The organism is Photorhabdus namnaonensis, from assembly GCF_001684335.1.
Taxonomy (GTDB): domain Bacteria; phylum Pseudomonadota; class Gammaproteobacteria; order Enterobacterales; family Enterobacteriaceae; genus Photorhabdus; species Photorhabdus namnaonensis.
The window spans coordinates 1-51,084 of record NZ_LOIC01000018.1; the positions used below are offsets into that span (position 1 = coordinate 1).

Sequence of the window (51,084 nt, forward strand, 5' to 3'; positions counted from 1 at the left end):
GGTTTGGGATTTTTGGCAATTGATCAGATCGCAAAAATCGGACTGAGTTCCCTTCCAGTGATCTATTATTTTGAAAATTTATTTATAACATTGTAATGAATCAGTAAAAGTCTTATTAAGCGTTGCCAAATCACCATTATCCAAAACATCCTTTCCGCATTGCGTGGACATAAAATTAGCCACAACAGAAGCTATTGTTGATGACTGTCGTAATGCCTTATTTAACACATGAGTGGTTACATCATTTGGTGGAAACCCAGTTTTCAAACTTTGCTCTTCTTCATATCTTTCTTGACTGACTACATTAGCATCATTACTAATAGAAAATGCTTTAAAATCATTCTTGTTACTCATTCATCCTCCCGATAGAAAATAAAACATATTGTTATTACATATTTATTCGCACGGCAATTCACAAATATAAATCTAGCATAACCATATAAACAATCAATAAATTGGCTATAACATCCATACTATTAAAAACAAAGATTATTCACGAAATAAATCATTATCATACCGGTGATAAAAATAATATGACTATTCAACATCATATGTATTCAGTTATGAAATGACATTAATATGCTATCGAAATGAATAATTTAAGAAAACAACCAAGCATATTATTACTAATAATATACCATGTGGATTTCAATAGGTTAGATTTAACAGATAAAATCACCTGCATTATATGCAAACAAACAGTTATCATAATCCCTCCATCTCCAGATAAATATTTCGACATGGAAATTATTAAAGATAGTTAGTAGAAAATAAGACATTAATAACTTAGGTACATTTTCTATTGAAAAATATTGACTGCTTATTACTACCAACTACATGTAAATAGTTAATATCCTAAGTTATAAATCATTCCATTACTCCTTTCCTGAACTAAATTATAAATAAACGGACACTATCTTTACAAAAACTCAAAGCATGGTCTATAAATACATAACCTAATTTGAGGAAAATATATGAGCCCCAAAAATAACTTTAAGTATTTTTCTACTGGCAATAATGCCAATGTAGTAAATCAAGAAAAATACGAAAAAATCCTGAGTTTTTATGCTGGGTTTTTACCAAATAATATCCCTAATCACTTATTAAATAAAGCATTACGTCAATCGCCAATAATAATCTCTGTTGTGGCTAATTTCATCGCGACACAATCTGGTGATAATGTTCTCGATGATGGTGATATCGTTAAACTCAACACTCAATTAAATAAAGAATCAGAACAAAAAATCACAACTAAAATTTCCAATTACGTATTGAAAAAATTACAAAATTTAGCGGAAGTTTATCTTAGTGGAGGATTACCCGATATAAGGAAATCAAAGCCACATAACCTAGCGTTTAACCACATAATGAGGGCAGCATAATGAGTACGTTGTTACTTGAAGAAGTCCCAGTAGGAATACCCCTTCCCTGGCCGACTGACATACCACCAATCGGGTGGGTGAAATGCAATGGGGCGATCTTTGATCAAATTTTATATCCAAAATTAGCGCAAGCTTATCCTACGGGTAGATTACCTGATTTACGTGGTGAGTTTATCCGGGGCTGGGATGATGGGCGTGGGGTGGATCTTGGCCGATATCTATTATCCTGGCAACTGGCGGATATTGCTCCACATAGTCACAGGGTTGTTCGGATGTGGTCCCACTCAAATGGTGGAACCGATGGGGTGGGTGCGGCAGGCCGTATTCTCAATAGTGTCTACCAAAACGTTAACTACGGTATTGATCCGCGCGGACTAGGTATCGCTATCGGTATGGGATCTGGTGGTTACGGTTATATGGATAATGTGATTGCCGCTTCAACGGGAATAGAAACACGTCCACGAAATGTGGCATTTAATTACATTGTGAGGATTGCATGATGAATAAAGCTGTACTGGATAAAAATAATATTGCCATCAGTGCCGGAAGTATCGTTGTGTTTAATTACGATGCGATTACGCTGGAATATTTAAACAGTTCTGATGAGTACCTTCCCGTTGGTATCGGCCTTCCGGCCAACTCCTGCACAGACGCGCCACCTGAAACCCAAGAGGGATATATCGCCTGCCGTTCATCTGATTTAACCGGCTGGCAAATTGTGCCAGATTATCGCGGAAAAATAGCTTACGATACCCAAACTAGGGAACAGAAGGAAATCATTAAACCAGATGAATTACCAGAAACACTAACATTCAAACAACCAAGCACCGATTTTGATAAGTGGAATGGTGAAAAATGGATAACGGACATTAAAGCCCAAAAAGACAGTCAAATTAAACAAGCAGAGCAACAACGTGTCGTTCTTCGCCAACAAGCTGATGAAGCCATAACTTTATTACAATATGCTATTGAGACTGAGATGGCCTCAGACGCGGAGAAAGCATTATTACTTGCCTGGAAGAAGTATGTGGTATTACTGAGCCGTATTGATATTTCAATGATTTCAGATATTGAATGGCCACAAATACCAGAATAATATAATTATCAAGACCGGGCATTATTCTATCCCCGATATTTTTTCAGTGATAATAATGACTATTTTGACCGACCGATTTTCGATATCTTTGAAGTCTCAATCCGGTCAAGTACGATTCACGATTAGAATTTAGGGCTGCATAGCAGCCCTTTTTTCATTTTATTTTTCAGGAGATAACTCATCTATATTTATGGAACAAACATAAAAAAACATAATAACCTAACCAATAGATAAAATATCAATATTTTCGTAGCTGCTATTTTTACACCCTATGTTTTAATAAAACTTATGAAAACCATTAGAAAAATTGCCGAAAGAAATAAGACAAAATAATTTTCAGACATGAAACATAAACATCTTGAATATGCTTTCGATTACAAGATGTTAAACAATTTATTGTCATCAGTCATACATAAATAATCAATCGATTAAGTTATAATATAATCTTACCATCCTCTTTTTGGAGTAAACTATAATTGAAATCAATCTCAACAAATTACCTATATTATAACTAAACATGTCAATTATAACAGAGCATTACTTTATTTAAGGAAAGTGTACATGAGCCCAAAGAACGATTTTAAATCTTTTTCTATTAATAATAATGCCAACGTAGTGAGTCAACAAGAATATGAAAAAAGTCAGAATTTACAAACCGGGTTTCCCCCAGAAGATATTACTACTCATGTGTTAAATAAAGCATTACGTCAATCATCAACAATAGCCTCAGCCGTGGCTGATTTTATCGCGACACAATCTGGCGATGATGTTCTGGATGATGGAGATATTGTTAAACTGATCACACAATTAAATAGAGCGTTAGAACGAAAGATTATCACTAAAATTTCCAACTCCGCATTGGAAAAAGCACAAAACGGCGCGGATATTCCTGATAAAAATGCGTTTGTGAAAAACTTAGGTTTAAATGAAGCTGCAAAACGGGAAATAGGAATTGGAGTTAATCAAGTTCCAGATATGTCGTTTTTCAACGCAAACCTAAATTCTACCGGCTGGCAAAAATTACCTTCGGGTTTAATTGAAATGTGGGGGTTTGTATTAGTTCACGGCTATGGTTCTATGGAGGCCGGATATTTAAATAAATTCCCAATACCATTTCCGAACGCATGTTTAAATATTGTGTTAGCTAACGGTGGTTATAACCCTCAAGACTCTGGAATATGTTCAGTACATGTAGTCGATCGGAGTCAGTTCCGATGTTATAGAAGCCCTACTAACCATCCTACGCCTGTTGGCGCTTATTTTAGGGCGATAGGATTTTAATTTATAAAGATCATGCCATGTTCACTTAATTAACATGTCAAAAAATCATGAACAATAAAAACCATGTATTCAACGCATTAAATAAGGAATCACTTTTACAATAATTCAATATGTTACTTATGAAGTTTATCACTTAATTTAAGGAGTATACTATGAGTCCTAAAAATGATTTTAAGGCTTTCTCTATTAGTCATAACGCCAATGTAGCGAGCCAAGAAGAATATGAAGAGAGTAAAAATTTGAAGACTGGGTTTGAACCCGATGGTATTACCACCCATATATTAAATAAGGCATTACGTCAATCATCCACGATATCCTCTGTAGTCGCTAATTTCATCGCGACACAATCTGGCAATGATGTTCTGGATGACGGAAATATAGAGAAACTCAACGCTCAATTAAATAATGCGCTGGAACAGAAAATGGCACCAAAGGTTCCTGATGCCTCATTAACTCAGAAAGGTATTGTTCAGCTTACCGATGTGGTTGGTAATAGTAATTCACTCGCGGCAACTCAGAAGCTTGTTTCTGATGTAAATGATAATGCTAACAATAGATTAGCCAAAGACCAAAATGGGGCGGATATTCCCAATAAAAATGAGTTTGTGAAAAATCTCGATTTGTTGGAAACCGTCAATCTGGCGAAAGATGCTGTGCCGAATAGCAGGAAAATTAATGGTAAGGCGCTGACTGGCGATATCAATTTAGCGGCTGGCGATGTGGGAGCATTTAGGCTCGGATTAACAGGAAAAAATTCTGTTGATAATCAGGTCCCGTGGAACGCAGATTCAGGGTCATATGACTTACTGAATTCGAAATTTAGTGATCATGTTGTGCACTTCTATAATGGAGTTGGGAATTGTCCGGCTTTTCAGTTGAAAGTCCATTACAAAAACGGGGGGATTGCTTATCGCTCGGCGCGCGATAATTATGGATTTGAAGAGGATTGGACTAATATTTATACAACAAAAAACAAACCTACCGTAAATGAACTTGGTTTATCAGACACCGTAGCATTGGCAAGAAACGCGGTTCCTAATAGCAGGAGAATTAACGGCAAAGCGCTAACTGAAGACATCAATGTGGTAGCCGGAGATGTGGGGGCGTTTTCACGTGCGGAAGTTGACGAGCGATATCAAAAGAAAGGCCCTAATCAGTGGTGGCGGAAAATAGGAGCTGGCGGAGACAAAGGAAGTAGCATATCACTGAGTCAGGATATACGAGGCAGATGTATATATTTACGTACTGTTAGCCAAGGTATATTTTTATCTTTACAAATGCCTCCGATCGACAATATTTTGGTTGGTACAGGGTATGGTTCAAAAGGATGGCTCGTTGTGCATTCGTCAGATGCAGGGCTGAGGTTATCTATAGTAAACCAAGAGGATTGTCCTGATATTACAGAAATTTATATTGCTGATTAAAATTATGGGCTGCATAGCAGCCCTTTTCCCATTTTATTTTTTAGCAAAAAATTTATCCCTCTATTTGATAGAAATATTTATCTATATTTATCGAACAAACAAAAAAAATATAATAATTCAATCAACAGACAAAACAATACTATTTTCGTAACCACTATTCTGACACCATCTATTTTAATAAAACTTGTTAAAACCGTTTGAAAATTGACAAAATAGACAAAATAGACAAAATAGACAAAATAGACAAGATAAAATAATTTACAAATGTAAAATAAAAAACTTTGAATATGCTTTCTATTACAAGACGTTAAACGATTTATTACCGTCAGCCACATACAAACAATCAATCGATTGATTAATAATGTAATCTTATTATCCTATTTTTGGCGTAGACTATAATTGAAATCAATCTCGATAAATTACCTGTACTATAACTCAATATGTTAATTATAAAAGAATATTATTTACTTAAGGAATATATGTATGAGTCCTAAGAATGATTTTAAAGCGTTTTCTACTAGCAATAATGCTAATGTAGCCAGTCAAGAAATATACGAAAAAAGTCCGAATTTACAAACTGGATTTCCTCCAGAAAATATTACCTCTCATATATTAAATAAAACATTACGCCAGTCGTCCACAATAGCCTCTGTTGTCGCTGATTTTATTGCGACAGAATCTGGCAGTGATGTCTTAGATGATGGTAATATAGCCAAACTCACTACACAATTAAATAAAGCGTTAGAAAAAAAAATTACAACAAAAATTCCCGACGCCTCATTAACACAGAAAGGTATTATTCAGCTTACAAATGTGGTTGGCAATAGCAATACACTGGCTGCAACTCAGAAGCTGGTTTCCGATGTAAATGATAACGCCAATAAAAGACTAGAAAAAACGCAAAACGGCGCGGATATTCCAAATAAAAATGCGTTTGTGAAAAACTTAGGTTTAAATGAAGCGGCAAAACGGGAAGTGGGAACCGGAGTTAATCAAATTCCAGATATGTCATTTTTCACCTCAAACTTGGTTCAGAATGGTTGGCAAAAATTACCCTCAGGTTTAATTGAAATGTGGGGAATAGCAATAGTTTCTCTCGGTGGAAATCCTAATGGCGGATATATTAATAACTTTCCAATACCATTCCCAAATAAATGTTTTAGCATCACGTTAACTCACAATGATTGGGACCCCGGATCAGCAGGAATATTCGGGGCATCCGTATTAAATCAAAGTCAGTTCAAATGTTATAGAAGTTCTACCCCTTATGCACTTGATGTTTATACCTATTTTAGGGCAATAGGATATTAATTAAAAAAATTAATTTACCATCATGCTTAACCGGGTTGATACTTCAAACGCATCGGAAATTGACTGGCCAATTAAGCCATTATCGTAATTAATAAAAAGACCGGGATTCAGTCAGAACCCGGTCTTAATCATTTTATTGACTCTGGTATTTTGTCGTTATTCAACATAAAATATTAAACCAATTCAGTTATACCACATAACTCCCCTAGACCATAAATGTAATTAATAAACATCATTTTCAAACATTAAATGCAAATAGTTTAGAACCATTTTAGATTACAAAAAATTAACATGTTCATTACCAACAATTATATAAAAATAGTTAACCCTATAAGTTATAAGAATATTCCATTATTCTTTTTTCTAATTAAACTATAGCTGGTGTGAATAGGGAAAAATTATTTTTATAAAAATTCACTATATTGCTTATAAAATGCAGTACTTAATTGGAGAAAAATATATGAGTCAAAAGAATGATTTTAAGGCTTTTTCTATTAGTGAAAATGCAAATATAATGACCCAAGAAACATATGAAAAAGAACAAAAATTACAAACTGGGTTTCCAGCCGGGGATATTACCGCTGAACTATTAAATAAGGCATTACGTCAGTCGTCAACCATATCCACTGCCGTCGCTAATTTTATCGCAACACAATCTGGCGAGGATGTTCTGGACAATGGGGATATAGACAAACTCACCGCCCAATTCAAGAAAGCCTTAGAACAAAAAAATACAACCGAAATTCGCGATGCCTCATTAACAGAAAAAGGAATTATTCAGCTCACAGACCAAATAGGCAACAGTAATACACTCGCTTCAACTCAGAAACTTGTTTCTGATGTAAATGATAATGCTAATAATCGATTGGCAAAAGACCAAAACGGCGCAGACATTCCTGATAAAGCTGCATTTATAAAGAACCTTGGTTTATCAGATTCAACAAATATAACGATAGGGAATGGTGAAAATCAAGTGCCTAATATGTCGTTTTTCACCTCTAGCCTGAATCAGGTCGGATGGCAAAAATTACCTTCGGGCTTAATTGAAATGTGGGGAATAGCATCAGTTAAAGGCAATGCTTATGCCGAACCTGGTGCTTTAAATAACTTTCCAATCCCATTCCCGAATAAATGTCTCAACGTCACGTTAACTCACGTTGGTAACGCCCCGCAGCATGCGGGCACATTTTCAATAATGATGGTCAATAATGCCCAATTCCAATGTTTTAGCAGCATTCCAAATTTACAAATTCCTGTAGCAGCATTTTATAGAGCAGTAGGATATTAATATGAATGATAAAAATTATGTATTTAGCGCATTAAATAAGGCATTTTATCCGCTATTATTACAACAGAATTATATTGAAGCTGGCTCATGGCCAAATGACCCTTTACCTGTAACCGATGACATATTCAATGAGTTTGCAGGGGTCCCGCCTATAGGAAAAATACTTTCCTCTGGCGAAGATAGTCTTCCTTGTTGGGAAGATATTCCACCACCAACGAAAGAGGAGTTGATAGCTATAGCGGAAAGCCAAAAAGCGCAATTTATATCTCTTACAAATGAAAAAATAACCCCACTTTCTGACGCAGTAGAACTTGATATAGCAACAGACGAAGAGATGCTATTACTCAAAGAATGGAAAAAATACCGAATTATGCTTAACCGAGTTGACACTTCAAACGCACCAGAAATTGACTGGCCAACTCCGCCATTGTCATAATTAACAAAAAGACCGGGATTTAAACAGAACCCGGTCTTAATTATTTTATTATTGCTAATACTACAGCCATAAATATTCTGTTATAATTCGAACTATTCTCCCCCAAGACTTATTAATCCATGAAATATTGATGACCTTGCACATTATTGAAATTCCTTTATATAGCTAACCGGGTAATAAAGCTCATACATAAAGATTTTCTAAGATAAAAAATCCTATATGTTGTGGTTTAGTGTTGCTAGACTTGGTTTTTCAATGTAATTTATGCTGTATAGAAATATAAGAAGTGTGTAATAGCAAGGAATAAAAACCATCAATAACACACTGATTAAAAACAAAAATAAGTTAATTTATTGAAATGTCGTTATTAATCAAAAAAAGCTGTATTAATTGTGATATGTGTGAACCCGAATGTCCCAATCAAGCAATATCAATGGGAGATGAAATCTATGAAATCGACTCTGACCGTTGCACTGAATGCATCGGTCATTATGATGCGCCAACCTGCCAATCAGTCTGTCCGATAACTAATACCATTATCACCGATCCAGACCGACAAGAGACAGAAGAGCAATTGTGGGATAAATTTGTATTACTGCATCATGCAGATAAAATCTAAAATCAGCGCTCAAGAATAACGGTCGCACAAGCATAACGGCGCTCATCAGCTAATGTCACATGCAAAGAGGTCGCCCCTAATTGTTGAGCCAACGCTGCGGCCGCACCATAGAGCCGCAAAATCGGTTTTCCCAGCGCATCATTGACCACTTCAAACTGGTTAAATGCCAGCCCATTACGGATACCCGTTCCTAATGCCTTTGCTGCGGCTTCTTTTACCGCAAAGCGTTTAGCCAAAAAACGAACCGGCTTTTCATGTTGCTGATATTGTTCCCATTCTAATTCACTGAGAATGCGTTTTGCCAAGCGCTCGCCTGAGCGCTCGACAACCCCTTCAATACGGGCAATTTCAACAATATCTGTCCCTAACCCAATAATAGCCATTAACGGCGAGCTTTCCGCATTTGGGTTTTCATATCTGCCACCGCAGCGGTCAAACCACTGAATACCGCACGTCCAATAATGGCATGACCAATATTCAACTCATAAATTTCTGGCAGAGCGGCAATACGTTGCACATTATGATACGTCAGCCCATGACCCGCATTAACCGTTAGACCTTTGCTCGCTGCATAAGTCGCCGCTTCTTTAATACGATGAAACTCTTTTTCCTGTTCTACTTCATTTTCTGCATCGGCATAAGCACCTGTATGAATTTCAATGAAAGGTGCGCCAACTTCACTAGCCGCATCAATTTGTCGATGTTCCGCATCAATAAATAACGAGACAAGAATACCCGCATCAGATAGACGCTTAACCGCCGCAGCAACCTTATCTTTCTGACCAATAACATCTAAGCCCCCTTCTGTTGTCACTTCCTGCCGCTTTTCAGGCACCAAACAGCAAAATTCAGGTTTAATACGACAGGCAATATCCACCATTTCATCTGTCACGGCCATTTCAAGGTTCATCCGAGTCTGGATGGTTTTCTTCAACAATTCTACATCCCGATCGGTAATATGACGGCGATCTTCACGCAAATGAATGGTAATACCATCGGCTCCCGCTTGTTCCGCAACAAAAGCCGCTTGAACCGGATCAGGATAATTGGTACCGCGGGCATTGCGCACGGTCGCAATATGATCGATATTAACGCCTAATAATACTTCAGCCATATTTATCTCCTGTAGTCATATTAGAATATGACAAGTTTACACTTTCCATCTTGAAGAGAAACAAATTCATTAATTTTCTTTCTTTTCTGGCTTCTGATGTACAAACTGCCGAAATAATTCACGACTTTTTAAAGGCTTGCCACCTAGATAAGGTTTTAATGCCATACGCGTGAAACGCTTTGCCGCCTTTAATGTCGCAGAATCAGGGAATTCACGGGTTGCCAGTGATTTTAATTCGCGCCCGGTAAAACTGTAATGATCAACAACCAAACTGGCGATAAATCCTTTTTCTTCTCTATAACGGTAGGTCATCGTGTCGGCGACAGGTTCACCACTTCCCGCACAATGCAGATAATCAACGCCATAACCAAGATTTGCCAGCAACGCAAGTTCAAACCGACGTAATGCCTGTTCCGGTGTGTATTCACTGGCGGCAAGAACCTGCAAACATTGGAGATAATCAAAGAATAAAGCGGGATACGCCGTTCCTTGTTCAAGCACCCTTGACAACAATTCATTGATATATAAACCGCTGTACAGCACACTGCCGGTAAGAGGAAGGGCCAGAGAGATAGGGTCCGCATCACGCAGCGTTTTAATCGCCCCCCGCCCACTCCAACGAACCAGCAATGGGGTAAATGGCTGTAAACAGCCTTTCAAATTGGAACGACGGCTACGCGCACCTTTTGCCAACACGCTAATCCGCCCTTCATTCTCAGTGAACAGATCCAGTAATAAACTGGTTTCACTGTAAGGACGCCCATGAAGAACAAAAACACGTTGCCAACCGTCCACAGGAAGATGCCTTATTTCAAATCATCAACGTAACCCAAGCTACGTAACGCTCGCTCATCATCAGCCCAACCCGCTTTAACTTTAACCCACAGTTCTAAGTGGATTTTTACCTCAAACAGCCTTTCCATATCCTGACGGGCCTCAATACCAATGGTCTTGATTTTACTGCCTTTATTACCAATAACCATTTTCTTCTGGCCTTCACGCTCAACCAGAATTAAGCCGTGGATATTGTAACCACCGCGCTCATTCGCCACGAACTGCTCAATTTCAACCGTGACAGAATATGGCAATTCATCACCAAGAAAACGCATAAGCTTTTCTCGGATGATTTCAGAAGCCATAAACCGCTGAGAACGGTCAGTAATATAATCTTCCGGGAAATGGTGAGTCGCTTTCGGTATATATCCGCGCACAATTTTGGCAATCGTATCAACATTCATGCCTTTTTCAGCGCTCATGGGGACAACATCAAGAAAACTCATCTGTTTACTGAGAAAACCAATATGTGGCAACAAGCTGGTCTTATCGGTCACGTTATCCACTTTATTGATAGCCAGTAAAACCGGACACCGCAGATTACGCAGTTTGTTGAGTACCATCTCGTCATCCGGGGTCCAATGAGTCCCTTCGACAACAAAAATAACCAACTCCACATCACCGATAGAACTGCTGGCCGCCCGGTTCATCAGTCGGTTAATCGCCCGTTTTTCTTCAATATGTAATCCAGGCGTATCCACATAAATCGTCTGATAAGCCCCTTCAGTATGGATACCCATAATACGGTGACGGGTGGTCTGAGGTTTACGAGAAGTAATAGATACTTTTTGACCTAAAAGCTGATTTAGCAACGTGGATTTTCCCACATTAGGCCGTCCAACTATTGCAACAAATCCGCAATAGGTTTCTTGTTCGCTCATTCAAGCTCCAATTGTTTTAATGCTTGCTCAGCCGCCGCCTGTTCCGCTTTGCGACGGCTAGAGCCTGTTCCTTTAACCGGCAGTTCGATACCACTCACTTGACAGTGAATAGTAAATTCTTGGTCGTGAGCTTCACCACGAACCATAACAACCAGATATGATGGCAGAGGCAGATGATGCCCCTGCAAATATTCCTGTAAACGGGTTTTCGGATCTTTCTGTTTGTCGCCAGGACTGATTTCATTCAAGCGGGTTTCGTACCATCTCAGGATAATTCTTTCAATAGTCTGAATATCGCTATCAAGAAAAATCGCACCAATCAATGCTTCGACGGTATCAGCCAGTATTGATTCACGACGGTAGCCGCCGCTTTTCAGTTCCCCCGGCCCTAAACGAAGGCATTCACCTAATTCAAATTCCCTTGCTAATTCAGCCAGTGTATTACCACGCACCAATGTAGCGCGCATGCGGCTCATATCCCCCTCATCAACCCGAGGAAAACGATGATATAACGCATTGGCAATAACAAAACTCAGGATTGAGTCACCAAGGAATTCCAGCCTCTCATTATGTTTACTGCTGGCACTACGGTGAGTTAACGCTTGTATCAGCAGATCATGCTGATCAAAAGTGTACCCCAGCTTACGCTGCAATCTGTTAATTACGATGGGATTCATGTGCTACCAATATCGGTCAGAATTCGTCAAATAAAAACGCACACGCAACAGACCTGTTACAGAAACCCCTGACAAAACTGTTGCGTTTGCACTGGCCCCTTATAGGAGCCAGTCATTAAGTTTGAAAGGACATTCTACACTGTGAGTAAAATTAATGCTTCGCTAATATAAAAATATTAATTAATTCCACCAATACGGCTGAAGCGAACTCCGGTAGGCCATTCCCCTTCCTGTTTTTCAAAACTCATCCAGATGGCGGAAGCGCGACCAACTAGATTCTTCTCAGGGACAAAACCCCATACACGGCTATCAGCGCTATTATCACGGTTATCACCCATCATAAAATAGTGGCCTTCGGGCACAATCCACATTCCCTCCGGCAAGCCAGGCTGACGGAAATTAGGTACCGATAGTACACCTGGAATCTCCAAAATATGGTGGGTTGCCGCGTTCAGATTTTCAATCCGTTCACCCTGCCGCATACTGTAAGGCGGCAATGTTTCTTCAACGGGAATTTGAAAAACACCTATCTTTTTCAGACTTTCACCCTTGGAATCGACGCCATACTGCTGCATTGTCCACTCACTTGGGAATAGTGAACCGTAAGAAACCGGTAATTCTTCCTGACAATTCCCTGTGTTGCTGCAATTAGAAAAAATACGCAGCTCTTTCTTTGCCGGATCATAAATAATTTTATCGCCCGGTAAACCAATCACCCGTTTGATGTAGTCAAAACTGGGGTCCAACGGGTATTTAAATACGGCGACATCACCACGCTTTGGTTCGCCGGTCTTAATCAATGTTGTTTGAGTGATAGGATCTTTCAATCCGTATGAATATTTTTCCACCAGAATGAAATCACCAATCAATAAAGTCGGCATCATGGAACCCGATGGAATCTGAAAAGGCTCATAAACAAAAGAGCGCAGAATCAGAACCACCGCTAACACAGGAAAAATAGATGAACAAGTATCCACCCATGTTGGCTTGTTAATAGTCTCAGCCAGATGCTCCTGATCCATTGTACCTTCAGTCAACTCTTGCAATCTGGCAAGTTTTTTCTTGCGCGCTGGTGCCCATTTGAAACGATCAATACACCAAATAATGCCGGTGACTAACGTTGCCAACGTTAGGATCAGGGCAAAAGTGTTAGCCATTTAGACTCCTTACAAGCTTATTAATTGTCTTTACCAACATGAAGAATGGCTAAGAAAGCTTCCTGTGGTAACTCAACGTTACCCACTTGTTTCATACGTTTCTTACCCTCTTTCTGTTTCTGCAATAGCTTTTTCTTACGGCTGACGTCACCACCATAACACTTCGCCAAGACGTTTTTACGCAATTGCTTCACTGTTGAGCGAGCAATAATATGATTACCAATCGCAGCCTGAATTGCGATATCGAACTGCTGACGAGGAATAAGTTCTTTCATCTTCTCCACCAGCTCCCGGCCACGGTACTGCGCATTGCCACGGTGAGTAATCAACGCCAATGCATCAACTCGTTCACCGTTAATCAATACATCCACACGAACCATATCAGATGACTGGAAACGAGTGAAATTATAATCCAGTGAAGCATAACCGCGAGAGGTAGATTTCAATCGATCGAAGAAGTCCAAAACCACTTCTGCCATCGGTATTTCGTAAGTCAGTGCAACCTGTTTACCGTGGTAAACCATGTTGGTTTGCATCCCGCGTTTCTCAACACATAAGGTAATAACGTTCCCCAAGTACTCCTGAGGCAACAGCATATGGCACTCAGCAATGGGCTCACGCAACTCTTCAATATTATTCAGCGGTGGTAGCTTAGAGGGACTATCCACATAGACAATATCGCGGCTAGTTGTCTCCACTTCATAAACAACCGTTGGCGCCGTGGTAATAAGGTCGAGATCATATTCACGTTCCAGACGTTCTTGAATAATCTCCATATGCAACAGACCAAGGAAACCGCAGCGGAAACCAAAACCCAGTGCAGAAGAACTTTCTGGCTCATAAAATAGTGAAGCGTCATTCAGACTCAATTTACCTAATGCATCACGGAACGCTTCATAGTCATCAGAACTAACAGGGAACAGCCCTGCATAAACCTGCGGCTTCACTTTTTTAAAACCCGGAAGTGGTTTTTCCGCAGGTTGACGGGCCAATGTCAAGGTATCCCCAACGGGCGCGCCAAGAATGTCTTTAATTGCACAAACCAACCAACCCACTTCGCCACAATCTAATACATCGCGATCAACACGCTTAGGGGTGGAAATGCCAAGGCGTTCGGCGTTATACACCTGACCGGTACTCATCACCTTGATTTTATCACCCTTACGTAAAGTGCCGTTTTTAATCCGCACCAGGGAGACAACACCAAGGTAATTATCAAACCATGAATCAATGATAAGAGCCTGTAATGGCGCGTCAGGATCACCTTCCGGCGCGGGAATCTCTTTAACCAAGCGCTCAATGACGTCTTGTACACCGACACCCGTTTTGGCTGAACAACGCACTGCATCAGTAGCATCAATTCCGACGATATCTTCGATCTCTTCCGCTACACGCTCAGGCTCTGCCGCCGGCAAATCGATTTTGTTCAGCACAGGAACAACTTCTAGATCCATATCCAACGCGGTATAACAGTTAGCCAACGTCTGGGCTTCCACTCCCTGTCCCGCATCAACCACCAGCAATGCCCCTTCGCAGGCAGCTAATGAGCGGGAAACTTCATATGAGAAATCAACGTGCCCCGGCGTATCGATAAAGTTTAATTGATAAAATTGCCCATCATTCGCCTTGTAATCCAAGGTAACACTTTGGGCCTTAATGGTGATACCACGCTCACGCTCAAGATCCATTGAATCCAGCACTTGTTCTGCCATCTCACGATCTGTTAAGCCACCGCAAATTTGAATAATACGGTCAGATAACGTCGACTTACCGTGGTCAATGTGAGCAATAATGGAGAAATTTCGTATTTGCTTCATTATAAATATTTTTCTGCCTTGATATTTCTGAATCATTCGCCTAATGGACACACAGAGGGACATAAAGCGACAGTTATTAGGTCGGCCACCGGCCTGAAAGGCTGTATTCTACATGCCAAATCTACGAAAACCTAGTCATGCCTGCGGCTTTAAGATGTGAATTGTTAAATGTCTTAGATGATGAAAATAGATTTATTCCCGCTGCTGAATGTGAATGGCATCAGGAGGCAAGCCGATTTGTAAAACGACAGGTTGATATTCCTGGCGATTATCCCAGTAAGCAGCGATTCTGCGGGCAAAGAAGAATCCTAACGCGCCGCCTAAAACACCGCCACAAAACACCCACAATTGATTGGTCACCCATAACTGAAAAAGCGCACCACCAAGGAATAACCCAATAAGCGGAGTCAGATAAACCAGCAACGCCGAACGCAGCAAGCTCCCTTCAGGGATACCAACTTCCACTTTTTGCCCCGGTTGCAATGGCTGTGAAATCTCCAGTTCAAGCTGATGTATGCCATCAGACCCTAATTTATTGAGTAAATAAGAACCACACGTCGCTCTCACCTGACAACTGCCACAGCCAGAAGAGGAACCATAACGTAATAATGCCCGCCCCTGTTGCCAGTGAATCACTGTCGCCCACTCTTTGACCATCAGTCAGCTCCTATAAATGCGACGCCAGCGGCGATACGCTTGGCGGTTGCCAATGGTAGTTCACCAATAATTGTCACCTCATTTGCTCCACGTATCACACTATAAATCGTTCGAGGCCCGCCACGGAGAGGATACTCCAACTTACCGGTTTTATTAGCGTTAGTCACATTCACAGAAAAGCTGAATAAGCCATCGCTAAACATAATGGATTCAAGTGAGCCACTATTTGACAATTTACGACGATTACGTGAAACCTCAACGAAACCAGCCGGCAATTTACCCACTTTCCAATTAAATACGACCTTCTCTGACGGTGGAATGACCAGCATTGGCGGCATATTTAAGCGAGTAATCACACTCATTGCATCATTGATGCCCCCACCAATGGTAGAAGAAACCACCCTAAATTGTTCAAGCGCCTCACTATCACGATCAAGTAAATCAATACGTAATGGTAAATGAGTCTCTTCGTCGATTAGTAAAATATAATTATAACGCACTTCATCTTTTGAGGTGATACGTACAACCCTACAGGGCCTATCACCGATATGGGTACGACCAGCATCAATAAAATTGTAGTATTTTTTCAACTGATTGAAGTCAGCAAAAATGACGGCTGGTAAATAATCAATAATATGATTACCGCTAAGACTGAAAGCATCCAATCCGGGTTCAAAATAACTGATCTCATTACCACGCTGGACAATCTCCCGACGAGAACCATCCATCTGCATAATCTGAGCAATTGGAATACCACCGATAACAGCGTGGCGATAACGAACTGAGACGATAGCCTGTTGGTTGAGATTTATAAAAGCAAGCTCGTAAGTCAGAGACTGAGTAGCATTACCCATCTCCTGCAACAAAACCTCAGCGCCGCTAAGCTGCGCCGAGGCTTGTAAAGGAGCAAACAGACAGCCCGCTAGCAAACAGACGGAAAACCAAATACGTTTCATTACTGCTATTGTGTTCCCAAAGATTGCGTCCCGGGAACTGGAATAGCAACCTGTGGTGAAATTCCCCGTTCATCATTTTGCTTAAAATGCACACGGCGATCGAGTTCATATTGTTGCAGCATGATGTTAATACGTTTATTACGTTCCTGCATTTGAATGCGCTGATCATTGCCAAACAGATCATCACCGGAAGGCACTCCCAAACTCACCGGAGAAGCCGATCCCATCATTGGCAAAGTGTTAAATGCGGGCGTATCGGATTGATATTCAAGATCCTCAGCACTATGACTGTTGTACTGCTGTACACCAACCAATACTGCCAGCGAAACACAGGCTGCGACACTCACTTGAACCATTTGACTCACCCAAGGGCGAAACTTTTGCCAGAACGGCATTTTTTGCCAGCTCTCTGGTTGAGGTTGAGATTCAGGAATAGCCCCAGCAATAGAATGAACTGGCTCTTTTTCAAGAGCCAATGCAACCCGACTGGCAATATCCAGATGCAATACTTCTGCCACATCACCGCGCAATGTGTCACGGATCAAGTGGTAATTTTCCCAGCGTTTCTGCATTACAGAATCTTTAGACAAAATACTAACGACTTCACTATCAAGAGTTTCGCCATCCATCAATGCGGAAAGTTTTTCTCTTTGCATGTCAAAGTACCCTTCAGTATTGTTCCACTATTTTTAATTTTAAATCAGTGGTTGAATGTTATCATCAATGGCTTCCCTTGCACGGAAGATGCGGGAACGAACCGTACCTACCGGACAATTCATAATGGTAGCTATTTCTTCATAGCTTAACCCATCTAATTCCCTCAGCGTTATTGCTATTCGCAAATCTTCGGGAAGAGATTCAATGGTGCGGAAAACCACCTGCCTCAATTCTTCTGACAACATTAAGTTCTCAGGGTTCGAAATTTCTTTTAATCCATTCGAAATTTCATAATTTTCTGCGTCACTGGCATCCAAATCACTGGACGGCGGACGGCGCCCTTGAGCGGTCAGATAATTCTTCGCAGTATTTACTGCTATACGATACAACCAAGTATAAAAAGCACTATCACCACGAAATGAAGCCAATGCCCGATAGGCTTTAATAAATGTTTCCTGAGCAACGTCAGGAACATCACCCTGCGGAATATAGCGGGATAAAAGACTCGCTACTTTATGCTGATATCTGACTACCAGTAGGTTAAACGCCTTTTGGTCACCTGTCTGCACTCGCTCAACCAGCATTTGATCCGTTAACTGCTCGCTCATCCGAGGTTAAATCTCCCGAAGCAAAGCTCCACATTGATATTTACTGAACTAACCATGATGTCCTATTCCCAAGCAAGCATGGCTTTGAGTAATAAAATTCTGCGAAGTTCAATTTCCGCCATCATTTTGTTGCAATCATCGCCTTTCTCATATCTGATAGGCTAACATGATTTTTACCCATCTTCTTCATACATCATCAATTATGCAATCATTATTCTCACAACATTACAGCGATGTACTTATTATCGGCAGCGGTGTCGCCGGCCTATCTCTGGCTTTACGGCTGGCCTCACAATATAAAGTCACTGTATTAAGTAAGAGTATTCTCAGCGAAGGGGCATCCTATTATGCACAGGGCGGTATCGCCGCGGTATTTGATAAAACAGACAGTATCGAATCTCATGTTGAAGATACCCTTATCGCTGGAGCTGGACTTTGCGATAAAAGCGCTGTTGAGTTTATCACCAGCAATGCCCGTCCTTGCGTGCAATGGCTGGTTGATCAAGGTGTTATGTTCGATACAGAAACTAGCGAAGAGGGAGAAACACAATATCATCTGACCCGTGAAGGTGGTCACAGCCATCGTCGTATTCTGCATCATGCTGATACAACGGGCAAAGAGGTAGAAACGACGCTAGTTGATAAAGCGATGTCTCATCCGAATATCACGGTGAGAGAGCGCTGCAATGCGGTTGATTTAATTACTTCAAATAAAGCCCGGTTAGATGGTGAGAACCGAGTCGTCGGCGCTTATATCTGGAACCGTCAGCAAGAACAGGTGGAAACTTATCGCGCTAAGGTCGTGGTACTGGCAACAGGCGGGGCGGCTAAAGTCTATCAATATACGACAAATCCCGATATCTCATCCGGCGATGGCATTGCAATGGCATGGCGTGCGGGCTGCCGTATCGCCAATCTGGAATTTAACCAGTTTCACCCAACCTGCCTATTCCATCCTCAGGCACGCAATTTCTTGTTGACAGAGGCCCTGCGAGGTGAAGGGGCATATCTGAAACGACCGGATGGTAGCCGTTTTATGCCTGATTTTGATGAACGAGCTGAACTAGCCCCTCGCGACATCGTAGCGCGAGCAATTGACCATGAAATGAAACGCCTTGGTGCTGACTGTATGTTTCTGGATATCAGCCACAAACCAGCGGATTTCATTACCCAGCATTTTCCAATGATTTATGAAAAATTGCTGACGCTGGGCTTTGATCTAACAAAAGAACCGATCCCAATCGTTCCTGCCGCCCATTACACTTGCGGTGGTATTGTTGTCGATCACCAGGGACGCACTGACCTCGACAACTTATATGCTATCGGTGAAGTCAGCTATACGGGCCTACACGGAGCAAACCGTATGGCGTCTAATTCTCTGCTGGAGTGTCTGGTATATGGTTGGTCTGCTGCGGAGGATATCCAACAACAGATTGAAAAAATAGGAGAAGTGCCGCAACTCCCCTTCTGGGATGAGAGCCGTGTTGACAATTCAGATGAACAGGTCGTCATTCAGCACAACTGGCATGAATTACGTCTATTTATGTGGGATTACGTCGGCATTGTGCGTACAACCAAACGCCTGGAACGAGCACTACGCCGTATTAATATGCTGCAACAGGAAATTCACGATTATTATTCCAATTTCAGGATTTCTAACAATCTGCTGGAATTGCGAAATCTGGTGCAAGTCTCTGAATTAATCGTGCGTTGTGCGTTAGAAAGGAAAGAGAGCCGAGGTCTGCATTTCACATTGGATTATCCCGATTTACTGCCAGAGTCAAAACCAACGATTTTGACACCCTGATTTTTGCTGGCAAAACCTCTGCATGACCACGCTTCGGCGTGGTTCTTTCAATAATACAATAAATAATTTAACAATAGAGATAGAAATCCGTCACCAATTGCTGAAATTCTCGCGTATATGCACCGTCTGGCTGACGAATAGTCAATTCACTGATCAAGCCAGTTTTTTCCTTACGGGAAAATGCCAATAGCATCCGATGCAATGGCTTGCTTTGCCTGTCGCGGATATTAACCCGACGATGGGAAAACCAGCCCAAACAACATGCCATTGTTTCAAATTCCTCACCAATGGCATATGGCAATACCACACAAAACAGACCATCCGCTGTAATCAACTTCTCTGCATATTGCAATAACCGCCGGTGAGTCAGCGACCCCGTATAACGCGCCTGTTCCCTCGCCTCATTTCGACAAGCGACAGCCGGCTCAAAATAGGGAGGATTACTGACAATTAAGTCATAACATTGCGAATACTGTTCAGCGAAATCAGCAATATCCTGCTGATAAACACCTATTTTTCTCTGCCAGGGAGACTGTTCTGAATTATCTTGTGCCTGCAATGCGGCCGCTGTATCCAGCTCCACTGCGTCAATTTTGGTATTCTCATCGGTACGCTGCGCTAACATCAACGCAATGAGCCCACTGCCACAGCCGATATCCAAAATCGCTTTTTTGTCACTCACCTGAGCCCATGCTCCCAATAAAACGCCATCAGTCCCGACTTTCATCGCACACCGATCATGACCAACAAAAAATTGCTTGAAAGTAAATCCATCCCGGCGTAAAGGTCGTTTCTGTTTCAAATTAATAACCTATATCTATTTAGCACAATAAATTTCGCTACAGGATAAGGGTTATTATGTTTCGGTAAAAGCTATCTACCTCAATTGACCGCTTTAATATGATGAACAATACGCCCAACCTGTTTATAATCGGCGACCTAAACAGAGGTATATGATGACTGCAACAAACTTTTCTGAACTTGAGCTTGATGAACGCCTGCTTGACGCCCTGAATGATAAAGGTTATTCCCGCCCAACAGCAATTCAGGCTGCGGCTATTCCAGCCGCAATGGATGGGCGTGATGTACTAGGATCAGCGCCTACCGGTACCGGCAAAACCGCAGCTTACCTGCTGCCAGCTATGCAACATTTATTGGATTTTCCACGCAAAAAATCTGGACCACCACGCATTTTGATCCTGACGCCTACCCGTGAACTAGCCATGCAAGTGGCAGATCAGGCAAAAGAATTCGCTGCGCATACCAATTTAGATATCGCTACCATTACTGGCGGCGTAGCCTATATGAATCACGCAGAAATTTTCAGCGAAAATCAAGATATTGTCGTCGCCACTACAGGCCGTCTGCTGCAATATATCAAGGAAGAAAACTTTGATTGCCGGGCAGTTGAAACACTGATCCTTGATGAAGCCGATCGTATGCTGGATATGGGTTTTGCCAACGATATTGAAACCATCGCGGGTGAAACCCGTTGGCGCAAACAGACCATGCTATTCTCTGCTACTCTGGAAGGGGAAGCCATTCGTGATTTTGCTGAGCGCTTACTGGAAGATCCAATTGAGATTGATGCTGAACCATCACGCCGTGAACGCAAAAAAATCCAGCAATTTTACTACCGTGCAGACAATTTGGCACACAAAACAGCCCTGCTTTGCCATTTACTGAAACAACCCGATGTCACTAAATCCATTATCTTTGTTCGCAAACGTGAACGTGTACACGAACTTGTGGGTGAATTGCATCAAGCCGGCATTAAAGCCCGATTCCTTGAAGGGGAAATGGTACAGGCTAAAAGGACGGAAGCGGTTAAGCTCCTGAATGATGGCAGCGTCACTGTTCTGGTTGCAACAGACGTTGCTGCCCGTGGATTGGATATTGATGATATCAGCCATGTTTTCAATTTCGATTTACCGCGCACTGCCGATGTTTATCTACACCGTATCGGCCGGACAGCTCGTGCAGGTCGCAAAGGCACTGCAATTACTTTAGTGGAAGCGCATGATCATCCTTTATTAGGCAAAATCAGTCGCTATCTGAATGAACCACTAAAGTCGCGTATGGTTGATGAACTCCGCCCAACAACCAAAGCGCCAAGTGACAAAGCCCACAATAAGCCATCGAAAAAAGTATTGGCTAAACGCAAAGAGAATAAAGAGAAAAAGAAAGCCGAAGAATCGAAGAAAAAAGTCAAAATACGTCATCGGGATAGCAAAAATATCGGTAAACGCCGTAAACCTTCCGGTAATCCAAAACCGGAAGCGCCAACCAATAGCGATGCGTAAATCTTTAAACGGGCCGATTGGCCCGTTAATTATAATATGCAGTTTCGCATAGTAAGATTATTCTGTGAGTAAATAGGCTCCCTGCAAACGCCTCTTTATTTCTATAAATAATTCATCAGGTATTTTGCCATCCCGAGTTTTTGCAATCGATTATTTAATCGGTTTATGACAGGATTTATCTCCCATCCCAATTAGAAACTTTATTAAAATCTGCCCCTTTTGGAAAGTATTGCCGAATTAGCCCATTTATATCCTCATTCACCCCTTTTTCCCAGAGGAATAAGGATTAGCTAAATGAATATTTGTATTTAATTTTTTGCTAATAATTTTGTAGGGCGGATGCTCTTTACACCTGTAACTCACACTACACTGACTGGCGATCCAAATGGTCCAGATACAACATGGCTGGGGAGAACAGAGAGTATTAGAGTTTCATAAACACTATTTGTAGACATTCTTGGTCCTATTTCTGTACCAAGGAATAAAAAGATTTAGCGTTCCGCCCCAGAAAATACCGTCAAGCACACCATTGCTAAAGCCAAAAAACAGATTGAAATGTAACGAATGCAACAACGCAGGGTGAATACTTAACATAGCCGTAATAATAAACTTAACGATAAATGTGATAACAATCAGCGTCAGCGTTAACGAAGTGCCAGGACGGATGATTAAATCACTGCCTGCTTTTTCACGTAATCTTGGTTGAGAGCGCCACAGACACCATCCTATTACAATCCCGACGAGTAAACCCACCATCATCGTTATCAAAGCTAAGTCTGAGAATGTAGTTTCATAAATGACGCTATATACTCCCCAGACTAGGAATACTATTGGTAGTAAGAAAAGGCGATCAATTCGCATTTCACGATCATACAAGGCATTGATCCCGCGCTTGATGAGAAAAGCAAAAAGAATCCAGACCCATATTGGGGTATCTTTAATAATGGTAGTCAGTGACATGTTATTTTCCTTTCATATTTTGCGAGTAAGAAGACTACGCTGTAGAAATAGTTTTTTGCTTGTTCCTGTAATGATTTCTCAGTAAAGCATCTGTACCAGAATTGAGTGCGATGGCATATGCTCCTCCACAACATTGTGACATCCATTTTTCTAATCTTGAAACCTCTTCACCAAGCACAAAATCACCGGTTGTCAAAACATTTTGCCATTGCTTGAAAATTAGTTCGGACAACTCGATAGCCTGCTCTTGAATATTGTTACATTTAATCATGTTATTGCCTTTTAAATTTTCCGAGTGACAGCAGCAAGTGCGATGGCAGTGATTCCAATAGCACTAATGATTGCAGTCAATGTTAGTGTTTCAGAATATCCCACCGTTGCACCGATGATTCCTGCTCCAAGATAAATGAATGGGTGTGCACCACTGGTAACAAAAGTATCTACCGCTACAACTTTTCCAAGGTCTTTTTCCGGAGAGAGGGTTTGCATAGCAGTGGCCCAACCAGTAAGCCAAGATGCCTCAGCAATCCCAACAAACATTGCCCCCAAAATGACCATCCAAGCGAAGCCCCCCATACCCAATAAAAGCATTGCACTACAAAGAAATAAACCACAGATCACGGCAAGTCGTATTAGACGCTGGTGACCAGCGGTAAGTACTGTGATAACAGATCCAATACATGCACCAGCTCCCGAAGCTGCTAGACAAAACCCCCACATCGTATCGCTGAATCGATCACTGATTGCGTATGGAGCGATGACTAAGAAAATAGGGAAGCACAACACATTCAGGATCAATGTCGCGATAAACCCGAGTAACAATACAGAGTTACCAGTAATGACTGTAATACCGTTCAATACCTCACGTATAGAGAATTTATCATCGGAACCACGAATTCCTATATCAGGTATCAGGGCAGTAAAAAAAGCTGCTGCGAAAAATGTAATACCATCAACCAGTATTCCCCATGCTGGTTCCCACAATATGATCATCACTCCTACTGTGGCCGGAAAGACTACTGCCACAAAGTTATCTACAAAATTCATGGCTCCATTTCCTGCCACTAAGGCTTGCTTGGGTAGCAAGTTTACAAGCAGAACTTGAGCGCATGGGCGAGAGACGCCAATGCCAATTCCAAATATTAAATAGGCAAGTACTAATCCCCACCACGGAGCGTTTAACACAAGTAACATAGTTGCAGCAACTTGCGCCAACCCTCTGGCAGTATCTGTCGCAATGAGAATGTGTTTTGGTGACTTTCTGTCTGCTAGCAGACCTCCAGCGACAGCCCCAATGACCGTCCCTAATCCTACCGCAGCCATGACGACACCAAAAACCTCCCCGCTAAGTTTGGCATGAATCAACGCAACAGGAAGGGCAGCTAAACAGACTGCATCACCAACCATTGACAAACCTTGACCAATAAGCAATTTCCGGAATGATGAGGAGCGTAATGCCTCGGAATAAGGTGATGCTCGTTCAGCGAATGAAGTCATTTGTTTCTCCGCAAATATAAATACGTCCATCAGGACAACATTCGGTAGTGAGTTTCTTCCCTCCACAGTAGATGTCAATGATCCCATCTGCAAGTACACTAACCATAAGTCGTTGCCCACAGAAATAAAGTCTTTTCTCAGCGACACGTAGCCCAGCTAAGCCTTCAACAAGCCCTTGCCATGCACTCGCATAAGCTGAAAGATGTAATTAAACTATTCAAAATAGAGATTTCATATAATTAAATAAGACTTGGCGGATTCGACTAATAAGTTAATTTTTTCTACCTTTAATTTAAATTAAAGTCAAAATCAAATAAATATAAATTATTTTTCTGAGATAAAGATCAATGAAAATTTAAACAAGTGAATATTATTTAATGTTAATTACGAGTTCCATTATTTATTTTTCATAAAAACATGCCACATCAAAAAATTAATTCACCCCTATTAGTAATAAACAAATATTTTCTCGAAAAAATAAATAACTCAAAATATTACGCCAAACAACTTACCATAACAATTATGTCATCTTGTTTTTCCAGACTAGGTATCAAAATACTGTCTCCATAAATTTCTTCACTTTTCATAATCATTACCACATATGACAACACAAGCGATCAAAATTAACGATTTCGCTTAATAAAATCAGATAAAATATCATAGCAATGTAGATATCATTTATCGTGCAAGCCCACTATGAGACACCAAAACATCTTTAAAGGAATATATAAAGAAACACTGGGTTTTAAACATTGTTTATTAAGGAAAATAAATTAATATAAATATTCATAAAATGCGATAATACATGGTGATTTTTAAATTGTTCCTAATGCTCCAACCCTCAATTACTGATTTAATTTATTGATCTTTAATGAAAAATAACGGGCCAAATAGCCCGTTTTTATCTTATTTCGAATAATATTGGCTGATTTGCCGAGCTTTCAGCCAATGATTAACCTCATCATATCCCGCTTGCATCTCACGGCTCCGCGCTTTTAGCGGTGTGAGATTGAGATACACCTGGAACGTTGATTGTTGCTTATTTTGCAATTGAGGATCAGCGCCTGACTTCAACAATATCAGCACCAATTCCGGCGAATTAATTTTGGCTGCAATATGTAACGGAGTATCTCCAATCCGATTCGCCTGATTGAGATTAGCACCGGCGGCCAACAGTAATTCAACCTGCATTTTTCTCCCTACCTGAACCGCAACATGTAAAGGCGTTGCTAAGGTTATGGGATGTATAATATTCACATTCGGCGCGACTGATAATAAAGATTTGAGATAATCAGGATTGCCAATTTTTGCAGCCGTATGTAAAGCACTTTCTTGTTGCAAACCAAGTTGAGCAGGATTAGCGCCCTCCTTCAGCAAATTATTAACATCATCCATTCTCTGGTTGAATATCGCCCATTGTAACGGAGTGATATCTTCTCCACTCCGCTGACAATTCGGTTCCGATTCAGAATCAATTATTTCACCGATTTTCATCACACCTCTTTTTAATTATGCGGAAACACTCAGATCTGATTCATTAAGCATGACTAAAGATTTTTCTTGCTGTTCATCATTTAAAGACGACCAAGGTTTGTATATTGTTAATAATTCCAACATCTTTTTAAGAGAATGTGCTTTGAATCCACGTATCAGATTATTAGGAAACCCTTGATCTGATTCTCCTGAATCCTCATTATATTTCAGTAAGATTTTATGTCCTATTGGCTGAGATACTGGCAGTTTCTGTTGTAATACATCAAGCACATCATGCTCCACAACATAATGACGCACCAATCCATTTTCAGCGATAGCTCTACCCTCTTGAGGTGAAAGACCCAAATTTTTCATTATATTGTCAGAAACACCGGCTGAATTAAATATTACCGCAGGCTTTCCAACTGATAATGCGGCTGTCGCTGCTAATCCACCTCCCAAAGAGTGCCCAGTAAATAATAAGTTTTCGCCAAATGCCATTCTGGCAGCACGAGCTAAGTCAATGGCTTGGTGATATTGAGCTTCATCAAATCCAAAACCTTGTCGTAAATTAGTTAATATATCCTTCAAATCATTAGTGCCCACAAAAGCAACTATATAGAGATCATCATTCCGATAAATACCTGCCTGAAAGCCTGTTGTTTCATCCCTTAAATTTGCCGGTTCTATTCCTGCCTTTAATAATTCATCATCAGAAAGACGAACATAATCACCTATTCCCATAGTGGTGCGTATGTAGACATCATCAGAGATTAAGGTCAACATATAATCAATTTCATGCGATTGTTTACCACTAATTTGCTCAGACTTAATTCCGGTGATTGACTTTAAATTAATGTTAATACTCTGCTCATTAATTAATGATTGATAGACTCTATTATTTTGTTTAGTTGTTTCCGAGAGGGAAAAAACTTCAGTGGTCGCTTTTTTAATATTCTGGTCTGGAACAGAAGACGGTGTAACACGTTGAAGATTATTTAAAACGGGAAAACTTGAATCGACTGATAGATTCATTTCAATTGATAAACTCATAAAATTCCCCTAAAGATAGCTGAAAATAATCGACTATTTAATTAGTACAACTCATCTATCGGCAGGGAATGCCATAAAGTTAAATTAATGTTTAAATTATGTTAACGAAATTAATCAACTGTGATTCTTCTCTCTAATAACAGAGAAATTTCTACCTATTATTTGTCAATAAATAGCCAGAAAAGAGTCAAAGTGAACTGAGTGCTTACAACAAGTATTGTTTTGGGTTTATACGATATTCAAACGATCCAGCTTATCCTTAACCACAATCTGGCCCTTCACGGCATTGAATACCCGTAATCACTTCCATCTATACGTTCGCACAATAAACCAAATTATCAATGATTTATCTCGGTTATTTGGTCAGGCCAATATGTCGCATTCCTATCTACTCACACAAATGAGGATGCTATTGATTCAGAACAGTTAATTTCATATAGTTACTATAAAACATATTGCTACCTTATGTTTTAAATAAGTTTCTATAGCTAACCACAAAGCAATTCTTTGGATAAATTTTCAAAAATACTTTACAGCATTGAAATAGTGATCAAGAAATTAGTTTTAATGTGCATCGAAGGTTTTCCTCTGATTTTGTAATCGGTAAGCTAACATCCATTTGGTAATCTATAAAAAGGATTTACTATGTCCGCACCTCTCACATGGCACGACGTAATCGGTAACGAGAAAAAACAACCCTATTTTCTCGACACGCTAGCCTATGTCGCAAAAGAACGTCAGGCAGGTAAAACCATTTATCCGCCACAACAGGATGTATTCAATGCATTCCGCTACACCGAATTGGCTGATATTAAGGTGGTGATACTTGGACAAGACCCTTACCACGGCCCCAATCAGGCACATGGCCTCTCTTTTTCTGTGCAACCGGGTATTCCCGCGCCACCTTCACTGGTTAATATGTACAAAGAGCTGGCATCCGATATACCTGACTTCCAGCATCCAAATCACGGTTGCCTAGTCAGTTGGGCTAAACAAGGGGTGTTACTACTCAATACCGTACTCACCGTAGAACGTGGTAATGCACACTCTCACGCGAATCTGGGATGGGAAACTTTCACTGATAAAGTCATTGCCGCTATCAATGAGCACCGTTCAGGCGTCGTTTTTCTGCTTTGGGGCTCCCACGCTCAGAAAAAGGGCTACTTTATTGATGCTAATAAACACCACGTTCTCAAAGCACCCCATCCATCTCCACTATCTGCCCACCGAGGGTTCTTTGGCTGCAAACATTTTTCAAAGGCCAATGCATTGCTAGAAAAACAAGGCATCGCGCCAATTAACTGGACGCCTGAGTTGCCACAGTAAAAAAATGCCGCCCCTGTTGGAGCGGCATTGATACTTATTACTAAACTAAGACCACTACTAAACTAAAATTACTACTGAGTTAAAATTACTTCGATACGGCTACCATTGCCGGTCGCAACAAACGGCCGTTTAAGGTATACCCTTTCTGCATGACCATCATGACATGATTTGGTTCATGCTGATCGGACTCCATCATGGTCATGGCCTGATGAATTTCAGGATTAAAAGGAACATTTGTGTCGCCGACAACTTCAATACCAAATTTACCCACAGCCCCAAGGAAAGACTTCAACGTCAGTTCAATGCCTTCAACCATAGATACTATTTCGGTATTAGTGCGATCTACCGCTTCCAAAGCGCGCTCAAGATTATCAATCACTGGTAACAGTTCATTAGCAAATCTTTCTAACGCAAACTTATGGGCTTTTTCCACATCTTGCTCAGTACGACGACGGATATTTTCAACTTCAGCCTTAGCACGCAAAATGGCATCACGTTCACGCTGTTGCGCCTGCTTGAGCTGTTCTTCCAGCTCTGCGACACGCGGATCAACAACGCTTTCAGTCTCTGATGCTTCTGCTTTATCCGCACTGTTTTGCTGTTCAGATACAACTTCCATATCTTCCGAGACTTGCTCGTCAGGCATTTTTTGTTCTTTACTACTCATGAATATCTCCGCGTATTTGGCATTAATCTCGCTACTTAGCCTATTATGGGGATCTAAACTAGGGATTCAAGGGAACCCGCCGTATTGTGAGGATAAAACCTCTTGCTAGAAGGAAATTACAACGATGAATAAAAAATTCAAATGCATAGGTATTGTTGGCCACCCTCGTCACCCAGAAGCACTTGCTACTCATGAGATGCTTTATCATTGGTTAAAATCCAAAGGTTACTCTGTCATTATTGATCGTCAAGTCGCCAAAGACATCGGTTTAAAAGATGCACGAATGGGTGGTCTGACCGAAATCGGTCAACAAGCTGATTTAGCTGTCGTTGTTGGTGGTGACGGCAATATGTTGGGCGCCGCCCGGGTCCTTTCCCGTTATGACATTAAAGTCATTGGCATTAACCGAGGCAATCTGGGTTTTCTAACGGACTTAGATCCTGATAACGCCCTACAGCAACTTTCTGAAGTATTAGATGGCGAATATCGGAACGAACATCGCTTCCTGCTAGAAGCTCAAGTCCGAAGAAACGGACAGAAGCCCCGTATCAGTACCGCAATCAACGAAGTCGTACTCCACCCGGGGAAAGTAGCACATATGATTGAATTCGAAGTCTATATCGATGAACGTTTTGCCTTTTCCCAACGTTCTGACGGACTGATTATCGCAACCCCAACGGGTTCCACAGCTTACTCGCTTTCCGCAGGTGGGCCGATTCTGACACCTAACCTAAACGCTATCGTCCTGGTACCGATGTTTCCACATACATTGTCTTCCCGGCCACTAGTTATCAGTAGCGAAAGCAATATAAGATTGAAATTTTCCCAAAATAGCAATGATTATGAAGTCAGTTGCGATAGCCAAATCGTTCTACCTATACAGGATGGAGAAGATGTGATTATTAGCCGCAGCAAACAGAAGCTCAATCTCATTCATCCTAAAGACTATAATTATTTCAATACATTAAGTACAAAACTAAGCTGGTCTAAAAAAATGTTCTAAAAAAATTAGATTTCACCACTTTACTGTATAAAAAACCAGTTTATACTGTATGAAGATACAGAGGTGTTTTTATACACAGGAGAAGTGTGATGCTCACCCAGTTAACCATTAGCAATTTTGCCATTGTTCGTGAGCTTGAAATTGACTTCCAGCCAGGTATGACAGCCATCACAGGTGAAACTGGCGCGGGTAAATCCATCGCAATTGATGCATTAGGTTTATGTCTGGGTAATCGTGGTGAGGCCAATATGGTGCGTAATAGGGCTTCTCGTGCTGATATTTGCGCCCGGTTTTCTCTTTCTGATGCGCTTTCTGCTCGTCAATGGCTAGAAGATCACCAACTTGATGACAGCAATGAATGCTTACTACGCCGCACAATAACGTCAGATGGCCGTTCCAGAGGCTTTATCAATGGCACTGCCGTACCGCTTTCCCAATTACGTGAACTAGGTGCCCATCTTATTCAAATTCATGGTCAACACGCTCACCAATTACTATTGAATAATGGTCACCAAAAACGCCTGCTTGATACTTACGCTAATCAACCCAATCTACAAAATGAAATGAAACAAGCATATCAGCAATGGCACCAAAGCTGTCAGGATCTTGCTCGATTCCAACAACAGGCGCTTGAACGTCAATCTCGTCAGCAGTTGCTGGAATATCACTTAAAAGAACTTAATGAGTTGGCACCGCAACCAGGTGAATATCAGGAACAAGATAATGAATATAAACGGCTAGCAAACCGAGGTCAGTTACTCTCTGTCAGCCAAACCGCACTCCAGCTACTAAGTGATAACGATGAACAAAATATTATCAGCCTGCTGAATTACGCTAAACACGAGCTGGCGGAACTCATCACTATGGATGATAAATTCAACCAGTTACTCACTATGCTGGAAGAAGCATCCATTCAAATTAATGAAGTCAGCGATGAACTCCGCCACTACGGTGACCAACTGGATATGGACCCAAATCGTCTCTTTGAACTGGAACAGAAAATTTCACAACAAATTAGGGTAGCCCGTAAACATCACGTTGTCCCAGAAGAGCTTCCTTCTCTACATCAACAATTATTGGAAGAGCAGCAATCACTGGCACAACAAGAAGATGACTGCACCCACCTTAGTGAACAGGTTAATAAACACCATAAACAGGCATTGGAAGTCGCAGAAAGATTGCATCTGGTTCGCCAACAATATGCCAAAGAATTAAGTGAGCTCATTACTCACAGTATGCATCAACTCGCTATGCCTCATGGCCGCTTTACTATCGATGTCTCTTTTGCACCTGAACATCTGAACGCCGATGGTTCAGATAAAGTTGAATTTAATGTCACCACTAACCCTGGTCAGCCACACCAATCTCTGGCAAAAGTCGCTTCAGGCGGTGAGCTTTCTCGTATTGCGCTGGCAATTCAGGTTATAACGGCTAAGAAAATGGAAACGTCCGCCTTAATTTTCGATGAAGTGGATGTCGGTATCAGCGGCCCGACAGCCGCAATCGTCGGCCGCCTGTTACGCGAATTAGGCGAATCTACACAGGTTATGTGCGTCACTCACCTGCCCCAAGTAGCCGGTTGTGGACACCAACATTTTTATGTCAGTAAACAGACTGACGGTGAAGAAACAGAAACTCAAATGCAATTGCTGGATAAAAAAGCCAGATTACAAGAGCTGGCGCGGCTTCTCGCAGGCAGTGAAGTGACAAAAAATACCCTGGCAAATGCCAAAGAGCTGCTAGCAGCATAATTTGACACAACTTTTGCGCATATTTAAGGTCATAGCTAAAGCTTGTATACCCTATGGATTTCAAGATGCATCGCGACGGCAAAGGAGCACAGCCAACAAAGAAGCAACTTGAAAGATAACGGGTATAAAGGTTTTCAATTTCGTCAAGGTCTATTATTATCAACACCCTGACCCCTAAAGGAATGTAATTACCATGCGCTGTAAAATGTTGACTGCCGCTGCTGTATCATTTGTCATGCTGACCGCGGGTTGCTCTACGTTGGAACGGGCTGTTTATCGCCCTGACATTAATCAGGGGAACTACCTAACACCGACTAGTGTATCAAAAATTCACAAGGGAATGACCCAGCAACAGGTAGCTTACACATTAGGAACACCAATGTTACAAGACCCGTTTGGAACTCAAACGTGGTTTTATATATTTCGCCAGCAACCTGGTCACGAAAACGTGACTCAGCAAACACTGACACTGACATTTGACAGTAATGGTGTACTGACTGACATTAAAAACGAAAATTCACTTACCGAAGATCTTCAATAACCAAAGAGATATAGACAGTCAGTCAAAAAAATAGATGACTGACTGTCTATAATAATCATTGAGCATTATTTTTAGCCCGCTCAGCACGCTTACGGCGCATTTCTTTTGGATCAGCTAATAATGGGCGGTAAATTTCCACCCTATCACCCTCTTCCAAAATATCCGTCAACTTAACAGGACGGCTATAAACCCCGACTTTATTCTTTTGCAGATCAATATCATTGCGCAAAGTCAGCAAACCTGATGCAACTATTGCCTGCTCAACAGTTGCGCCTTGAGCCAATTTCACCGTACGCAGATACTGGTGATCAGGTAATGCATAAACAACTTCGACATTGATATCAGACACGATAAACCTCGCGTGCACGCAGAGTAAAAGCCTGCACCATACTCCCGGCCAATTCCTTAAAAATCTTACCGAAAGCCAATTCAATCAGCTTATTAGTGAATTCGAAATCAAGTTGTAACTCAACTTTACAGGCATCTTCACTCAGAGGGATGAACCGCCAACCTCCCATTAACTTACGAAAAGGCCCGTCGACCAGTTGCATATTAATGCTTTGGTTATCGGCCAGAATATTCCGGGTAACAAAAGTCTTACTTATACCCGCTTTCGAAACATCGACTGATGCAGTCATTTCGTTATTGCTAACACTCAGTACCCGACTGCCGACACATCCCGGCAAAAAATCCGGGTAAGAACCGATATCATTGACCAATTTGTACATTTGTTCCACGCTGTATGGTACTAACGCAGAGCGACTAATCTGTGGCATATCATTTCCTGTAAGGCTTAATTGTAGCGAATAATATCACCTATACGTGATCAAAGAAAAATCTGTCAGCGTATAATGCAATAAACACTCATTAATCAGCAAATATGTGCGGGAAAAGATTTCTTTCACCAAAGCATTCAGTATAATGCATACACTATGACAAAGAAAAAAGCACACAAACCCGGTTCGGCAACCATTGCCATGAATAGACGAGCTCGTCACGAATACTTCATTGAAGAAGAATTTGAAGCGGGTCTCTCGTTACAAGGATGGGAAGTCAAATCACTGCGCGCTGGTAAAGCCAACATCAGCGACAGTTACGTTTTGCTCAAAGATGGAGACGCTTATCTTTTTGGCGCCACCATCACCCCGTTAAATGTAGCTTCTTCCCATGTCGTCTGTGATCCAATGCGTTCACGCAAACTTTTACTTAATCAGCGCGAACTTGACTCATTATATGGTCGAGTCAATCGTGATGGTTATACCGTTGTTGCCTTATCTCTTTATTGGAAAAACGCCTGGTGCAAAGTCAAGATTGGCGTAGCAAAAGGTAAAAAGGCGCACGACAAACGTTCGGACATTAAAGAACGTGAATGGAAATTAGACAAAGCACGTATTATGAAGAATGCTGGGCGATAAATTCTGGCATTATAGTTTAGTATTCTGATATACTTGCTTTTAAGACACTTGGGGCTGATTCTGGATTCGACGGGATTCGCGAAACCCAAGGTGCATGCCGAGGGGCGGTTGGCCTCGTAAAAAGCCGCAAAAAAATAGTCGCAAACGACGAAAAATACGCACTGGCAGCTTAATAACCTGCGCAGAGCCCTCTCTCCCTAGCCTCCGCTCTTAGGACGGGGATCAAGAGAGGTCAAACCCAAAAGAGATCGCGTGGATGCCTTGCCTGGGGTTGAAGCGTTAAATCTAATCAGGCTAGTTTGTTAGTGGCGTGTCTGTCCGCAGCTGGCAAGCGAATGTAAAGATTAGACTAAGCATGTAGTACCAAGGATGTAGGAATTTCGGACGCGGGTTCAACTCCCGCCAGCTCCACCAAATAAATCAAGGGGTTACACTAAGGTGTAGCCCTTTTTGTTTGTCCAATGTCCACTTTACGTCCATCTATTTTATTTTTATGGGCATCAATGGACACTACCTGCACCGTCGCATTCCTTCTGGTTCATCACTGAAACTACTTAACCTGAAGCACACCGCAATCTGTACCTGATTTTGCTACATATAGATCCCTTTACGATCCGATAAGTAGGTGATCAACATTCTTTAGATAATGTGGCGTTCTTGCTTGTACTCCCACTACGAAACGGTATGATTCTGCTAAATGTCTTTCAATTTATGTTGACGCTTTCCCCCGATTAAAAAGCTACATGTGGAAGTGTCATCCGCGATGATGGGTGTAGGAATGGGCTTCTGGATATTTTTTATTACACTAGTTGTTATCTGTCTTTTGTGTTCCAAAAAGAAAAAATCAACTTCAACCAGATCGAACGGCAGAAACATCAGTAAATCAAATAACTCATCCCAGCAAAAATTTCCTAATAAACCAACCAATAGCGTGACAAACATATCTTCTCAGTATCCACAAACATCCGACGATGACGAACTGGCAACCTTCACTCTTGTTAATGGGATAACTGTTGAGTACAGTACCAGTTGCGAGCAGCCGCGTGAAACCGCAGCCCGACGTAATACGACGCCAGCTCGGTGGATCAAACCGGGAGAAAGCGTCACCATTCAAAATATCGTCATTAATAACGGTAATTTTTATTTTGGCGGACAGTTAAAAACATATTCATCAAGAGAATATGGATATTTTTATAACGATGGCTCGGATGCCTCTCTGGTCAACGATGCATTGCCCATCCAGTCCATAACAAGACATTACGAAGATGAGTCGCTGGGATACTGGCCTAACTTTTCAACACTATCTCCACGCTGCCGCGGCGCTTATCTTGACTGGCTGGCAAGCGACCGAAGCGATGCGACCTGCCCCATAGGCTATGTTTTTATCTATTTTTACGGTCTTGAGCGTCGCATACTGGCTGACGAGATGCAAGAAGCCATTTCTGATAATGAATTCAGAGCGTTATTTGAAGAGGTATCGCGCCTGAGGGCCATATTTCAGTCGAATAACTCCTTCCGTTGTTATTCGACTCAATTAATAGAAACAATGTCGCTTCTCCGGCCTGATGTCATCTTCATACAGAATGAAAACGAATACTTTGCCTCGGGAAGCTCGCTGCTATTTCGGTTTCATCTGGCCACAACTGTTGTTCAGGGAGAGCCTATTTCAGCAGATCTGGCTCTGGCATGGGTAAAATATTATACCGAATATACGCTACGAACTCCGGCGCGCCGTTGTGCAGAAGAGTTTGCCGCCCTGTTTAAACAACGCTACGTCAAAAAATTTGGTGAGGGTCTTGTGGTTAAACCGAACAAGACCCGGTTGAAACTGGATTATGCCTCCGCAAACAGTACGCTCCAGGGGATTCGTATTGAGCTTCCTGACCTACCTGATCCCAGTGTATTAAGAGCTCCGGTAAAAAAACTGATACAAATTGCGGAATCCTGTACCAACGCTCTGGATGCCTACAGCCGCTATCTTGGTAAAAAGGACACCTCACGTAGCGATGTCGCCGCCATTATGCTCCTTCCCGATGAAATCCTTACTAAAGATGCAGAACAAATGTTCGCTGGTTTTAAAAGCTGGGCTAACGAAAGGATTCTGGAAAATTCAGGACTGGCAACGGTTGCAAGCTTCTGGGCCCGGCTGGATATGTCAGTGCCAGACAAGATCAATAAAAAAGAAGCGGAGTTGATGCAGAATTTCGCTCAGCGGGCAGGTTACGGCATAGTACCAGATATGTGTTATCACTATGCCAAACCGGAACCAAACGGTAATATTGTTTTATTTGCAGAGGGACACGGTGAATTCTTCACACCTTCCACAGAATTCATATCCGTTTCTGTGGCGCTCCGGTTAGGCGCAATGGTTGCGCAAATGGATAAGAGTGTCGACGTCGCTGAGCAAGCGACACTGGAAAAAGCGATTGACCATAACAACACGTTGTCGCCAGCAGAAAAACGCTCGCTGCACGCTTACCTGATCTGGCGACTTAATACTCCTGCCAGTATGGCGGGCCTGAAAACCAGAATCGAGCAGCTTAACGATAAAGAGAAATCGTCTATCGGCAACGTTATTATCAACGTCGCCTGCGCCGACGGTAAAATTGATCCGGGAGAAATTAAACAGCTGGAAAAAATTTACTCCAGCCTTGGGCTGGACAGCAGTACCGTTACCAGTGATATCCATCGTCTGTCAACAGCAGAAAAAACATCGCAGGCCACCATGCAGGTCACATCAAGTGTGAAAAGTACATTTTCTCTCAATGAGAATGTTCTTGCCCGCCATGAATCGGACACGACAGACGTTCGTCAGTTGCTGAGTACAATCTTTGTCGAAGATGATCCCGAAGAAGTACCACCAGTAGACATTCCGCTACACTCGACCACTGGCCTTGATGAAGCGCATAACCAGCTGTACCAACGTTTGCTGGAAAAAGAACGCTGGGCGCGAAACGAAGTTGCTGAACTATGCCAGCAATTTAACCTGATGGTGGGCGGCGCAATTGAAGTCATTAATGACTGGTCATATGAACTGGTTGACGCCCCGGTTCTCGATGACGACGATGATATTTACGTTGACCTGGAAATCGCACAAGAACTCAAAGGATAATTTATGTCTGGCATTCGCATCCGTCTTAAAGAAAGAGACGCTATTATTCAGTCACTGAAGTCAGGTGTTACACCTAAAATAGGTATTCAGCATATTCAGGTTGGCCGGGTCAACGAGATAAAAGCGTTGTATCAGGATATCGAACGCATCGCCAATGGCAGTGCAGGATTCCGTCTGATTATCGGAGAATATGGTTCAGGCAAAACATTCTTTTTAAGCGTTGTTCGATCAATTGCTTTAGAAAAAAAACTGGTGACGGTAAGCGCCGACTTGTCCCCGGATCGCCGTATCCATGCTTCAGGCGGGCAGGCGCGGAGCCTCTACTCTGAACTGATGAAAAATTTATCCACCAGAAATAAACCGGATGGCAATGCTTTACTAAGCGTGGTCGAGCGCTTTATTACGAAAGCTCGAAAGGAAGCAGAAAGCACAAACACACCGGTTCCTGTCATTATTCATCAAAAACTCACCGCACTGTCCGAAATGGTTGGCGGTTATGATTTCGCTAAAGTAATCGAGTGTTACTGGCAGGGTCATGAGCTGGATAATGAGGTTTTAAAATCGAATGCTATTCGCTGGCTGCGAGGCGAATACACCACAAAAACCGACGCACGGAACGATCTGAACGTACGCACTATTATTTCTGACGCCTCTTTCTACGATTCGTTAAAGCTGATGAGCCTGTTTGTCCGCCAGGCCGGATATGCCGGTCTGCTGGTCAATCTGGATGAAATGGTGAATCTGTACAAGCTCAATAACACACAGGCCCGGGTCGCTAACTATGAGCAGATACTGCGTATCCTGAATGATTGCCTTCAGGGAACCGCAGAGCATATTGGTTTTCTGCTTGGCGGCACACCGGAGTTCCTATTTGATCCGCGTAAAGGGTTATACAGCTACGAAGCACTCCAGTCGCGGCTGGCGGAAAACAGCTTTGCCCAACGAGCAGGCGTGATTGACTATTCATCCCCTTCTCTACATTTAGCCAACCTGACGCCAGAGGAACTCTACATTCTGTTGAAAAATCTTCGCCACGTTTATGCGAACGGTGAAACGGATAACTATCTGGTTCCCGATGATGCGCTGACAGCATTTTTACGCCACTGTAGCAACACCATCGGCGATGCCTATTTCCGCACACCGAGAAATACGATTAAAGCATTTCTAGATATGCTCGCCGTGCTGGAACAAAACCCGGACATTCACTGGTCGCAGCTAATTACCAACGTAGCTATCTCAGAAGAAAAACCCAGTGATATGGATGAGATATCTTCAGGAAATGATACCGACGAGGACGGTCTGGCCGATTTCAGATTATGATGAGTGAATACCAGCGGCTAGATCCACGCATACAGAAGTGGATATATCGACAGGGATGGGCTGACCTCCGGTCTCTGCAAAAAAAAGCAATCCCACCGGTATTAGCGGGGGATCGGGATGTGCTGATCAGCGCCGCCACCGCCGCGGGTAAAACGGAAGCCTTTTTCCTGCCCGCTTGCTCTGCTATCGCGGATATCCAGGACGGTTTCGGTATTTTATACATTAGCCCGCTTAAAGCCTTAATTAACGATCAGTACCGGCGACTGGAAAGCCTGGGCGATGAGCTGGAGATGCCTGTCACGCCCTGGCACGGCGATGTGGCACAAAGTAAAAAACTAAAAGCAAAGAAAAATCCTTCCGGCATTCTGCTTATTACCCCGGAGTCGCTGGAAGCGATGTTGATCCGCAACGCTGTCTGGTTAAAACAGGCTTTCGCGCCTCTTGCCTATATAGTCATTGATGAATTCCACGCCTTCATCGGCTCTGAGCGAGGTATGCAACTCCTCTCTCTACTGAACCGGGTCGATCATTTACTGGGGAGAGTGAACAATCCGGTTCCCAGAGTGGCGTTAAGCGCGACGCTGGGAGAACTGGGAAAAGTGCCATTATCGCTGCGGCCGAATCAGTGCCTGCCCTGCGATATCATCACCGACACTCAGAGCCATGCCACTTTACAATTGCAAGTCAAGGGTTATCAGGAGCCGTTGTCAACCATCGGGAAAGAACAACTACCTTCGGCAGAGGCACAAATCTGTCACGATATCTTTCGATTCTGCCGTGGTGATTCCCATCTGGTGTTCGCCAACAGCCGTAAGCGTACCGAAAGTATTGCCGCTACGCTCAGCGATCTGAGTGAAGCGAACATCGTTCCCAACGAGTTCTTTCCTCACCACGGCTCCCTGTCCAGAGATCTGCGCGAAACACTTGAGCAACGGCTTCAGAAAGGCAACCTGCCCACCACCGCCATCTGTACGATGACGCTGGAACTAGGCATCGACATCGGTAAAGTCAGCTCCGTAGTACAGGTCACTGCACCACATTCTGTTGCCAGCCTGCGTCAACGCATGGGTCGTTCTGGCAGGCGTGGCTCTGCCGCAGTGCTGAGAATGTTGATTCCTGAACATGAACTGACTCCGACGTCAGGCATTATTGATCAACTGAGGCTACAGCTAGTCCAGTCGCTGGCAATGATACGTTTACTCATCGGCAGCAAATGGTTTGAACCAGCCGATACCCGACAGATGCATTATTCCACGCTGTTTCATCAGATTCTGGCAATCGTCGCGCAGTGGGGTGGCGTACGCGTGGATCAGCTCTGGTCTCATCTCTGCCAACACGGACCGTTTCAGAATATCAGTACTGATGATTTTAAAATGCTGTTGCGTCATATGGGGGAACACAAGTTTTTAACACAACTCTCCAGCGGCGAGTTAGTACTAGGTCTTGAAGGCGAACAACAGGTTAATCAGTACACTTTCTATGCCGTATTCCGCACACCTGAAGAGTTTCGCATTGTCGCAGGCAATAAAACGTTAGGTTCAATTCCTGTAGATTCGCCATTAATACCTGAACAGCATATTATTTTCGGTGGACGACGCTGGAAAGTGACTGATATCGACAGCGATAAAAAGGTGATTTACATCGAAGCAACGAAAGGAGGGCAGCCGCCTCTATTTGGCGGTGAAGGCATGTCCATACATGATGTCGTCCGGCAGGAAATGCTCACCATCTACCGGGAGGGCGACTACCGGATTACAGTTGGTGAACGTAAAGCCGACTTTGCCGATACCGCTGCCAGAAATCTCTTTAACGAAGGCCTGTATAGTTTCTGTAGCAACAACCTTGCATCAGAATGCCTTATTCAGCAAGGGCAGAATGTTTGCATTTTCCCTTGGCTAGGAGATCGAATCGTAAACACGTTATCGGCATTGCTGATTCATCGGGGTTTCAAAACTGGAGCGTTTTCTGGTGTTATTGAGGTTGAAAAGACCACGGTGACGGAGGTCATGCAAGCGTTAACCAGCATGCTTCGTGAAGGACTACCATCCGAAACCCGTCTTGCCGAAAGTGTTCCAGAGAAATACCTTGAGAAATATGACCAATATCTACCCGAAGCATTGCTCACTCAGGGATACGGATTAAGAGCTTTCGATATTGAAGGGACTACTCAGTGGATACAAGAGCAAATCCAAAAGACTCTATGAAAGATTGGTTGCCTAGAGAGATTATATAACTCTCACACATCCGCTCGGGCCAACGAATCTGAACAAATTATCATCACATAGCTACTTTGCACCTCCAACACTCTTAGCGTTTAACATAATGAAATACTGATAATTTATTCTTGGTGGCATTTCGCTACCGAGTGACCTGCCCCTAGGATTAAATACAACCGAAGAATAAGCTAAACCCACACTAGAAGATGCTTCGTTGGTTACCTCTGAATGGCTTTTAGAGGAGTTACACTTCAAAACGCGACAGAAATTGAGTTTTAGCTAAGATTTTCTGAAATTCACGGCACTGCATATGCTCAGGAGCAACACAGTTTGCAATATATTTCAACCCATTACGTACTAAACTGAGCTTGTGAATGGTTTTATCTATCTCCCTCGCCTTAATCAGACATTTTATCTCTGGATTAATAAATTCACGCCTTAAAGTGTATAGATAACATTTGATATAATGCTCTATTCAGAGATAAGCGTATTTTACGTGTTTATTATCCACCCTCTTTCCAGCCGTAATCTTTTCTCCTTCATATTCAACCGGATAATAACAGACAATGGTTAATTTAACTTCCGACGAATATTCTACAAAAACTGCTCCCGATGTATAGATTGATATCCAAGATTATGGAAGCAGTTCATTAAGTAGCTTTCAATATAATTTCTCTTCAACTCCAAGGCTAGAGTGTATTAATCCCCCCCTGTAATAACGTATTAATTAATATCCTATTGCAAACCAATATGAGCCTAATTGGTCACGCCCAATTGTAGCATTGGTAGAATTAAATCCATAAACTACTGAATAGTTATCCGAAGGAACCCCATTGGCATAGACACTAACTTGCATAGATAAGCATACATTGGGAAAAGGTATTGGATATGTTACTGTAATTCTTCCAGCTCCCCCATTCGGATTATACCCCCACTGATAAATTATTCCGGTATCGCCACATTTCCACCAACCGTTTGCAGCTCTTAAGGCGGTGTTTTGAATGAGATTACTCATGGATTCTCCTTAGTATTAATAATTAATATTTTCTTGAAAAGAGATCTACCGACTAAATCATTTAATGCAATAGATTTAATTACATAAATCATGCATTGATAATTCACTTTAACTATAGTAGATCCTAAATAAAGCATGATGAATTATTTTTATCGCTAATAGTGATTAACCATTACGGAGTAATTAATATTAATAAATAATTTTGAAGACAAAAAATATACAAAGCTATTTATTAATAATATTAGGGAGCTACCTTCCTACTATTTTCCTTGTGTAATGTCCCGCTGTCCCTGTCACATAAATATGGACGCAGTAGTATAAACAAGAAAAATTTATCGTAATTTTCACAATATCAATATGAAATGAATGTATTGCCATGCAAAAAAATAGTAAAAACAATATATTTAAACACAAAACATCAATAAATCAGCATTGAATTATTCATTATTATTAATCAATAACAATTATTTTCCCATCTTTTGCCACAAATCCACCACGTTACCTCAACAGATTTTCAACAAAACAATAAAAAATTATATGAAAAGGGAACTTATTACCTATTATTAAACAATAATTAGTAACGCAGATAAATCATTCGATCTCCAATAAACCCCTGATGAGGTACCAACGATGAAGAAGTTATCAGCTTGTCTTTTAGCGTTAAGTATTACCACTTTCTCTTCCAACCAGGCATTCGCAACTATCTGTTTGCAAGAAAATAAGCCATTGACCAAATGTACTCAAGTATGCGGACCGATAGCTCTTTATAGTATTTTTTTCTCAATAGCTTGTTTTTAAATCAATTAATAGCAAGCAAAAGTGACAGGAATAATTTTATTCTTGTCACTTTACCATGAGGTTATCGTTCTCATTCATAATGATATATCTTTACACTGTTCAGTTATTCTAATAATTTCTGTTCATCCAAAGTAAATCCAAATTAGATAATTTGCACAATCATTAAATCGAATAAAATATAAAATTATCTATAGGGAATTATTTTAGATGAGAAAATCTATTTATCAGATATAATCTGATGTCAACCAATATAAGGCCATAATTAAAGCTATTTTTCTGCCTATTTAAGTTTATTATTTATTAAAGTCATTCTCATAAATAATCAATAAAATAGCCAAAAATATTAAATAGAAACACAGTCTGCGAAAATTCTCATTAGTGGTTGATAGTGACATTGATAAGCAGAAATATTAGCTTCAATCCACTGCTTAGCATCTATAGATTCAAAAGAGATTTTATATCCACAATTTATAACAATATATTCAAATAACAATCGCTGTGTCCGCCCATTTCCCTCTCTAAAAGGGTGAATCACATTTAACTCTGCATAATATTCAGCAAGTTTTTTAATAAGCTCCTGATAGTTGAATCCCACAAGATAGTTTTCATTCTCTAACATATCAAATATCCTATTCCCTTCCATCTCAATACATTTAGCATGACAGAAACGGGTATCCCCTTTAGATATATCAATTATCCTTAGCTGACCAGCCCAATCATATAAATCAGAAAATATCTGTTTATGGAGTCGACGCCAAAAGACCAAATCGTAAGGTGGTTCCTTGAACGAAATATTCAATATAGCAAGTTCAGTAAGCTCCCTTTCTGCCTGTTCAAGCACAACAGGATCACGAATACCTAATTTATTAATAAGTGTGTCGATACCCGGATATGTGTAGGGATCTTGCCCTGCTCCATATTTATCTACCATAATTACCTCATTGTAAACTATATTTCCTAATGAGTTCATTTTTAAGATTTTTTTGCTCTTTCGGCGTTTCAGGCAAACTATCCATAATAATATTTATCCCTTCAAGACGCATACTCTCTCTATAATTTTTTAATTTTACACTGTCAAAATAATGTTTTTTTTCATTATAAGTTGTCATTATTGTTTTTCTATTCTTTTGGTTTCTAATACCTTTCTCTTGCTGGCGGGAATATTTGAATTTAGCCAAGTCCAAATTACTCAATTTACAGTTAATCGCCTGACCACTTTCAAATATCCCCCAAGAAATAACTTCAAAATAACTGATCTTCCCATCCCTAATACGGTTAATTTTTACTTCTAAGTCTTGTTGCAATATTTGCAAAACCTGTTGTACCTTACGTTCAGATATCCCTGTCGCTTCAACAATTGAACGCGTGTTAGGATGATCTAACTTAGTCAAGGCCGCCATAACAGCTAATTCATATTTCATTTGAATTTCCAAGATACAATCTATGCAACGATAGTATAAAACATCAAAGTAACGAAAACCAGAAAAGAGAATCGCGTTATTATTGACGAATCCGGTAAAGCACATGTTCATGAAGTGAGTGTCCATCCGGTAATAAAGGATGTAAAAAAGTATTTTCATCTTTCACCATACCAAGCCGCTCCATAACTTTTTGAGATCGCAAATTAGAAATTGCCGTAAATGCAACTACTTCTTCAAGTTTTAATTGAGTGAAAGCAAAATCTAAAGCTTTACGTGCGGCTTCGCTGGCATAACCTTTACCCCAAAAGGGCTTATCAAGACGCCATCCAATTTCAACACAAGGTGAAAATGGTAATTCCGCCACAGGAATATTCAAACCGACAAAACCAATAAAATCCCCGGTCTCTTTCAGCTCCACAGCCCATAATCCCCAACCTTCCTGCTGCTCAAATCTCTGGATAATCGTATCCACCATCGTATTACTCTGTTCCTCCGTCAAAGTGGCAGGAAAATATTCCATGACTTCTGCGTTACTATTCAAATGGCAAAATGGTAATCTGTCTTCTTCTCTCCATGCACGCATGATTAATCTGTCTGTTTCCAACACCACAGTCATATTCTTCTCCCATCAATATTAGTTAACAAACAAGATACCTACCATACAACAAACCATATACTTTAATCAGAGTAATTAAAACAGTTAAATAGGTAGATTGTTATAGTAAACAAAACTAAAGAGGAAATATACCCGTCATCTTTCAAGTTGCCTCTTTGTTGGCTGCACTCGCTCACCCCGGTCACATAGTTCTCTATGCTCCCAGGGATTCGCTCCCTTGCCGTCGCGATGCATCTTGAAATCCATTGGGTATAGAACAACTCGTTAAAAACTAACAGGGAAGTGGCCCGTGCCGGCAGGATCTGAATCAGATATCACACGGGCCTGTCTTATCAGGCACTTGTTTTTACCGTGGCCTTATCTTTAGATTTATCATTATTGGTATCTTTTATCATCGGTATAACACGTTCAGATGCAGTTTTGTTTTCCACCCGTTCCGATTGTCCAAAAAACAAGCCTCCACGCTTGATAGACATACTGCCGCAACGACTGATTCCACGCAGCTCGCCATGTTCAAGAATATCCAACGTCTCCGCACAACAAGTCCCTTCAACATCGCCATCAATAATGATTTCCGGCGCACTAAGTTCACCTTCAACCCGTCCAGCGTGCATAATACGGATCGCACCCTCTTTCACTCGGATATTGCCAATCACTTTGCCCCAGATCTGTATATCACCTTCGACATCAATATCACCCTTAAATACCGAGCTTTTGGCGACAACAGTACAACGACGAGCTTCCGCACTAGCGTTCTTTTTATCATCAACAAATTGAGACACAGGCTCAACAGCCGCTGCCTCTGATTTTTTTCCAAACATAGTTTTTAATCTCGACCTCATGTGAATAAAGCAAAATATTAGCGCCAAAAAAGAGAGAATCGCGGTCACTGCACAGCCAAAAAGATTACCAGCCAGATAGAATCCCAGAGCAATGCTCCACATGATCCATATACAGCTCAAAAAAATGTTGTCTGAAAAACGATGTTTTGCCATGTTTGTTCACGTTTTTATTATTTTTCATACTTTTTTCGTTAGAAAATACAAAACCAAAATCACTATTTTGACAGAACAGATAACAATCAATGCTAAAGGAAAGCAGGTATTTACAACGTTATTAAACGGTTAAAGCCTATACCCGTCATCTTTCAAGCTGCTTCTTTGTTGGCTGCACTCACTCACCCCGGTCACATAGTTCTCTATGCTCCCGGGGATTCGCTCCCTTGCCGCCGCGATGCATCTTGAAATCCATAGGGTATATATTCATTCTTCGATAACAATTAACAAGGAAAAATTAACATTGAAATAGAAACTTCATTTCTATAATTGTTAACATAAACCAACAACAAAGTCACCTTATTAAGGTTTAATTTTATTTACAAATAACATATTATAAGAATTTTTCTCAATAATATCTCCTAATATTGATCTAACAAACATATTACTTATTTATACAAAAAAATTAATTTATTGAAAACATCAATATTATTGCACGAGAAAAATACCATTAATATCCGATAAATCAATTATTTTTATCAATAAATGATTCAATATTGGGAAATATAATAAATGAAAAATTGTATAGTGGGGATAATTTAAACGCTAGAATTTTATTAAAAACAATCTAACTTCATCTGTCTCATAATCAAGAAATAGCTATTAAAAAGTAAAATTTATCATTAATCTGAATATATGAAGTTTCTTCCGCTGACACAATTTCAGAGATTTATCAGTCTTATTATTCATCCGAGGCAAAGCCAGCAATATTTTTAATGTTGCCCGGGATAATAACTGATGAACTACTGGCTGTAATCTACAATTTACCAAATGGTTTTCAAGATTCTTATGAGTCAAAGCTCTCTCCCTTTTCAATATTACGTTGGAAATCTCTCCCGGATTTACAGCCTTACCAAAAAGATTATGTTCGGTAGAATAAGGCACAGCAATAATAGCACCATTACAGGTTACTATAATATAACTTAGATCGGCCCTATTTATAATAGACACAATACCCAATATTAATATGGTCGCTATTATAATTTTATTCAGTTTCATTTCCAATTATTACGATTATCTAATAATGATTAATATCAGCATAAAACAAAAATATATTTTAAATAAATAATTTCATTGTCAATCCTATTTTAATCTTATGAAGATTAGAAAAAATTTAACGCAAGGAATAAATCATAAAAAACATTTACATATTAACAATGACCCTATCGACCTTTCAAGTATTACAGAATAATTCAATTAATAAAAACAAAAAATACAAATTCAAATAATTTCACAACAAAACACTTAGATAACATTTCAATACGATCATTTGCGATCTATAGTGTCGCAAATTATATCTATATAAGAATAAAATACTTTATGCAGTTTGTTTTTCAAATTAAAAGATCTGAAATTTCAATTTTTCGATATAATCGATCTGCATCGTACAAAAACCAACCTTGACAAAACAGGATATTCCCGGCAATTTTTTATGTCTGAATAGAACATTCAGATTGCCCTCATGTGTTGAAATTAACCGTTGGATTATCCGAATTGCTCAAGATATCCAACTGGGTTCAATAAAGCCTGGAGTTAATATGGAAAACCGGAAAGATTCGACTCAACCTTCCCAGACGGATCAAGTACTCAATGTCATATCCGAATTATGTACTATTCGGAAAATGCAAGCGGCTCCCCCGCCAGAATCATGGCCTAGCACGCGTGATGTAGCAGAACAATGCGATTTCACCATCTACAAAGCGCGTTATCTGTTATTGAAACTGGCTAACAAAGGATTAGTTATGGTAACTCCATCTCCCATTAAGAATTCTCTCCGATGGTATATACCGGAAGACAAAATTAAGTCTATCTAATGTCAAGAAAATTTGAAGAAATGGATGTCTGTTCTGTACAGTAGGGCCTGTCTATATAGCCGAAAACTTGATGAGACAACATACGGCCCTATGGCGTTATTCATTCAAATCGCTGTATTCTTCCCATTACAAACGTCTCAACAACGCATTCAAGCGCAGAGATATCATAACCAATTATTATCATTTTATTTCAGAGGTAACCAGAATGGAAAAATTGCATCGTTGGGAAAAGGATGAATATGTTGTCTCTACAGATAAGAATAAATTAGATATCACGATCATACAGCGGTTTCTGACGAAATCGATTTGGGCAGAAGGGATCGATAAGGAGACAGTTAAGTTGTCGATCGAAAATAGTTTGAACTTTGGTCTGTATAAAAATACGCAACAAATAGGATTTGCTCGTCTCGTGACTGACTTCACAACTTTTGGTTATCTCATGGATGTTTTTGTTTTGGATGACTATCGAGGATTGGGATTAGGACGTTGGCTAATGACATGTTGCTTGGAACATCCCCAAATAGCACAGCTTCGCCATATTATGCTGGTCACTTCTATGGCGCCGTGGCTGTATGAAAAAATGGGTTATTCCCCGGTGAACGAAGAAAACTTTGTTTGGCAACTTGTTCGACCAGATATTTATAAACAACCTAAGCGATAAAGCGGTCATATCAATTAGTCATGAAAAATGCCCGACAAAGTAGTCGGGCATTACTACGACAATAGCCATACTATTGCGATAAACAGGGCTACTGTTTTATCAATTTGTATCTTTTAACCAGAAATTAGAAGCTGGCATTAACACCTAAGCTGAAAGCATAAGTGTGATTCTGAACGTCACCATCATTGCGTGATATTGACGCAAAAGCGCCCCAATCTTTTGTAATAGCAGCATTCATACCGATAACATATTCACGCCAGTTGGTGTCCTGCTTTTGGCTTTTACTAACGAAAGATGTCTGAGTTGAGTTAATGGCACTACTAATCTGATAGCGCCTATCGCCGAACTGGTGGTTAAACCGAACCTCAGCATAGGGGTTAAAACGACTAAAATTAGTGTCCAGACGCCAGCCTAATGTTCCGACCTGAGAATCGTAACGTTGATCACCGAAATGCATGGCCGTACTGCTATTACCTGATTCACGGTAACCTTTAACATAACTCTTATCCCAAGCGTATTGGATAATCGGGCTGGTCATCACCTCAGGTGTCAGCGGAATATCCCAACCCGCTGTAATGCGTCCTCCCCACTGATGACCGGTAGTCGAAGCATGTTCCTTGCGCAACCACTCATTGAGCACGATACCGCGCGTAATATCCTCATATTTCATGTCCAAATAGTGAAGATCGCCGCTAATCCAACCCTTATCGTAATAACGCCATAAGCCATAAGTGGTGAATACATAACCACGACCATCAGCGCGGAAATGATTAACTGAGCGCTTATCCTGATAACGCGAGATCATTCCCCCTAACAGAATATTATCCGTGAGTTGATAGTCACTACCCAGTGTCAGTGTACTGTTGTGATTACCGCTATAACCACCGAATACGCCTATTTTACCCTGCTCGTTACCCACGCTGCGTAACTGTTGCAAACGGTTGTCAAGAGAGGCAAGCGCCCCCTTCACCGGCACATTGTTGGTATTCGTCAGTGACATAACCTGATGTGGAGCATTAAGGATTGAAATAGTGTACTGACCGACCATATGTTGCGCGGTTGGAGTTGGATGAAAATTATCAGCAAATAAAAAGATTTGACTGGCATTAAAACCGGTATCACTGGAATGACAAGCACCGGCATTCACACCCTGAGCACAGGCATAACCTACAGTATTGGAAAAACCGTAACGTAAAGGATTATCAATGACCTCATGTAAAAGTGCATTAACATCAACCCGAACAATATTGCCGCCATCCTGACTCAATGAGATGTCTTCTAATTTATTATAGCTATCAACCAATGCTGAAGCGTTGCTACTTAATTGCTTATAAGTATCCTCAGCTTTTTTGGCATCTTCCTTCGAAACTTCTGACGCCATCTTTTTAAAAACACCATCGATAATTTTAAGGCGAGTATCTCTATCAATTGTGGTATATCCATTTAATATCGTATGAATATCATTCATCTGTTCAGAAGTGGCTCGTGTACCGATAACAAGCTCCAAAATCTTCGGCGTCATACCAACATCAGGAACCGTAGGCACGATCACTAACCCGGCCCCCTTATCAAGAAGCATATGCACCTGGGATGCAGCGGCTTTCGCACTATCCCCAATCATTTTTTGTGCGTTACCTGGATCTCTTAATGCCGCCTCAACATCATTACCACCAACCCAATGAACATACATGCCATTAGGATCAGCACGACCACCGTGGCTTGCCAGATAATTATCTAATTGATTCTGAGTAGTGTTATCTTTATTTCCAGAATTAGGAATAGCAGTCGCTCCACCTGCCGCATAATTATTCCCCCCACTTTTAGAATTGATAAGTTTAGTCCCTAAATGTTGAGCAATAAGATCGTTATACAACTCACTAGTTGTACCATTGGTCGTAAACCGACCATTATTTCCGCCATCGCTTAAACTATCACCAAAAACATATAGATGGTCATAAGCGTATGCATTCGAAATTGCACTTATCGAAAGTGCTAACATGCCTGGTGTAAATATAAATGCCCTTTTCATTAATATAATCCTCAAGAAGTTATTTTATATTTATCATTGAACTAGCCGTTCAACTGAAATGATCAATCTAAATAGAAACTACGTTAATGAGATATGACGCATTCCTCTTTTTGATTAACCAATACCTCATTATAGTTAGTAATAGAGAGAATCCTGTATTGTTTTTTTAGATTTTAAAGTTTAGTGTTGTTTGATTGTTCAATTAATCAAATCGGTTAAAATTCAACTATCTACAATAAGTAATATTAGACCAAATAGATTGAATTCTCTCCTTTGTTTCATGAAATAGATCACAAAACAGACAGAAGAAGATTCCGATAAGAATAATGGCTAACTCTAAGTAATATCTGAATCGATCCATCACAATAAACGTGGTAACGTTAATTCATCATCGGTTTAAGCAAATAAAAGATTAAGAAGAATAAATATGAGAATTCAGCAAGCAATAAAGGCCGACTTCAATAAACTGATCGAAATCTGGGAAGCCTCGGTACGAGCAACACATGATTTTTTATCTGACGAACAGATTAATGAATTGCGCCCATTAATTCTGCATACTTATTTACCGGCGCTGACTGTTTATAAAGCGATAAATGACAAACACGAAATTAAGGGTTTTATTAGTGTTGATCAGCATCGAGTTGAAATGCTGTTCATATCCCCGGATTCCCGAAGTAAAGGCATCGGCAAAGCGTTGCTGAATTTTGCTATTAGCGAATTAGGTATCAATGAACTTGATGTTAATGAACAAAATACTCAAGGAGTGGGTTTCTATCAGCACCAAGGATTTCGCGTTTTCAACCGCTCAGAAATTGACGGTCAAGGTAATCCATTTCCGTTACTACATATGCGAATTGAACGGCCAGACGCCGAAGCTACCTAGCTCACTCTTTCCCCACATGGCGCCACTATTATCGAGGCAGCGACAATCTCTTCGCTGCCCAAACCTATACCCTATGGATTTCAAGATGCATCGCGACGGCAAAGGAGCGAATCCCCGGGAGCATAGATAACTATGTGACCGGGGTGAGCGAGT

General features: G+C 41.0%; 50 protein-coding genes, 1 other RNA gene and 1 pseudogene. 24 read left to right on the top strand and 28 right to left on the bottom strand.

The window, feature by feature from the left end; genetic code table 11:
* Nucleotides 1–78: 78 nt before the first annotated feature.
* Nucleotides 79–354 (bottom strand): hypothetical protein, encoded by a 276-nt coding sequence (locus tag Phpb_RS02410; RefSeq protein WP_240492385.1) that lies wholly within the window; start codon nt 352–354, stop codon nt 79–81.
* A gap of 620 nt (nt 355–974) precedes the next feature.
* Between Phpb_RS02410 and Phpb_RS02415 the strand changes: the two genes are divergently transcribed.
* From Phpb_RS02415 to Phpb_RS02455, 10 genes are all read left to right on the top strand, one after another.
* Complete coding sequence (locus tag Phpb_RS02415) at nt 975–1,382, top strand: hypothetical protein (protein ID WP_065389016.1); 408 nt, start codon at nt 975–977, stop codon at nt 1,380–1,382.
* Nucleotides 1,382–1,882 carry a phage tail protein gene (locus Phpb_RS02420; protein ID WP_065389017.1) on the top strand — a complete coding sequence of 167 codons (501 nt, stop codon included), beginning with the start codon at nt 1,382–1,384 and terminating at the stop codon, nt 1,880–1,882. Before Phpb_RS02415 ends, Phpb_RS02420 begins: the two co-directional genes overlap by 1 nt.
* Entirely contained in the window at nt 1,879–2,478 is a 600-nt protein-coding gene (locus Phpb_RS02425) for a tail fiber assembly protein (RefSeq protein ID WP_065389018.1), read from the top strand. The genes Phpb_RS02420 and Phpb_RS02425 overlap by 4 nt, the downstream gene beginning before the upstream one ends.
* A gap of 561 nt (nt 2,479–3,039) precedes the next feature.
* A complete protein-coding gene (locus Phpb_RS02430) occupies nt 3,040–3,759 on the top strand; it encodes a gp53-like domain-containing protein (protein ID WP_065389019.1) in 720 nt (239 codons plus the stop codon).
* Nucleotides 3,760–3,911: 152 nt separating this feature from the next.
* Nucleotides 3,912–5,183, top strand: a complete 1,272-nt coding sequence (locus tag Phpb_RS26490) for a phage tail protein (RefSeq protein ID WP_240492386.1) — start codon at nt 3,912–3,914, stop codon at nt 5,181–5,183.
* 483 nt (nt 5,184–5,666) lie between these two features.
* Nucleotides 5,667–6,494: a phage tail protein gene (locus Phpb_RS02440; RefSeq protein ID WP_065389020.1), complete on the top strand. Its 828-nt coding sequence runs from the start codon at nt 5,667–5,669 to the stop codon at nt 6,492–6,494.
* A gap of 19 nt (nt 6,495–6,513) precedes the next feature.
* Nucleotides 6,514–6,582, top strand: coding sequence for a tail fiber assembly protein (locus Phpb_RS27475; protein ID WP_420848322.1), 69 nt, complete (start codon nt 6,514–6,516; stop codon nt 6,580–6,582).
* 372 nt (nt 6,583–6,954) lie between these two features.
* Nucleotides 6,955–7,782, top strand: a complete 828-nt coding sequence (locus Phpb_RS02445; RefSeq protein WP_065389021.1) for a phage tail protein — start codon at nt 6,955–6,957, stop codon at nt 7,780–7,782.
* A 1-nt stretch (nt 7,783) separates the two neighbouring features.
* Nucleotides 7,784–8,218 (top strand): tail fiber assembly protein, encoded by a 435-nt coding sequence (locus tag Phpb_RS02450; protein ID WP_065389022.1) that lies wholly within the window; start codon nt 7,784–7,786, stop codon nt 8,216–8,218.
* A gap of 358 nt (nt 8,219–8,576) precedes the next feature.
* The gene (locus Phpb_RS02455; protein WP_065389023.1) at nt 8,577–8,837 is read left to right on the top strand and encodes a YfhL family 4Fe-4S dicluster ferredoxin; all 261 of its coding nucleotides are present in this window, start codon (nt 8,577–8,579) and stop codon (nt 8,835–8,837) included.
* Nucleotides 8,838–8,839: 2 nt separating this feature from the next.
* Here the strand turns inward: Phpb_RS02455 and acpS are convergent, their stop codons facing one another.
* From acpS to rpoE, 11 genes are all read right to left on the bottom strand, one after another.
* Nucleotides 8,840–9,220, bottom strand: a complete 381-nt coding sequence (gene acpS / locus Phpb_RS02460; RefSeq protein WP_011147524.1) for a holo-ACP synthase — start codon at nt 9,218–9,220, stop codon at nt 8,840–8,842.
* Entirely contained in the window at nt 9,220–9,951 is a 732-nt protein-coding gene (gene pdxJ, locus Phpb_RS02465) for a pyridoxine 5'-phosphate synthase (protein WP_040149407.1), read from the bottom strand. The genes acpS and pdxJ overlap by 1 nt, the downstream gene beginning before the upstream one ends.
* Before the next feature lie 69 nt (nt 9,952–10,020).
* Nucleotides 10,021–10,746 carry a DNA repair protein RecO gene (recO, locus tag Phpb_RS02470; RefSeq protein WP_065389024.1) on the bottom strand — a complete coding sequence of 242 codons (726 nt, stop codon included), beginning with the start codon at nt 10,744–10,746 and terminating at the stop codon, nt 10,021–10,023.
* Nucleotides 10,747–10,757: 11 nt separating this feature from the next.
* Nucleotides 10,758–11,666 (bottom strand): GTPase Era, encoded by a 909-nt coding sequence (gene era / locus Phpb_RS02475; protein WP_065389025.1) that lies wholly within the window; start codon nt 11,664–11,666, stop codon nt 10,758–10,760.
* Nucleotides 11,663–12,343, bottom strand: coding sequence for a ribonuclease III (gene rnc / locus Phpb_RS02480; protein ID WP_046396035.1), 681 nt, complete (start codon nt 12,341–12,343; stop codon nt 11,663–11,665). Before rnc ends, era begins: the two co-directional genes overlap by 4 nt.
* 176 nt (nt 12,344–12,519) lie before the next feature.
* Nucleotides 12,520–13,500: a signal peptidase I gene (gene lepB / locus Phpb_RS02485; protein ID WP_065389026.1), complete on the bottom strand. Its 981-nt coding sequence runs from the start codon at nt 13,498–13,500 to the stop codon at nt 12,520–12,522.
* A gap of 20 nt (nt 13,501–13,520) precedes the next feature.
* The gene (lepA, locus tag Phpb_RS02490) at nt 13,521–15,317 is read right to left on the bottom strand and encodes a translation elongation factor 4 (protein ID WP_065389345.1); all 1,797 of its coding nucleotides are present in this window, start codon (nt 15,315–15,317) and stop codon (nt 13,521–13,523) included.
* Between the two features lie 192 nt (nt 15,318–15,509).
* On the bottom strand, nt 15,510–15,974 hold the full coding sequence (rseC, locus tag Phpb_RS02495) for a SoxR-reducing system protein RseC (protein WP_065389027.1): 465 nt from the start codon (nt 15,972–15,974) through the stop codon (nt 15,510–15,512).
* The gene (rseB, locus tag Phpb_RS02500; protein WP_065389028.1) at nt 15,974–16,930 is read right to left on the bottom strand and encodes a sigma-E factor regulatory protein RseB; all 957 of its coding nucleotides are present in this window, start codon (nt 16,928–16,930) and stop codon (nt 15,974–15,976) included. The genes rseC and rseB overlap by 1 nt, the downstream gene beginning before the upstream one ends.
* A gap of 5 nt (nt 16,931–16,935) precedes the next feature.
* The gene (gene rseA, locus Phpb_RS02505; protein ID WP_065389029.1) at nt 16,936–17,586 is read right to left on the bottom strand and encodes an anti-sigma-E factor RseA; all 651 of its coding nucleotides are present in this window, start codon (nt 17,584–17,586) and stop codon (nt 16,936–16,938) included.
* 39 nt (nt 17,587–17,625) lie between these two features.
* Nucleotides 17,626–18,195: an RNA polymerase sigma factor RpoE gene (gene rpoE / locus Phpb_RS02510; protein ID WP_046396038.1), complete on the bottom strand. Its 570-nt coding sequence runs from the start codon at nt 18,193–18,195 to the stop codon at nt 17,626–17,628.
* Between the two features lie 166 nt (nt 18,196–18,361).
* Here rpoE and nadB point away from each other — a divergent pair, with 166 nt between their 5' ends.
* Nucleotides 18,362–20,002, top strand: a complete 1,641-nt coding sequence (gene nadB, locus Phpb_RS02515) for an L-aspartate oxidase (RefSeq protein ID WP_065389030.1) — start codon at nt 18,362–18,364, stop codon at nt 20,000–20,002.
* A 67-nt stretch (nt 20,003–20,069) separates the two neighbouring features.
* Here nadB and trmN read toward each other — a convergent pair whose 3' ends face one another.
* The gene (gene trmN, locus Phpb_RS02520; protein ID WP_065389031.1) at nt 20,070–20,804 is read right to left on the bottom strand and encodes a tRNA(1)(Val) (adenine(37)-N(6))-methyltransferase TrmN; all 735 of its coding nucleotides are present in this window, start codon (nt 20,802–20,804) and stop codon (nt 20,070–20,072) included.
* Between the two features lie 154 nt (nt 20,805–20,958).
* Between trmN and srmB the strand changes: the two genes are divergently transcribed.
* Nucleotides 20,959–22,305 carry an ATP-dependent RNA helicase SrmB gene (gene srmB, locus Phpb_RS02525; protein WP_065389032.1) on the top strand — a complete coding sequence of 449 codons (1,347 nt, stop codon included), beginning with the start codon at nt 20,959–20,961 and terminating at the stop codon, nt 22,303–22,305.
* A gap of 57 nt (nt 22,306–22,362) precedes the next feature.
* Here the strand turns inward: srmB and Phpb_RS26495 are convergent.
* From Phpb_RS26495 to Phpb_RS02550, 6 genes and pseudogenes are all read right to left on the bottom strand, one after another.
* Nucleotides 22,363–22,650, bottom strand: a pseudogene (locus Phpb_RS26495) (hypothetical protein); the annotation flags it as partial.
* A gap of 96 nt (nt 22,651–22,746) precedes the next feature.
* On the bottom strand, nt 22,747–23,265 hold the full coding sequence (locus tag Phpb_RS02530; RefSeq protein WP_065389033.1) for a DUF6622 family protein: 519 nt from the start codon (nt 23,263–23,265) through the stop codon (nt 22,747–22,749).
* 34 nt (nt 23,266–23,299) lie between these two features.
* Nucleotides 23,300–23,536, bottom strand: coding sequence for a DegT/DnrJ/EryC1/StrS family aminotransferase (locus tag Phpb_RS02535; protein ID WP_065389034.1), 237 nt, complete (start codon nt 23,534–23,536; stop codon nt 23,300–23,302).
* A gap of 11 nt (nt 23,537–23,547) precedes the next feature.
* Nucleotides 23,548–24,762: an MFS transporter gene (locus Phpb_RS02540; RefSeq protein ID WP_065389346.1), complete on the bottom strand. Its 1,215-nt coding sequence runs from the start codon at nt 24,760–24,762 to the stop codon at nt 23,548–23,550.
* Between the two features lie 906 nt (nt 24,763–25,668).
* Nucleotides 25,669–26,256 (bottom strand): ankyrin repeat domain-containing protein, encoded by a 588-nt coding sequence (locus tag Phpb_RS02545; RefSeq protein WP_065389035.1) that lies wholly within the window; start codon nt 26,254–26,256, stop codon nt 25,669–25,671.
* Nucleotides 26,257–26,271: 15 nt separating this feature from the next.
* Nucleotides 26,272–27,288 (bottom strand): Tle-like phospholipase domain-containing protein, encoded by a 1,017-nt coding sequence (locus Phpb_RS02550; protein ID WP_065389036.1) that lies wholly within the window; start codon nt 27,286–27,288, stop codon nt 26,272–26,274.
* Nucleotides 27,289–27,933: 645 nt separating this feature from the next.
* Between Phpb_RS02550 and ung the strand changes: the two genes are divergently transcribed.
* A complete protein-coding gene (ung, locus tag Phpb_RS02555; protein ID WP_036777820.1) occupies nt 27,934–28,614 on the top strand; it encodes a uracil-DNA glycosylase in 681 nt (226 codons plus the stop codon).
* An 85-nt stretch (nt 28,615–28,699) separates the two neighbouring features.
* Here the strand turns inward: ung and grpE are convergent, their stop codons facing one another.
* Entirely contained in the window at nt 28,700–29,281 is a 582-nt protein-coding gene (gene grpE / locus Phpb_RS02560) for a nucleotide exchange factor GrpE (RefSeq protein ID WP_065389037.1), read from the bottom strand.
* 124 nt (nt 29,282–29,405) lie between these two features.
* Here grpE and nadK point away from each other — a divergent pair, with 124 nt between their 5' ends.
* From nadK to bamE, 3 genes are all read left to right on the top strand, one after another.
* The gene (nadK, locus tag Phpb_RS02565) at nt 29,406–30,284 is read left to right on the top strand and encodes an NAD(+) kinase (protein ID WP_065389038.1); all 879 of its coding nucleotides are present in this window, start codon (nt 29,406–29,408) and stop codon (nt 30,282–30,284) included.
* Between the two features lie 89 nt (nt 30,285–30,373).
* Nucleotides 30,374–32,035, top strand: coding sequence for a DNA repair protein RecN (gene recN, locus Phpb_RS02570; RefSeq protein WP_065389039.1), 1,662 nt, complete (start codon nt 30,374–30,376; stop codon nt 32,033–32,035).
* A 193-nt stretch (nt 32,036–32,228) separates the two neighbouring features.
* Complete coding sequence (gene bamE / locus Phpb_RS02575) at nt 32,229–32,576, top strand: outer membrane protein assembly factor BamE (RefSeq protein WP_065389040.1); 348 nt, start codon at nt 32,229–32,231, stop codon at nt 32,574–32,576.
* Nucleotides 32,577–32,631: 55 nt separating this feature from the next.
* Here bamE and Phpb_RS02580 read toward each other — a convergent pair whose 3' ends face one another.
* The gene (locus Phpb_RS02580; protein ID WP_065389041.1) at nt 32,632–32,925 is read right to left on the bottom strand and encodes an RnfH family protein; all 294 of its coding nucleotides are present in this window, start codon (nt 32,923–32,925) and stop codon (nt 32,632–32,634) included.
* Nucleotides 32,918–33,352: a type II toxin-antitoxin system RatA family toxin gene (locus tag Phpb_RS02585; RefSeq protein ID WP_036810511.1), complete on the bottom strand. Its 435-nt coding sequence runs from the start codon at nt 33,350–33,352 to the stop codon at nt 32,918–32,920. Before Phpb_RS02585 ends, Phpb_RS02580 begins: the two co-directional genes overlap by 8 nt.
* A gap of 156 nt (nt 33,353–33,508) precedes the next feature.
* Here Phpb_RS02585 and smpB point away from each other — a divergent pair, with 156 nt between their 5' ends.
* The 5 genes from smpB (at nt 33,509) to Phpb_RS02610 (ending at nt 40,627) form a co-directional block, all read left to right on the top strand.
* Nucleotides 33,509–33,991, top strand: a complete 483-nt coding sequence (gene smpB, locus Phpb_RS02590) for an SsrA-binding protein SmpB (protein WP_036777830.1) — start codon at nt 33,509–33,511, stop codon at nt 33,989–33,991.
* 50 nt (nt 33,992–34,041) lie between these two features.
* Nucleotides 34,042–34,405, top strand: a transfer-messenger RNA (tmRNA) gene (gene ssrA / locus Phpb_RS02595).
* A gap of 364 nt (nt 34,406–34,769) precedes the next feature.
* A complete protein-coding gene (locus Phpb_RS02600) occupies nt 34,770–37,103 on the top strand; it encodes a tellurite resistance TerB family protein (RefSeq protein WP_065389042.1) in 2,334 nt (777 codons plus the stop codon).
* Between the two features lie 3 nt (nt 37,104–37,106).
* Nucleotides 37,107–38,423 carry an ATP-binding protein gene (locus Phpb_RS02605; protein ID WP_065389043.1) on the top strand — a complete coding sequence of 439 codons (1,317 nt, stop codon included), beginning with the start codon at nt 37,107–37,109 and terminating at the stop codon, nt 38,421–38,423.
* Nucleotides 38,420–40,627: a DEAD/DEAH box helicase gene (locus tag Phpb_RS02610; protein WP_065389044.1), complete on the top strand. Its 2,208-nt coding sequence runs from the start codon at nt 38,420–38,422 to the stop codon at nt 40,625–40,627. Before Phpb_RS02605 ends, Phpb_RS02610 begins: the two co-directional genes overlap by 4 nt.
* Nucleotides 40,628–41,366: 739 nt before the next feature.
* On the opposite strand, the gene Phpb_RS02615 is transcribed toward Phpb_RS02610, so the two are convergent.
* The 5 genes from Phpb_RS02615 to Phpb_RS02635 all read right to left on the bottom strand — a co-directional run bounded on the left by Phpb_RS02615 (nt 41,367) and on the right by Phpb_RS02635 (nt 45,310).
* Nucleotides 41,367–41,654, bottom strand: a complete 288-nt coding sequence (locus Phpb_RS02615) for a gp53-like domain-containing protein (RefSeq protein WP_036777560.1) — start codon at nt 41,652–41,654, stop codon at nt 41,367–41,369.
* A gap of 1,141 nt (nt 41,655–42,795) precedes the next feature.
* Nucleotides 42,796–43,383 (bottom strand): putative adenosine monophosphate-protein transferase Fic, encoded by a 588-nt coding sequence (locus tag Phpb_RS02620; RefSeq protein WP_065389045.1) that lies wholly within the window; start codon nt 43,381–43,383, stop codon nt 42,796–42,798.
* 7 nt (nt 43,384–43,390) lie between these two features.
* Complete coding sequence (locus tag Phpb_RS02625) at nt 43,391–43,873, bottom strand: YhfG family protein (RefSeq protein WP_065389046.1); 483 nt, start codon at nt 43,871–43,873, stop codon at nt 43,391–43,393.
* A gap of 79 nt (nt 43,874–43,952) precedes the next feature.
* Complete coding sequence (locus Phpb_RS02630) at nt 43,953–44,489, bottom strand: GNAT family N-acetyltransferase (RefSeq protein WP_065389047.1); 537 nt, start codon at nt 44,487–44,489, stop codon at nt 43,953–43,955.
* A gap of 332 nt (nt 44,490–44,821) precedes the next feature.
* Entirely contained in the window at nt 44,822–45,310 is a 489-nt protein-coding gene (locus Phpb_RS02635; protein ID WP_240492387.1) for a bactofilin family protein, read from the bottom strand.
* Between the two features lie 1,772 nt (nt 45,311–47,082).
* Here Phpb_RS02635 and Phpb_RS02645 point away from each other — a divergent pair.
* Together Phpb_RS02645 and Phpb_RS02650 are read left to right on the top strand one after the other, a co-directional pair.
* Nucleotides 47,083–47,358 (top strand): FaeA/PapI family transcriptional regulator, encoded by a 276-nt coding sequence (locus Phpb_RS02645; protein WP_065389050.1) that lies wholly within the window; start codon nt 47,083–47,085, stop codon nt 47,356–47,358.
* A gap of 205 nt (nt 47,359–47,563) precedes the next feature.
* Nucleotides 47,564–48,019, top strand: coding sequence for a GNAT family N-acetyltransferase (locus Phpb_RS02650; protein ID WP_065389051.1), 456 nt, complete (start codon nt 47,564–47,566; stop codon nt 48,017–48,019).
* 124 nt (nt 48,020–48,143) lie between these two features.
* On the opposite strand, the gene Phpb_RS02655 is transcribed toward Phpb_RS02650, so the two are convergent.
* The gene (locus tag Phpb_RS02655) at nt 48,144–50,048 is read right to left on the bottom strand and encodes an autotransporter outer membrane beta-barrel domain-containing protein (RefSeq protein WP_065389052.1); all 1,905 of its coding nucleotides are present in this window, start codon (nt 50,046–50,048) and stop codon (nt 48,144–48,146) included.
* A 427-nt stretch (nt 50,049–50,475) separates the two neighbouring features.
* Here Phpb_RS02655 and Phpb_RS02660 point away from each other — a divergent pair, with 427 nt between their 5' ends.
* Entirely contained in the window at nt 50,476–50,931 is a 456-nt protein-coding gene (locus Phpb_RS02660) for an acetyltransferase (RefSeq protein ID WP_065389053.1), read from the top strand.
* Nucleotides 50,932–51,084: the final 153 nt, after the last annotated feature.

What these genes read in the sequence shown, in the direction of transcription:
- Phpb_RS02410 (WP_240492385.1), bottom strand. Translation starts at nt 354, where the DNA reads ATGAGTAACAAGAATGATTTTAAAGCATTTTCTATTAGTAATGATGCT.
- Phpb_RS02415 (WP_065389016.1), top strand. Translation starts at nt 975, where the DNA reads ATGAGCCCCAAAAATAACTTTAAGTATTTTTCTACTGGCAATAATGCC.
- Phpb_RS02420 (WP_065389017.1), top strand. Translation starts at nt 1,382, where the DNA reads ATGAGTACGTTGTTACTTGAAGAAGTCCCAGTAGGAATACCCCTTCCC.
- Phpb_RS02425 (WP_065389018.1), top strand. Translation starts at nt 1,879, where the DNA reads ATGATGAATAAAGCTGTACTGGATAAAAATAATATTGCCATCAGTGCC.
- Phpb_RS02430 (WP_065389019.1), top strand. Translation starts at nt 3,040, where the DNA reads ATGAGCCCAAAGAACGATTTTAAATCTTTTTCTATTAATAATAATGCC.
- Phpb_RS26490 (WP_240492386.1), top strand. Translation starts at nt 3,912, where the DNA reads ATGAGTCCTAAAAATGATTTTAAGGCTTTCTCTATTAGTCATAACGCC.
- Phpb_RS02440 (WP_065389020.1), top strand. Translation starts at nt 5,667, where the DNA reads ATGAGTCCTAAGAATGATTTTAAAGCGTTTTCTACTAGCAATAATGCT.
- Phpb_RS02445 (WP_065389021.1), top strand. Translation starts at nt 6,955, where the DNA reads ATGAGTCAAAAGAATGATTTTAAGGCTTTTTCTATTAGTGAAAATGCA.
- Phpb_RS02450 (WP_065389022.1), top strand. Translation starts at nt 7,784, where the DNA reads ATGAATGATAAAAATTATGTATTTAGCGCATTAAATAAGGCATTTTAT.
- Phpb_RS02455 (WP_065389023.1), top strand. Translation starts at nt 8,577, where the DNA reads ATGTCGTTATTAATCAAAAAAAGCTGTATTAATTGTGATATGTGTGAA.
- acpS (WP_011147524.1), bottom strand. Translation starts at nt 9,220, where the DNA reads ATGGCTATTATTGGGTTAGGGACAGATATTGTTGAAATTGCCCGTATT.
- pdxJ (WP_040149407.1), bottom strand. Translation starts at nt 9,951, where the DNA reads ATGGCTGAAGTATTATTAGGCGTTAATATCGATCATATTGCGACCGTG.
- era (WP_065389025.1), bottom strand. Translation starts at nt 11,666, where the DNA reads ATGAGCGAACAAGAAACCTATTGCGGATTTGTTGCAATAGTTGGACGG.
- rnc (WP_046396035.1), bottom strand. Translation starts at nt 12,343, where the DNA reads ATGAATCCCATCGTAATTAACAGATTGCAGCGTAAGCTGGGGTACACT.
- lepB (WP_065389026.1), bottom strand. Translation starts at nt 13,500, where the DNA reads ATGGCTAACACTTTTGCCCTGATCCTAACGTTGGCAACGTTAGTCACC.
- lepA (WP_065389345.1), bottom strand. Translation starts at nt 15,317, where the DNA reads ATGAAGCAAATACGAAATTTCTCCATTATTGCTCACATTGACCACGGT.
- rseC (WP_065389027.1), bottom strand. Translation starts at nt 15,974, where the DNA reads ATGGTCAAAGAGTGGGCGACAGTGATTCACTGGCAACAGGGGCGGGCA.
- rseB (WP_065389028.1), bottom strand. Translation starts at nt 16,930, where the DNA reads ATGAAACGTATTTGGTTTTCCGTCTGTTTGCTAGCGGGCTGTCTGTTT.
- rseA (WP_065389029.1), bottom strand. Translation starts at nt 17,586, where the DNA reads ATGCAAAGAGAAAAACTTTCCGCATTGATGGATGGCGAAACTCTTGAT.
- rpoE (WP_046396038.1), bottom strand. Translation starts at nt 18,195, where the DNA reads ATGAGCGAGCAGTTAACGGATCAAATGCTGGTTGAGCGAGTGCAGACA.
- nadB (WP_065389030.1), top strand. Translation starts at nt 18,362, where the DNA reads ATGATTTTTACCCATCTTCTTCATACATCATCAATTATGCAATCATTA.
- srmB (WP_065389032.1), top strand. Translation starts at nt 20,959, where the DNA reads ATGACTGCAACAAACTTTTCTGAACTTGAGCTTGATGAACGCCTGCTT.
- Phpb_RS02530 (WP_065389033.1), bottom strand. Translation starts at nt 23,265, where the DNA reads ATGTCACTGACTACCATTATTAAAGATACCCCAATATGGGTCTGGATT.
- Phpb_RS02535 (WP_065389034.1), bottom strand. Translation starts at nt 23,536, where the DNA reads ATGATTAAATGTAACAATATTCAAGAGCAGGCTATCGAGTTGTCCGAA.
- Phpb_RS02540 (WP_065389346.1), bottom strand. Translation starts at nt 24,762, where the DNA reads ATGACTTCATTCGCTGAACGAGCATCACCTTATTCCGAGGCATTACGC.
- Phpb_RS02545 (WP_065389035.1), bottom strand. Translation starts at nt 26,256, where the DNA reads ATGAAAATCGGTGAAATAATTGATTCTGAATCGGAACCGAATTGTCAG.
- Phpb_RS02550 (WP_065389036.1), bottom strand. Translation starts at nt 27,288, where the DNA reads ATGAGTTTATCAATTGAAATGAATCTATCAGTCGATTCAAGTTTTCCC.
- ung (WP_036777820.1), top strand. Translation starts at nt 27,934, where the DNA reads ATGTCCGCACCTCTCACATGGCACGACGTAATCGGTAACGAGAAAAAA.
- grpE (WP_065389037.1), bottom strand. Translation starts at nt 29,281, where the DNA reads ATGAGTAGTAAAGAACAAAAAATGCCTGACGAGCAAGTCTCGGAAGAT.
- nadK (WP_065389038.1), top strand. Translation starts at nt 29,406, where the DNA reads ATGAATAAAAAATTCAAATGCATAGGTATTGTTGGCCACCCTCGTCAC.
- recN (WP_065389039.1), top strand. Translation starts at nt 30,374, where the DNA reads ATGCTCACCCAGTTAACCATTAGCAATTTTGCCATTGTTCGTGAGCTT.
- bamE (WP_065389040.1), top strand. Translation starts at nt 32,229, where the DNA reads ATGCGCTGTAAAATGTTGACTGCCGCTGCTGTATCATTTGTCATGCTG.
- Phpb_RS02585 (WP_036810511.1), bottom strand. Translation starts at nt 33,352, where the DNA reads ATGCCACAGATTAGTCGCTCTGCGTTAGTACCATACAGCGTGGAACAA.
- smpB (WP_036777830.1), top strand. Translation starts at nt 33,509, where the DNA reads ATGACAAAGAAAAAAGCACACAAACCCGGTTCGGCAACCATTGCCATG.
- Phpb_RS02600 (WP_065389042.1), top strand. Translation starts at nt 34,770, where the DNA reads ATGGGCTTCTGGATATTTTTTATTACACTAGTTGTTATCTGTCTTTTG.
- Phpb_RS02605 (WP_065389043.1), top strand. Translation starts at nt 37,107, where the DNA reads ATGTCTGGCATTCGCATCCGTCTTAAAGAAAGAGACGCTATTATTCAG.
- Phpb_RS02610 (WP_065389044.1), top strand. Translation starts at nt 38,420, where the DNA reads ATGATGAGTGAATACCAGCGGCTAGATCCACGCATACAGAAGTGGATA.
- Phpb_RS02615 (WP_036777560.1), bottom strand. Translation starts at nt 41,654, where the DNA reads ATGAGTAATCTCATTCAAAACACCGCCTTAAGAGCTGCAAACGGTTGG.
- Phpb_RS02620 (WP_065389045.1), bottom strand. Translation starts at nt 43,383, where the DNA reads ATGGTAGATAAATATGGAGCAGGGCAAGATCCCTACACATATCCGGGT.
- Phpb_RS02625 (WP_065389046.1), bottom strand. Translation starts at nt 43,873, where the DNA reads ATGAAATATGAATTAGCTGTTATGGCGGCCTTGACTAAGTTAGATCAT.
- Phpb_RS02630 (WP_065389047.1), bottom strand. Translation starts at nt 44,489, where the DNA reads ATGACTGTGGTGTTGGAAACAGACAGATTAATCATGCGTGCATGGAGA.
- Phpb_RS02635 (WP_240492387.1), bottom strand. Translation starts at nt 45,310, where the DNA reads ATGTTTGGAAAAAAATCAGAGGCAGCGGCTGTTGAGCCTGTGTCTCAA.
- Phpb_RS02645 (WP_065389050.1), top strand. Translation starts at nt 47,083, where the DNA reads ATGGAAAACCGGAAAGATTCGACTCAACCTTCCCAGACGGATCAAGTA.
- Phpb_RS02650 (WP_065389051.1), top strand. Translation starts at nt 47,564, where the DNA reads ATGGAAAAATTGCATCGTTGGGAAAAGGATGAATATGTTGTCTCTACA.
- Phpb_RS02655 (WP_065389052.1), bottom strand. Translation starts at nt 50,048, where the DNA reads ATGAAAAGGGCATTTATATTTACACCAGGCATGTTAGCACTTTCGATA.
- Phpb_RS02660 (WP_065389053.1), top strand. Translation starts at nt 50,476, where the DNA reads ATGAGAATTCAGCAAGCAATAAAGGCCGACTTCAATAAACTGATCGAA.